Raw genomic sequence first — 57,671 nt, 5'->3', positions numbered from 1 at the left:
ACGGCGATGAGTATTTTTATACATTTTTTTGTCTTGATTATCTATAAAGCAGATATGCACTGCTTTAAAAACATCTATTAAAATTAAGAAATTATTCAAAATCTATTTAATTTTAATCAGTTACTATATTCCAAATTTATAAGAATCTAGCAGTTTTTATCTTAAAGAGCTTTTTTTATAAGCTTTGCAAAAGCAATTGCTTAATTACATAAAGCTTTCGCTGTAACGTTTTGGCATCGATTTAGGATGTCATTATGTCTCGTTTAACTTCTGAAAAAGTTCATATTATCGAAAATGATCTCGACGCGATTAATGCTGCTTATCAGGTTGCAGACTTTGCCCTGGAAGGCCGTAATCAGCGTGATCAGCAACGTCTATTACCTTTTGCTGAGATTGACCTGTTCAGCCAGAAAGGCCTGGGCGGCATGCGTATTCCGAAACAGTACGGCGGTGCATTTGTTGCCAATAAAACCCTGGCTCATGTATTCCGGATTATTAATAAGGCTGACTCAAGTGTCGGGCAAATTCCGCAGAACCAGATCGCATTACTCAACATGATCGAGATCATGGGCACAGAAGAACAAAAACAGTTTATTTATAACGAAATTCTAAAAGGTAAGCGTCTGGCGAATGGCGGTCCAGAGCGCAATACCAAAGATACCAAGACGCTTGCCACCACTTTAACATTTGAAAATGGCCGCTATTTTGTGGATGGCGAGAAATTCTATTCAACTGGTAGTAGCTTCGCGCACTGGTTAGCGATTAAAGCGATTCATCCAGAAGGCCATGTAGTACTAACCATTGTCGACCGCAATGCTGAAGGTGTGGAAGTGATCGACAATTGGAATGGCTTTGGTCAACGCACGACTTCGAGTGGTACCGTCAAACTTCAGCATGTCGAAGTTGATCCGCTATTGATTTTTGATGAGCGTCTGTTAGGAAATCAACCAAGCTACCGCGGTGCCTATTCCCAATTGATGCAGGTCGCGATTGATGTCGGCATTGCCGAAGCTGCTTTTGCCGATACGCTGACTGCCGTACAAAAAGCACGTCCAATTGTCGATGCTCAAGTCGTAAAGCCAGCTTAGAACATTATACCCTGCAGGAAGTTGGCAAATCTTCTGTGCTGCTCGATGCCGCGATTTTACTGATGGATGAAGCCGCTGAATATCTGGATGAACTGGATCAGCTGGAATCTGTGACTGATGAGCAGGCAGCCAAAGCCTCAATTCTAGTGGCTGAAGCCAAGGTCTATGCCAACGATGCTGCGCTACATATCTCGGAAAAATTACTGGAATTGAGTGGAAGTCGCTCCAGCCTCAGTCAGCACAATCTGGATCAGCATTGGCGTAATGCCCGTGTGCATACCTTGCATGACCCGATCCGCTGGAAGCTGCATGCACTTGGGGATTATTACCTAAATCATAAACTCCCTGCCCGCCACGCCTGGATTTAAGGATATTTGCCATGACTTCATTTCAAAACATTAGTCCATTGCAGTCAGAACAGCTGGCACATGCGCACATCATCAAATCTGATGAAGAAGCACTAGAAATTGCCCATAATCTGGCAGAGCAGTTCAAGATTAATTCAGTACAACGTGATGCTGAACGTATTCTGCCTTTCGAAGAAATCGAGGCTTATAGCCAGTCCGGACTCTGGGCGATTACTGTACCTAAAGAATATGGTGGTGCAGAAGTGTCTAGCTATACGGTGGCACAAGTCATTGCCCTAATGAGCGGTGTGGATGGATCAATCGGTCAGATTCCGCAAAACCATTTCTATGGTCTCGAAATCCTGCGCAATAACGGCACGGAGGAACAAAAACAGAAACTCTATGCCGAAGTCTTAAAAGGTGCTCGTTTTGGTAATGCCCTAGCTGAATTCAAGACCAAGACTGCTGCACAGCGCCAAACTGCGATTCGCAAAACCGAGCAAGGTTATGTCATTAACGGCGAAAAATTCTATTGCACCGGCAGCCTGTTTGCGCACCGCATTCCGACACTGGTCGTGCATGAAAGCGAACAGCAATTCCTGGCCTTTGTCCCACGTGACAGTGAAGGTCTGACCCTGATTGATGACTGGAGCGGTTTTGGCCAGCGTACCACTGGCAGCGGCACGGTGAAATTCGACAACGTGCAGGTGCTTGAGGAAGATGTGGTACGTTTTGATACGGCCTATTCCCGCCCAACCATTTCCGGTCCTTTCGCACAATTGCTACATGCCTCCATTGAAACCGGCATTGCCCGTGCTGCATTTGAGGAAACCTTGGACCGTGTACGTCAGGCGCGTCCGTGGATTGATTCTGGTGTGGACAAGGCCACCGATGATCCGCTGACCAAACTTGAACTGGGCCGTGTGGTAGCTGATGTGCGTGCTTCTGAAGTGTTACTCAAACAGGCCGCACGTTCTGTTGATGCCGCCAAGGTTGCTCCGACTGAGGTCAGTGTTGCCAAAGCCTCTCTAGATGTAGCCAAAGTACGTGCACACAGTTCTGAAACCGCATTAAAAGCATCATCGAAGCTGATTGAACTGGCTGGCAGTCGTGGTAGCCAGCGCGAAGATGGCTTAGACCGCTTCTGGCGTAATGCCCGCGTGCATACCCTGCATGATGCTTCACGATGGAAATACTATTTTATCGCCAATTATTTGCTGAATGGTGTTCTGCCTCCACGCCGGGGGACATTGTAATGACAAAGACTACAACAAACTCGAAAACTAAAAAAATCCTGCTGAACGCTTTTGATATGAACTGCGTGGGTCATATCAATCATGGCTTGTGGGCTCATCCGCGGGATGAATCACACCGTTTTAATGAACTGAGCTACTGGACTGATCTGGCGAAAACGCTGGAAAAAGGTCTGTTTGACGGCCTGTTCATTGCCGACATTACCGGAGTCTATGATGTCTATCAGAACGGCATTGACCTGACTCTAAGAGAATCCATTCAGTTACCCAGCCATGACCCAAGCACGTTGGTATCTGCCATGGCAGCAGTCACTGAGAATCTCGGTTTTGGTGTCACGGTGAATCTCAGCTATGAATCGCCATATCAGTTCGCCCGCCGTTTTGCCAGTCTGGATCACCTGACCCATGGCCGTATCGGCTGGAATATTGTCACCGGTTATCTGGACAGTGCACAACGTCTGATTGGTGAAAATGGCCTGAAAGACCATGATCTGCGCTATGAACAGGCCGAGGAATTTTTACAGCTGTGCTACAAGTTCTGGGAAAGCTCCTGGGAAGATGATGCTGTCTTAAAAGATAAGCAGCAGCGTATCTTTACTGATCCAGCCAAGGTGCATCAGATCAATCACCAAGGCCAGTTTTATCGCAGTCAGGGCGTATTCCAGGTTTCCCCTTCTGTTCAGCGTACGCCGGTACTATTCCAGGCTGGTGCATCACCGCGTGGTATGGCTTTCGCTACCCAGCATGCTGAAGGCATGTTTATTGGTGGTGAACATCCAGACAAGATCAAGAAACAGGTCGATCAGATTCGTCGTCAAGCGGTTGAACAAGGCCGTGATCCTGAAGCAATCAAAATTTTTGTCGGCATTACCGTCGTGACTGCAGCAACGGATGAACTAGCGCAGCAAAAGCTGGATGAATATCGCGCCTATGCCAGCCCTGAAGCAGGTCTTGCACATTATTCCAGCTCAGTTGGCATTGACCTGTCCAAATTTGCTGATGATGAACCAATTCCTTACAAGAAGACCAATAGTATTGCGACGGTTAATGACAAATTCAAAGAGCAGCAGATCACACCCAATGACCTAAAAGCGCAACATGAGCTGGGTGGTCGTTATCCACTGATCGTAGGTAGTGGCGCAACGGCGGCAGAAAAACTGATTCAGCTGATTGATGAAACTGGTATTGATGGCTTCAACCTGACCCGCACGGTGGCACCTGAATCGCATCAGGATTTTATCCAATTTGTGATTCCTGAATTACAGCAGCGCGGACGCTATAAAACTGAATATGAACAAGGCAGTTTCAGACACAAACTGTTTCAGCAAGGTGACCGCTTACCTAGCGCGCATCCAGTACAGCAATTCCGATGTCAAAACTCTGCCTCTACCGCGAACACAAACTTAAAGCAAAAACAATCAGCATAAATTTATTTTGAGGTGCAACATGGCACAAACAGCTAAAACAAAATTCACCATGATTGGGGTGATTATTGCCGCCGTGATTATCGGCTTGGTGATCTGGAATCAACAAAAGAAATCCGGTTCGGATGAACTGGTGATTGGGATCAGCCCGTCCTTCGCTAAACCTTTACAAGTCGCAGCCGAAGAGGCCAAACAGCAAGACATCAATGTCAAACTGGTCGAGTTCTCAGACTGGAACACACCAAACATCACCCTGAATCATGGTGACATTGATGCTAACTTCTTCCAGCATCAGCCATTTTTGGATAATGCGAAGAAAGAAACTGATTTTAAAATCAAGGCGTTTGCCAAAGGTGCAGCAACTCATGTTGGTCTATATTCCAAGAAAATTAACAGTCTGGATGAACTTAAAGACGGCGCGAAAGTTGTAGTGCCAAACGATCCAGTCAACCAAGGCCGTGCTCTATTGTTATTACAACAGGCTAAACTGGTGACTTTAAAAGATCCGAATAACCACCTTTCTAGCCTAAAAGATATTGCAGTGAATCCGAAAAATCTGCAATTCGTTGAGGTTGAAGGTCCGCAAACTGCACGTGCCATTGATGATGTTGATCTGGCTTTCGGTTACCCGCACTATCTACGTCTGGCTAAAACAGCTGATCCAGAACAAGCGTTGTTATTTGACTCTAACAAAGACAACCGTTACGCGATCCTATTTGCGGTACGTGAGGACTATCAGGACAAAAATGACAAGCTGAAAAAATTTGTTGAAATCTATCAGAACTCACCTCGCGTGAAGGAAGCATTAGATGCTGACTTCGGTGCGAAACTCTGGTTCCCGGGCTGGAAATAAGGTGTAGTTATGACACAAGTAAATTCGTCAAATTCGAATGCAAAGAAGTGGATCATTGGCGGCGTCATCCTCGCACTTATTCTTGGTCTGGCGGCTTACCGTTGGACCAAGGGTCAGCAGCAGGAAGATGTACTGACCATTGGCATTAGCCCACCTTATGCAGACTTATTGCAAAGTGTGGCTGATGAACTGAAACCGCAAGGTATTAATGTGAAACTGGTTGAATTTTCCGACTGGCATGCACCCAATGTCGCGGTACAAAACGGTGATATTGATGCCAACTTTTTTCAACAAAGTGTGTACTTAAGAAATGTCATTCGCGAAACCAACTTCGATCTACATAGTTTCGCGCCCGGTACGGGTAGCCATGTCGGTTTATATTCTAAGAAATATAAATCACTGGATGAACTACCTCACAACGCCCGTGTGGTGATTCCAAATGATCCTGTGAATCTGGCACGTGCCTTGATCCTTCTTAACCGTGCAAAACTGATTGAATTGAAAGATATCAACAATGAATTATCAACCGTTAAGGACATCAAGAATAATCCTAAACAGTTGCAGTTTATTGAAGTTGAGGGCCCACAAACGGCGCATGCCCTGAATGAAGCAGACCTGATCTTTGGTTATCCGCATTATCTAAAACTTGCTAAAGCAGCAGATCCACATGATGCTCTGTTCCTGGATCCAATCGACAAGAAATACGCCATTCTGTTTGTGACACGCAAAGACTATGAAGATAAAAACCAGAAACTGGCGACTTTCGTAAAAGCTTTCCAGAATTCTGAAAAAGTCAAAGCAATTCTGGACCAGGATTTTGGTACTGGTATGTGGTTTGAAGGCTGGAAATAAGGTGAATACTATGGTGAGTTTTGGTTCTCAGGTGGCGTTTTCCGTCCCACATATCAAAATCCGTGACCTGAATAAATACTATGAGGTACAAGGCAAATCGGTACATGCCTTGAAAAACATCAATCTGGATATTCCTGAAGGCAAGATCTTCGGGATTATCGGGAAAAGTGGTGCGGGGAAATCCTCGCTGCTACGTACCCTAAATGGTCTGGAACAGATCAGCGAAGGTCATATCCATATCCATCAGCAGGATTTGGCTGGCTTAACCCATGCTGAACTGATCCAGCTTCGTCAGCGTATTGGCATGATTTTTCAGCACTTCAACCTGATGTCTGCCAAAACCGTCTGGGAAAATGTAGCTCTGCCTTTAAAAGTTGCAAATTATAAAAAATCAGACATTGATGCGCGTGTAAACGAAGTGCTGCAACTGGTCGGCTTAAGCGATAAGGCTCAGAACTACCCTTCTCAGCTATCCGGTGGCCAAAAACAGCGTGTCGGTATTGCCCGCGCGCTGGTGCATCACCCGGAAATTCTACTCTGTGATGAAGCCACTTCTGCACTGGATCCGGAAAGTACCTCAGTGGTGCTGTCTTTACTGAAAGAAATCAACCAGAAACTCGGCATCACTATTGTACTAATCACCCATGAAATGCAGGTCATTCGTGAAATCTGCGATCAAGTCGTCGTGATTGAAAAAGGTGAAATTGTCGAATCCGGTGAAGTCTGGTCTGTATTCTCTAACCCACAGCAACAGATCACCCAGGAACTGCTGAATCTGGAACAACTGGAATTACCATTTGCGATTAGTCCTGAAGTAACAACAGATACCACGCATAGCATTATCAAACTGCGCTATGCCTCTAGTGTTCAGCATTCCCCAGATTTGAAAGTGATTTTCGAACAGTTCGAGCATCCGGTGCATCTCTATCAAAGTCATATCGACAGCATCCAAAATCATCTGGTCGGTAGCCTGATTGTCGCAGTTGCCGATCTAAACCTGGATACTGACTTACTTCAGCAAAAACTAAAACAACACATTGCACAGATTGAGGTGATTGGCTATGCACGACCAACTCATTGATTTATTACTAACAGGAACCACCGATACCCTCATCATGGTTGGTGTATCCGCAATCGTTGCCTTTCTGATTGGTTTACCGATGGCAGTAGTACTGGTCAGTACATCTGAACACGGGATCTATCCATCCAAACCCATTAATCAGGCTCTGGGCTGGATTGTAAATATTACCCGTTCGGTGCCTTTCCTGATTTTAATGGTCGCTTTAATTCCCCTTACCCGCTGGATTGTAGGCACCAGCTATGGCGTCTGGGCAGCAGTTGTACCTTTAACGTTGGCCGCGACTCCTTTCTTTGCGCGTATTGCTGAAGTGAGTTTACGTGAAGTCGATCAGGGACTGATTGAAGCGGCTCAAGCGATTGGCTGTAACCGTAAGCAGATTATCTGGCATGTGCTATTACCTGAAGCTTTACCAGGGATTGTGGCCGGTTTTACCGTCACTTTGGTGACCATGATTAACTCATCAGCAATTGCCGGTGCTATTGGTGCCGGTGGTCTGGGCGACATTGCCTACCGTTATGGTTATCAGCGTTTTGACATGCAGATCATGCTGGCAGTGATTGTGGTACTGGTGATTCTGGTCATGCTGGTTCAGGCCACTGGTGATACCCTGTCGAATCAGCTCGACAAACGTAAAATTTAAAAACATCTATTTCATAAGTTTTCAACAAAGCACCTAGCCATGACCTGACTTTGTCATGGCTTTCATGTAAAATCACTAGCAATTTTTATATAACGCTTTGTGAGTTATTTCATGGGTTTTAATTGTGGTATTGTAGGCCTGCCTAACGTTGGTAAATCTACGCTTTTCAATGCATTAACTAAAGCTGCAATTGCTGCGGAAAACTTCCCATTCTGTACGATTGAACCAAACACCGGTATCGTGCCTGTACCAGATCCACGCTTGGATAAACTTGCTGAAATCGTAAAACCACAACGCGTGGTACCAACTACCATGGAATTCGTGGACATCGCGGGTCTGGTTGCTGGTGCATCTAAAGGCGAAGGTCTGGGTAACCAGTTCCTGGCGAATATCCGTGAAACTGATGCAATTGCTCATGTTGTTCGTTGTTTCGAAGATGAAAACGTGATTCACGTCAACGGTAAAATTGATCCGCTTGATGACATCGCAACGATTAACACTGAACTTGCTCTAGCTGACCTTGAAACTGTGACTAAAGCAGTGACTCGTCTGGCAAAGTCTGCAAAAGGTGGCGATAAAGAAGCTGTAGCCACTAAAGCCGTTCTTGAAAAAATCCTACCTCTTCTAGATGAAGGCAAACCTGCCCGTGCAGCAAATCTGGATGATGATGAACGTAAACTGGTTCGTGGCTTTGGTCTATTAACACTTAAACCAACGATGTACATCGCTAACGTGGCAGAAGACGGTTTTGAAAATAATCCGCACCTCGATGCGGTACGTGAACTGGCAGCTGCTGAAAATGCAATCGTGGTTCCGCTTTGCAACCAGATTGAAGCTGAAATTTCATTGCTTGAAGATGAAGACCGTGCTGAATTCCTGGAAGCAATGGGTATGGAAGAGCCAGGTCTGAACGTGGTAATCCGCGCAGGTTATTCACTGCTTGGCCTACAAACTTACTTCACTGCCGGTGTACAGGAAGTTCGCGCCTGGACGGTTAAAGTCGGCGCTACTGCGCCTCAGGCAGCGGGTGTCATTCACACTGACTTCGAAAAAGGCTTTATCCGTGCAGAATGTATTGCTTATGATGATTTTGTACAGTATAACGGCGAAGCTGGCGCTAAAGAAGCAGGTAAATGGCGTCTAGAGGGTAAAACTTATATCGTTCAGGACGGTGACGTTCTGCACTTCCGTTTCAACGTATAAGTTGAAGCCAAAGAAAAGCCCCAAATCTGGGGCTTTTTTGTTACTAAATTTGGCTTCTTGCTATTCTCATACGCATCTTTACATCCTATTTATAAAAATCTCTTCCCATAACATTAATGATAATAATTCTCATTGTATTTAATACAACTCAAGCGTATTTTAAAATTTAGTCGAGAATTCCACTCACTCAATCACGCTTAAGGACAATTAAAAATGAGCTATACCCTTCCCGAACTCCCTTATGCTTATGATGCATTGGAACCGCATATTGATGCTAAAACCATGGAAATCCACCATGCCAAGCACCATCAAACTTATATCAACAACATCAATGCAGGTATTGAAGGCACAGAATGGGAAGATCTTTCTGTAGAAGAACTGGTGAGCAAAGCCAATCAGGTCCCTGAAGATCTGAAAAATAATGTGATTAATAATGGCGGCGGTCATGCCAACCATTCCCTGTTCTGGACAGTAATGAGTCCAAGTGGAGGTGGCAATCCTCAAGGTGAAATTGCACAGGCGATCGACAAGGAGCTTGGCGGCTTTGAAGCCTTTAAAGAAGCTTTTACCAAGGCAGCCCTGACCCGTTTTGGTAGCGGATGGGCCTGGCTCAGCGTGGCACCTGATCAAACCATTATCATAGAAAGCAGCGCCAATCAGGACTCACCACTCATGCATGGCAATACCCCGATTCTAGGTCTGGATGTCTGGGAACATGCGTACTATTTGAAATACCAGAACCGTCGTCCTGAATATATTGCCGCTTTCTTTAATGTTGTGAACTGGAAGGAAGTGAATCGCCGTTATCTAGAAGCACTTTCAACATAAATGAACACAGTAGGACGTAATCTCATGTCTTGGCACTCTTTACGTTTGCTCTGCGGCCTCAGTATACTTTTGGGCGGAGCAGTGTTGTATCTAGAACGTCTGTTCATGTTGCTTTAAGACATGATCGTCTATTGTATGGGAAGCCTTATTCTGAGGCTTCTTTTAATTTTTGCTGTTTAATTTTTTCTATAGGGAGATGGATTTAAAATTTAAGAACGCAATTCACAGACATTGACGCTATCGAAGCCATTGGTACATGGTGCCACTTCACACGCATGAGAAGCTTGTACTCCACTTACTAAAACAGCACTCATACTTATCGCTAAAAACAATTTATTAAACATTTAAAATGACTCCAAAAATTAACTTTTATCTCTAAATCGCTTGATTATGAGTTAATTATAGGACTTTTTTAATGATTCAGGGCAATCTTTTTGATTTTAATTATTGTTTATTTATATAAATAGAATCGTTTTTTATAACAAAAAAGCGGAACCGAAGTCCCGCCTGAAGATTATAAAACCCGATTAAGACTGTTCAGCTACTGCATTACCTTTCTGCTTTGGATCAGTATTTCCCAGTTCAGGATGAGCAATAGCTCCCTGACATTGCTGTTTATCACGCTCATAGTCGGCCTGTTTCTGTGCCACGCTACTGCTATTTTCAACGGTGCTACGTGCCCAGATTTCCAGACTGGTTAACGCCTTGCGACATAAGGCATATTTTCCTTCCGTCACTGAGTCAGTCATTTTCACATTAATGCGCCAGTCAGTACTCAATTTACGGGCCGGTTGACGTACCTGAGCATCTATCTGTTCCATTTCCTTGTTATAAACCAGCGGATCGACTTCATTCATGAATTGCCATGCAGCATTGGCATAAGTGGTCGCATCATTGGAGAGTTTAGGTGCCGCTTTAATTTCGGCTTTTGGCGCTTGACTGTCATTTCCACAAGCTTGAAGAAATAAGGTGCTGCCGATTAAAACACCGACCAGCATTGCACGTGTCTTGAACATCAACATATCAGAATCGCCAGTTAAACATTTCGGCACTATGCTAGTAAATTCGCGTACAATACACAATCTTGATTTAATCCCTGTTTTAACTCTCTCCCTCAAGGTGTTTTGTGTCTGACCACAATCCAGTAGCGATGCAACCTGCCGGTTTCTGGCAAGGTGCCAAAGATAGCCAGGCCATTATATTTACTTACCTTCCGGTCTCCTTTGCCTTTGGCGTTTCTGCCACCCAGTTCGGCTTTACTGCCTGGGAAGCCTTATTTCTGTCCTGCTCCATGTATGCCGGTGCCAGTCAGTTTTTAGTTGTAGCGTTACTTGGTAGCGGTACTTCGATCTGGATGACTGCCTTGACCGTGATTGCCTTGGACATTCGTCATCTTTTATACGGCCCAGCTTTACAAAACCTAATTCAAGATCGTTTAAACCTGAAGAAAACCGCAGTCTGGGCTTGGGGTCTTACTGATGAAGTCTTTGCTTCAGGTATGATCAAGCTGTCACAACGGCGTCAGGAATGGTCAGAATCATGGATGTTAGGTCTAAGTCTGTTTAGCTGGCTGTCTTGGGCGACAGGTTCATTTTTAGGTGGATTATTTGCTGATCAGGTCAGTAATTTGCCACAATTCTTGCAGGCGGCTTTAGATTTCCTATTACCTGCCCTGTTCTTAAGTTTCTTATTGGCAGCCTTTGAAAAGAAACACACCTTTGTGGTGACCATCACGATTATTGTCTCAGCAGTTGCCTGTTATTTTATCGATCTGTCCGCTGCGATCTTTATCGGCATCAGTTCCGGTATTTTGGCCGGCCTGTTCAAGCACTATGTGCTGAAAAAACCAGATCCTGAATATGCAGGAGATCAATCATGAATCTTGAAATTATCTTGGTCGGAATTATTGTCGGGATTGCCAATTTTGCCTCACGTTTTGGCCCTTTCTATGTAATTCAAAAATTTCAGCAGGGTTCGCAAAAACGTGGTGCGCTATGGCTGAAAATTGCTTTGGGTTCAATTGGGATTGCTGCTATCAGTTCCATGCTGGTTGTAGCGACCTTACCGCCCTTATTGGAAACGCCAGATAAAAGCTTTGCCATGCTGATCGGTTTTATTGTACTCGCTGGACTGTATTTCAAGTTTAAGAAAATTGTCATGGCGACCTTAACTGCAGCTTTAACTTATGGCCTGATCTATACCTATATCTCTGTACCTTTTTAAGCCTTTTAGAAAATTAAAAATCTCATTCAAGACTTATGCTAAATTAAATGCATAAGTCTTTTTTATATAAGAAAAAAAGTAAGGAAAATATTGGCATGTTCGAGCCAAAGCAAATAATTGAAGGTAAAATATTTATTCATTATCGACGTGATGAGATGTTAGCTATTTTTAGCCAATATGAATTACCCGGCTGCTATTTTGAATGCCTTATTAATACACAGAATTTTACTGGTCATTTTGTAGAAGTGGTTGCTGAACCCGCAGATCATATCTGTGTCATTTATATTCAGAAGCATGGCAAAAATAAAATCATTGCCCTCTACAATCAGACTCAACAGGTAATCCATCTGCATCCCAAACAAATCATTTTTAGCCAATGGAGCCTGCTACATAAAGGCATTCCAAATCTCATTTATGTATTTTGCTTTAGTATAATTTTACTGTTTCTATTTTTTGCACTTGTCGCAGTGTCAAATCATCAATTCCACTTTTTCACTGTATTCTTAGATGCACTGCAATTTTCAGGATTTGGTTTATTGCTATGGATATTTGGTTTTATCTGTCCTTTTGTGATTCCCTTTTATGCCTTTAAGAGAATACAAAGTCTGAAACTTCTCCATCAACTTCAGCTCAATGACAAGCAAATTCTGCATATGGAAAAACCCAATCCGCAAAACCGGATTTATCATTTAAACCCGGTGAAAAATACAGTAAAGCGAACTGCCTGATTTCAGATGCAATTCTCTATAAACTTTTATAAATAAAACTGCTGGCTAATATCACAATTTTGTATGAAACTCGGCTTATCTCGGCATTGAGTTCTGTTATGCTAAAAGTCCATAAAATCAAGCATGGATAATACACATGAACGTGACTATTGGTACTCCTCTTCAATCTTCAGCTTTTAAAGTTCTATTGCTAGGTTCAGGAGAACTAGGTAAGGAAGTGGTGATTTCCTTGCAACGTTTAGGTGTAGAAGTTCATGCTGCAGATCGTTATGCAGATGCTCCTGCCATGCAGGTGGCACATTTTTCTTATGCCTTAAATATGGCAGATACAGCGGAACTCAAACAGCTTATTCAAAAAATTCAGCCGCATCTCATTGTTCCTGAAATTGAAGCGATTGCGACCGAAGTGCTGGTTGAAATTGAAGAACAGAATATTGCAACCGTAATTCCTTCAGCTAAAGCAGTGAACCTGACCATGAACCGTGAAGGCATTCGTCGTCTGGCGGCTGAAGAACTAGGCTTACCGACCTCTGCTTATCGCTTTGCCGATTCTCTGGAATCTTTCCGCGCAGCCTGTGATGACATTGGTTATCCAAACTTTGTGAAGCCGGTGATGTCTTCTTCAGGTAAAGGCCAATCTCGCGTGAAAAGTTTTGAAGAAGTCGATGCTGCTTGGGAATATGCGCAAACAGGTGGTCGAGTTAATCAGGGCAAAGTGATTGTCGAATCACAGATTGATTTTGATTTTGAAATTACCCTGCTTACTGTGCGGGCTAAGAATCCTCAAACTGGCGAAATCGAAACTTCTTACTGTGATCCGATTGGACATCGTCAGGACTCAGGCGACTATGTAGAAAGCTGGCAGCCTCAGCCAATGAGTCCCGCTGCTCTGGAAGAATCAAAACGTATCGCCAATAAAGTCACCACGGCATTGGGCGGTTGCGGCATTTTTGGTGTAGAACTCTTTGTCAAAGGCGACAAAGTATGGTTTAGTGAGGTTTCACCTCGCCCGCATGACACTGGTCTGGTCACTTTGGCTTCCCAGTTCCAGAGTGAATTTGAACTGCATGCCCGTGCTATTTTAGGCTTACCAGTCAATACAGCTCGCCATAGTGTGGCTGCCAGTGCCGTGATTTACGCAGGTGTCGATGATCGCAATCTTTCATTTTCTGGCCTGAATCTTGCTTTAGCCCATGCCGATACCGATTTACGCCTGTTTGGTAAACCTGAAGGTTTTAAACGCCGCCGTATGGGTGTCGCGACTGCGCGTGCAGAAAGCATTGAACAGGCTCGCGAGCTGGCTCAACAGGTTGCTGACCAAGTTAATGTTCATCAAAATTAAGTAAATACAACGGACCACTGTTCATGATCAATACCTCCCCGCTGCTGAATTACATTAAAAGTCACAATGACATCAAAGCGATCAATCAATGGCGTAGCGATGTAGAAAATCAGCTTCAGGAATGTTTTGAAAATGGACAGTCCATCCGTGACATCATTCAGGCCCGTTCTAACCTGATTGATGAAGCCCTGCAATTTCTGTGGAATCATGCTGAACTTGATCAGACCGATTTGGCGCTTTTCGCAGTCGGCGGTTATGGCCGCCGCGAAATGCTGCCATATTCAGATGTCGATATCATGATCCTCTCAGAAGATGATTTCACTTCAGAGCAGGAAAAGCTGATCTCCAGCTTTATTTCTTCGCTTTGGGATGTGGGCAATTTCAAACCGGGCATCAGTGTTCGTACCATCAATGAATGTGTCAATCAGGCCAGCAGCGACCTTACTGTAGCGACGTCCTTGATCGAGGCACGCCTGATTATTGGCAATGAAAATTTAACCAAGTGGCCACGCCGGATCGTGTCACAAACCTGGACTGATAAAACCTTTTTTGATGCGAAAATGGACGAGCAGCACAAACGCTATGCTCAGCACAATAATACTGAAAGCAATCTGGAACCGGATATTAAAAATGCACCGGGCGGTATCCGCGATATTAACCAGATTGGCTGGATTGCCAAACGTCATTTCCGTGTCAACCGTATTTATGACCTGGTGCATCTGGGCTTTATTTCAGAGTTTGAACTTGCCGTACTCGAAGAAGCTGAAAGCTTTCTCTGGGAAATTCGTCATCATTTACACCGCCTGACCAAGCGCGATGAAAACCGCCTGCTGTTTGATTATCAACGGGATATTGCAGCGATGTTTGGCTATACCCGTGAAGAAGGTCAGTCACCGAACTATCCAATCGAACAGTTCATGAAGCGCTATTACCGTAGCGCGCAGCAGGTTTCGACTCTGAATGAAATGCTACTGGCTTATTTTAATGAATCAGTCATTACCCCACGTTTACCCCAATATGAACGCCAGATTGAAGAAATTAATGAAAACTTTAAACTGGTCGATGGCAAGTTAGCAGTTCAACATCACAAGATTTTCTCGGAAAAGCCAAGTGCCATTCTGGAAATCTTCTATTTGCTGGCCAATCGTCCTGAAATTGAGGGTATTCGTGCTCGTACTTTACGTCTGCTTACTCTGGCAGCTAAACGTATTGATCAGGATTTCCGTGATAATCCGGTACACCAAGCCCTGTTTATGGCCATCATTCGTTCACCGCATCGCCTGTACGAAACGCTAGTTGCGATGAAACGTTATGGTGTTCTGGGCAAATATATTCCGGCTTTCGGACAGATTACCGGCTTGATGCAATATGACCTGTTCCATATCTATACCGTGGATGCACATACCCTGCTCTTGATCCGCAATCTGAACCGCTTCAAGGAACCCGAATTTGCCAAAGAATTCCCAGTGGTCAGCTCCGTGTTCCAGCGTCTGGCACGTCGTGACATTGTTTATCTGGCGGCTATTTTCCATGACATTGCCAAAGGTCGTGGCGGTGATCATAGTGAGCTTGGTGCAGCCGATGCGATTCAGTTCTGCCGTACCCATGGCTTTACCGAACGTGAATGCAATCTGGTTGCCTGGCTGATTGAAAACCATTTGTCCATGTCAGTGACCTCACAGAAAAAAGACATTTCCGATCCGGATGTGGTCAAAGAATTTGCTGAAAAAATGGGAGATATGGAGCATCTGGATTATCTGTATACCCTAACCGTGGCAGATATTAATGCGACCAATCCAAAACTCTGGAATACCTGGCGTTCATCTTTGATGCGTCAACTCTATACGCATGCGCGTGATGTGATTCGTTCTGGCTTGGGCCGTCCGGTTGATTACCAGATGCTGATTGAAGATACCAAATTTGAAGCCAGTGAACGGTTGGTGGAACATTTCTCGCTTTATGATGTCGAAAAAGTCTGGCAGGAATTGGGCGATGATTACTTCCTGAAAGAATCTGCCGATGAAATCGCCTGGCATACCCGTGCCATTCTGGAACATGGGGATAATCCTGCACCATTGGTATTAATGCGTGCGCATCGTAAATATGCGCAGGATGCCGTGCAGATCTTCATCTATACTCAAGATAAGCCAAATCTGTTCGCCACCACGGTTGCTGTTCTGGATCGCATGAATCTGGACGTTCAGGATGCCCGGATTATTACCGCAACCAAAGCTTTCAGTTTGGATACCTATGTCGTCCTTGACCGTTTTGGCACGTTATTGACCGATCCGGAACGTGAGGCAACTGTCATTGAAGCCTTACAGGATGCCTTAAGTCATTCTGATGAATATCCAGGTCTGATGCAGCGCCGGATTCCGCGTCAGTTACGTCATTTTGATATTGAAAATACCGTCGATATCACCCTTAATGAAGCTTTAAACCAGAATATGGTTGAAATTGCGACACTTGACCATCCTGGTTTACTTGCGAAAATTGGCGGTTTATTTATGATGCAGGGTCTGGATATTCACTCTGCCAAAATTGCTACGCTTGGCGAACGTGCTGAAGATATTTTCTTTGTCACCAAAAAAGATGGCAGCCCAATGACCCAAATAGAGTCTGACAATTTTGCAGCGGCATTAAAAGCTGCTCTAGATGAGGCCTCACATCAGGTCAATGCTCAACACTAACACACTGCTCGGTAACACATTCATGAACTCTAGCTTGTCTTTATTGCACCCATATCCGTTCGAAAAGTTGAATAAACTTCTTGCGGATATCCAGCCTGCAAATATGCCTTTGATTCCCCTTTCGATTGGTGAACCAAAGCATCCAGCACCCGAGTTCGTGAAACAGGCGATTATTGATAATTTTCAGCATCTATCGACTTATCCAAACAGCAAAGGCTTGCCTGAATTACGTGAAAGCATTGCCAACTGGCTGACTCGCCGTTTTAAACTCAATAGCATCAGTGCAGACAGCAATGTATTACCGGTTTCCGGTACACGCGAAGCGATCTTTTCTTTTGTCCAAGCTTTGATCAATCGTGAAGATGCGCCTTATGTGGTGATGCCAAACCCTTTCTACCAGATTTATGAAGGTGCTACCCTGCTTGCAGGTGCAAAACCTTATTTCATTAACTGTACTGAAGAAAATGATTACTTAGGCGACTTTGATGCAGTTCCGGCTGAAGTCTGGGAAAAAACTGCCCTGTTATTTGTGTGTACACCAGGCAACCCAACGGGTGCTGTTCTTTCTAAAGAACAGTTTAAAAAGCTGATTGCACTGTCAGACAAATATGATTTTGTCATTGCTTCTGATGAATGTTATTCAGAACTCTGGTTTGATGAAGCACCGACAGGTTTACTGGAAGTGTGTGCCGAAATTGGCCGAGATGACTATAAAAACTGTGTCGTGTTCCACTCCCTGTCTAAACGTTCTAACCTGCCAGGCATGCGTTCAGGCTTTGTTGCAGGCGATGCAGCTTTACTCAAACCTTATCTGCAATATCGTACTTATCACGGTGCCGCAATGCCGGTGCAACACCAGTTAGCATCAATTGCAGCCTGGAGTGATGAAGCGCATGTGGAAGAAAACCGGGTACAGTATCGTGCCAAGTTCGATCTGTTCCAGAAAGAATTGGGGCACTTGCTTTCGCTGAAAAAACCGGATGCCGGTTTCTACTATTGGCTTAAAGTGGACAATGATGAAACTTTTGCCAAAATGTTGATGGAAAAAGCGCATGTCAAAGTATTACCAGGCCGCTACCTGTCTCGTGAAACTACGCAAGGCAACCCGGGTGAAAACCATGTACGGTTGGCATTGGTGGCTGATCTGGCACAATGTGAACAGGTAATTCAACGTTTAAAAGCGATTCTTTAATCTTTTAAGAGCTAAACACAAATAAAAAAAACCCACTTTCCAGAAGTGGGTTTTTTATGGATATTGGCTACAAATTATTCTTCTATTTAACGTATTTTCTGTTCATTAGAAATTAGACATTTCAAATAAACTTATAAAACCTTTTCAATTTCTGTTTCGAGATCTTCAGGTTTGGTGGTAGGTGCAAAACGGTTTAATACCTTGCCATCACGACCAATCAGGAATTTGGTGAAATTCCACTTAATACCATTTCCTAGAATTCCTTTAGAATTATTGGTCAAGTAACGGAAGATCGCATGCGCTTCTGGGCCTTTTACATCTACCTTGGAAAACATCGGGAAAGAAACCCCATAATTTTTCTGGCAAAATTCCCCGATCTGTTCATTTGAACCTGGATCCTGTCCGCCAAACTGATTGCATGGAAAACCTAAAACTTCCAGTCCCTGCTCTTTATATTTCTGGTAAAGCTTTTCCAGACCTGCAAATTGTGGAGTGAAACCACATTTACTCGCGGTATTTACGATTAAAAGTACTTTTCCTTCATAATCTGCAAGCCGTTTGTTTTTCCCATCTAACAACTCAGCTTCAAACTGATAAATGCTGGTCATGGATAAGTTTCCTCGTCAGTTTTTTCTTGTGTTTGTAATTCTAAAGAGGCCGAGTTTACACAATAACGTAAGCCAGTCGGTTCCGGACCATCCGGGAAAACGTGTCCCAAATGTGCATCACAATGATGGCAAACAATTTCTGTTCTCACCATACCATGTGAAGTATCAGGTAATTCTTCTACAACTGAGCTGCTCACAGGACGATAGAAGCTTGGCCAACCGCAACCGCTGTCATATTTAGTGGTTGAAGAAAACAGTGGTGTACCACAGCAACGGCAGACATAAGTCCCTTCCTGTTTTGTATTCCAGTACTTACCTGTGAATGCCGGTTCAGTTCCTTTTTCACGCGTAATGCGAAACTCTTCTGGTGATAACTCTCTTTGCCATTCCCGGTCTGTTTTATTGAGTTTTCCCATCACTAACTCCTTTAAATCTTTGACATTCAATGTCATGCTTCAGTACTTCCATATTTACGCTAGAGATGAAAAAATTTCTAGCGAAATTTCAGCATAGATTGTGATATTTGCGTAATCTATAGGTTTAACTTAAAAATTAATTGGATGGAATTATGTCCGGTATTGGTAACACCCCCCCTCGCGAGATCAAGAAATCGTCTAAGCTTGAGCATGTTTGCTACGACATTCGCGGACCAGTGTTACGAGCGGCCAACGAGATGGAAGAAGCCGGACATAAAATTATCAAACTGAATATCGGAAATCCCGCCCCATTCGGCTTTGAAGCCCCGCAAGAAATCATTAATGATGTTGCACTGAACCTGCCAAATGCAATTGGTTATACGGATTCCAAAGGAATTTTCCCGGCACGTAAAGCGATCTGCCAGTATTACCAGCAAAAAGGCATTCTGGATATGCACGTGAACGACGTGTATGTCGGCAATGGCGTATCTGAGCTGATCGTGATGGCGATGCAAGGCCTGCTGGATGACGGCGATGAAATGCTGATTCCAATGCCGGATTATCCATTATGGACTGCGGCAGTGAACCTGTCTGGCGGTACAGCGATTCACTATAAATGTGATGAAGAAGATCACTGGTATCCTAATATTGCGGATATGGAAAGCAAAATCACGCCAAATACCCGCGGGATCGTGATTATCAACCCGAATAATCCAACTGGGTCGGTTTATCCGCGTCATGTATTACAGCAAATTGTGGATCTAGCGAAGAAATATGACCTGATCCTGTTTGCAGACGAAATCTACGACAAGATCGTTTACGATGGCATTGAACATGTGTCAGTAGCTTCGCTTGCAGGCAAGCAATTATGTGTATCGTTCAACGGTTTATCTAAGGCCTATCGTATTGCTGGTTATCGCTCAGGCTGGATGGCAATTACTGGTGATAAATCACGGGCAATGGACTACATTGAAGGCCTAGATATGCTGGCTTCAATGCGTCTTTGCGCGAATCACCAAGCACAATATGCAATTCAGACTGCACTCGGTGGCTATCAGTCTATTAATGACCTGATCCGCCCAGGTGGCCGTCTATATGAACAGCGTAATATTGCCTGGGAAATGCTAAACGAGATTCCAGGAGTATCTTGTGTGAAACCGGAAGGTGCGATGTACTGTTTCCCTCGTCTTGATCCAGAAATCTATCCGGTTGAGGATGACGAAAAACTGATGCTTGATCTGTTACGTGCCGAGAAAGTTCTATTGGTTCAAGGTACTGGTTTCAACTGGCCAACACCGGATCATTTCCGTGTCGTGTTCCTGCCAGCAGAAAATGAACTGCGTGAAGCGATTACCCGTTTAGGCCGTTTCCTGGCAAAAATGCGTTAATTTATAAAATTAATTCCAAAAAACCGCATTCATGAATGCGGTTTTTTATTGTCTAAAAAGTTCCGCGCTAAGCTTTACAGATATTTAGAATAAAAACACGCTGTTAATCCAGCGTTTCTCTTCTCAATAAAATCTATTCAGCCTTTTCTCCTTTAGCTTAATGATTCATGCTATTTTTTGAACAAATATAAATTTCAAGAGTACATGGATGTCCTCAAATACGGTCAAGCTTAGTCTTTTTCTCTGCCTGAGCATGTGCTTAGGCATCGGCATTCTGCGTTTTTCTTATACCGCATTGTTACCTGGTTCACGTGAAGCCTTTGCCTGGAGTGTGAGTTTTGCCAGTCTTTTGGGTAGTGCCAATCTACTGGGTTATTTAATCGGTGCTTTTGCAGCGATGCGCTTGCCTCAAGATCGAAGCATGAGTACCTATATCCAGCTTGCTGCAATAGCTGGAATGGTTAGCCTATTCTGTTGCGCTTTTTCAGGATTTCCTGAAGTCTGGTATATCAGCTGGCGTGTGATTTCCGGTATCAGTGGTGGCCTGCTCATGATTTTGTCACCAAGTGTCGTGGCTCAGTGCTGTGATTTAAAAGACCGTTTTAAAATCAATTTTATTGGTTTTAGCGGGATTGGATTAGGGGTTTTATTAGCTACCCTGTTTTTGCCTTATCTTGACCAGATTTCCATACGTACGGCCTGGCTGATCTTATGTGGGTTTGCCCTGATGATTTGTATCTGCTTAAGCCTACTGATACCACAATTTAAACCCTATCTAGCTAAACAATCTGTTTCTCACCATGCACAAGTACCTTTAAATACAGTCTTTTATAGTTTATTGGCGGTTTATGCCTGTAGTGCATTTGCCTATATTCCGCATTCCCTGTTCTGGATTGACTATCTCAGCCATGAACTAGGATTAAGCTTGTTCTGGATTAACTTTAACTGGATTCTATATGGATTGGGCAGTGCCTTAGGTGCTTTTTCTGCTTATGTTCTTGCAAGAAAATTTGGCAATTTTACTGCCCTGAAGATTCTTTATAGTGTATATATTCTGGCGATTTTCATTGCGACTCTAAATGCTAATCCGTTTCTCACTTTCAGTTCTTCTTTTTTTACCGGAATGTTGAATCCCGCTGTGGTTTTCCTCACTTCTTATACCATTTTGCAGCTGTATGGACTGGCCTATAAAAAGCTTTGGAGCATTGCGACTCTATGTTTTGCCTCTGTTCAGCTGATTGGAGGATTGAGTTTTAGCTCCCTGCAATATCTAGGATTGAACTACCATCAACAGTTTATGCTGGCCGCTTTAGTTTTATTAGCCGGAACTTTGCAACTGTTCTGGAATACACGTTCTTCCAAATATAAGATGGGTGAGCAACCAGTTTCTGTTCAAGAAGAAAAGAATTAAATAAAGATTAAAATCGGGGTCAACAACCCAAATCCCAAGGAATAAAACCACGTCATTAAACGTGGTTTTATTCCATTTAATCTTTCTTCAAATCTTTAAGCGGGTTACCAAACTGTTTTAGATATTCAACGCCCAATTGCCGTGAACCCTGATCATTAAGATGATTATCATCCTTAAAACGATACAAAGGCACATCATTCAGCATCGTTTTACATGCCTCCTGATCACAGATGACTTTGGTTGGATCAACGATTTTCAATTGCGGATATTTCAGTTTTGCTTCTGCCAAAATCTGATTGAATTGCTTTAAATGTGCTTCATAACTTTTTCGAGAAACTGTACATGAAGCGTCTCGATGAAGAATCTCTTTACGAATATTACAATCAGATGGAATCCCTTCCCAGTCTAGATGTGGTACATCATTAATTAGCACCACCTGATCACTAGATTGATGGGCAATTTCTAAGGCTTTTATCAAACCTGCTTTAAATATCTCTTCCTCAGTATGATGGACACTATCTTTAAGTTTTACATCATCGTCAAAATACTGCGCATAAGATCCCGCCAGAATAATCATTGGATAATCGGTTTCTTTAAGATGTGCAGTAATAGCATCATTACGTTTTTGGAATTTGGTCAGTTCTTTCCATTGATTCAGCTTTAACTCAAATCGCTGCACACCTGGCAGATAAAAAGTTGAACTTTGCGTTGCATCATAACCGCGTAAATTGGCATCCTTTGCCCATTCGTCCAGCATTGCTGTATAGGCATTGGCATGCGAATCGCCAATCAACAGGAAATCAATATCTTCTTTAGATTGTCCTAAGACACAATCTTGAGCATTGGGTAAAACATTTGGATCCGCGGTATCCATGCAGTTACTACGAATCACATGAGCATACGTATGTAATGCTTCCTGTTTTGCATATACAGACTGCGGAAAACGCTCCGGGAAACCTTCATGTGTTTTGATGGTTTGGGCGATCGCAATAAAACTGACTGCAGGTAACAGAAATCCAAGAATAATCACTTTATAATTTGCAGCCATCACAAAGCGTTTCAGGGGTGTTTCAGCCAGTTTATAAGTCAGAAATGCACATATAAGTGATAGGAAAACAATAATAATCTGATTTTCCAGATTCAAGGGCAGCATATAAATGCCAAAGAACACGATTATCGGCCAGTGCCATAGATACAGAGGATATGAAATTTTACCAATCCATGTACTAAGACGATTACTCAATAATAAATTACTTGAAGATATGGATTGCCCCAAATAAATAATCAGTGCCGTTGCAAGACACGGGATCAATGCCATCAGTCCTGGGAATGGGGTTTGCTGATCAAAATAAATTGCAGTTGCAAATAGAACACTTACCCCAGCCCAGACCAATCCCTGTAATAGTTTTTTTGGCAGATTTGGTTTTGGCAAGCAGCTAATCAATGCACCAATCAACAACTCAAATGCCCGTACCGGCATACTATAATAAGCTTTGGCCGGATTATGAGTCAGTTGCTGTTGGGCGTATATAACTAAAGCGACAATGAATACACTAATGATGAGCCAAAGATATTTACGCGAGGTTTTACTCAAGAATAGCCATAGTAAGAGCGGCCAGAAAATATAAAACTGCTCTTCTACGCCCAATGACCATAAATGCAATAAAGGCACATTTTCTACATTCGGACTGAAATAATCTCCCACCTCATTTCGCATATACAGATTGGCAATAAGTACAGTCGCATACATGACGCTTTTAAAATATTCCGTCAGCTCACCCGGCAACATCACCTGCCAGGCAATTAGGCTGACAATTGCCAGTACAGTAAAATATGCAGGTGCCAGACGGATCACCCGTTTCTTATAAAACCGTGCAATTGAAAATTGCTGCAACTCAATATCGCGCGTCAGAATGGTCGTAATGAGATAACCGGAAATGACAAAGAAAATATCAACACCAATATAGCCGCCAGAAAATAATGACCAGCCGAGATGATTGAAAATGACCAATGATACTGCAATAGCTCTCAGGCCATCGATATCTGGTCGATAAGCAAAACTCATAAAAACAGGAAAAGCGGGAGATACGCTATTTTATGCTTTTCAATCTTTAGATGGCGATCTTTTACATTTTTTTTACATTCACCTGCGCTTATTCCAATTCTTCTACCTTTAAATAAGGATAAGGATTAGTCGCACCTTCTCCACTGAGATAAATCCCATAATGCAAATGTGGTGGTGTATTTTTCGCATTACCGGTATTGCCGACATAGGCAATGATTTCACCTGCTTCTACCCAGTCTCCTTCCTGAATATGTTCAGCATAATCCTCCAGATGTGCATAATAATGTTGGCTTAAATTTGGGCCAGTAATCCAGATAACTTTGCCACCCAAATTATTGGTGCCGATCTTGCGGACGATCCCTTGGGTCGTACTGACTACCGGTGTACCCCGTTGAGCAAAAATATCAGTCCCCTCATGTTTGCGACCTTCACTCCGTGCTCCACCCCAAGTATCCTGAATCTGGCGAGGTTTTACTCCTTGTACAGGAATTTCTACTGGTCTAATCAGCTCAGCTTTTTTTAATTGCCAATAGAGGTACGGACTTTTCCAGCCCGCTGGTTCACCTGAGGGCGGTGGCTGACAGGCAGTAAGTAATATACTTAAGGAAAATATTAAAAGCAGGATTTTGGGAATTTTCACAATAGCTCGCATAGCCGTTTAATGGGGGTTCGTTTTATCTTAAGGAAGACACAGAAATTTAAAGTCAAAATCCTGTTATTTTTAGTGATGTTTTTTCCAGATTGCTTTTCAGAAACAGTCTTAAAAATAACAAAACCCTCAGCTGAGGGTTTTGTTGAATCAGGTCTAAATTTTATTTACGCTTTTTCGCACGTGATGGTTTAGAGGGTTGTTGCTGTTGCTGTTGTTGCTCTTCATTTTGAGCACTGTCCTTTTTATCCTTTTGCTGGACTTGCTTGTGTTTTGCTCTTGATTTAGCCATAGCATAAACTCCTTTGGAGAACTGTCTCTATCACTGGAAGTTGCATTAATCACTCTAACCTTTATATAAAATAAGCCAATCGCTGAGCTGTATCCAAATACGTCAATGTAAAAGCATCTTTAGTTAAGTCATTCAATTCTGATTAGATCTTTATTCAAGGTATTTACATCGCTTACATAGCGTTGCATGTTGATACCTGTTTTAACTCTGAATATAAATATGGTTTTCTGAATAAAACCCTTCAAAAATCTAACAATAGATGTGGATCCAACGTGATGATCCAAATTTAGCATTGATGTATCAACGTTCACAAAGTTTCCAGTTCAGAATCGAACTAACGCAGTAATAGTATATTTAGTACGAGAGGCTATAAAATGTATGCCACAGTTTTCGCAGTCAAGGAATAACTGGATGATAAGGTAGATTGAATATTAGATCTGTATTCAGAGTCATCTTGTCACAATTTTGAAGTTTAACAATTTATTAATTTTGATTGTGCTACTACTTGCATAGAATCTGCTAAGGTTCAAATATTCTTAGCTCTATAATATTTTTATTGTTCCTATTTGAACTATTTTTTAATCCACATTATTTTATTCAATAAATAGTTATATTTTCTTTAAAGGAATTAAATTCTAAGGTTATAAAATTTATATCTTCCAAGTTATAAATTTAAGAACATTTAATGTTTTCAATTTCTAAAACATTTCTTTAATTAATTCTACAAAATAATTCATAAGATAATTGTTCTTACATAAGGTAAAAGGGTTTTCACGCTAAGCCCGAATATCTTACATAAGCAGACACCGCTCATACATGCCCAGAGAGTTTTATCCCCTACACTGAAATTAAGTTTTAGAAAATTAGAGGATTTCATATGAAAAATTTTTCGAAAATTCTAATACTCATTATGATAGGCCTTTATGGTACTTCTACTATTGCAGCAGATGCTATTCCTTTGGAAGCTAAAGCTGCCGCAGAAGCACAAAAAGCTGCGCTAGAATATTCTGAAAATCAGAAGAGCGTTTCAGGCTCAGACTGAAACAAAATAAAGCCCACGGAGGGCTTTATTTACATACGGGAACCATTAGAAAAAAGTTATTTTAATAACTTAATGATTGTCCTACTCCATAAACCATCAAGGTAATAAGGAATACGACCAATGCGGAGACAGCTAATTCTGCTTTAGTCATGTGTTTTACCCTCATGGAGAGCTGTATATTATTTATACACCACCTAAACATAAAACCAAATAACAAAATATTACATAATCTTGAACAATTAAACTAAAGTAAAACAAAAAATAAGAGATCTAGCCTATAAATTAAACACTTATTATCAACCGCTATCTGTTTAATTTTCATAAATTTATAGAATTTCATTTGAAAAAATTAATAGATTATTTCTTTAAAATAATAAAATAATCTTTGTTTATAAAAAATTTTTCTATGTAATATATTGCCATTCCAAAATTTAAGCTTTTGAACTTAATATATTTTTAAGTTATTTCATAGGTTTTAATTTTACTATTTCATAATTTATTTTCCATATTTTATATCAAATTGAAACTAAACATCAGATCTATATTTTTAAATAATCAACGACTGCTAATTTATTTTCAATAAAATTCTCTTTTTCCGTAAAGATATTTTTTATTATTTTTAAAACCTCAATATATAAATTTAAAGATCCTAAATAGAAGGATGTTTAAATTTTAAATTACTACATAGATTTGAGTACTTCTAACTCAAAATCAAGCTCCATCATCTTTTCCAGATTTGGTACAATCGCATTCACCCAAGTGCCACTATTCCAGACTTTCAGAATTCCATTTTCTTCCTTATAGAATGCACAGTCCTGAGCTGTTATATGATGAATAACCTGGGTTCCTTCTGGTATATTTCTCATACAAACCTCCACACATTTGGTTTATTTTTAATTTAGCAGAAGATTTGAATTTTTCGTTTACATTGCTTTATAGAGTTGTATTAATTGACTATTTAATAGATTAATCATGTAACCTTCATTTTGATATAAATTTTCTTATGCACCTTATTTAAAAATATTCAAACGATAAAAATAAAAAATCCCAACAATATATGTTGAGATTCTCTATTCATAACCGGGTTAAGCTGGCAGTAAATATAGGTAATGTTCAGGCTATAAAATCTCGTAAAATGTGTTGATTTATCACTTCATCAAAATTTAGATTTGAAAGATTTTGCTTGTTATGTTTGATGCTTTTATAACAATAACTCGCTGCAATACCCATACTAATTAAAGTCAACAATTTCATTGTTCACCTCAAAATTAAAAATATTAGAAACCGTGAAATTAAAATATCAGCTTGCTTTGTAGTGGTCTAAGCCAGTTTGGAAAGCTTTTTGTATGGTATGTAAATCCGTCAAAACTATTTCAGGTCTATAAAAATCATTATCAGTTTTTTGCTTTGCCTTGAATTGTCTGATCTTCCCTTAACTGACTCGACAAGTTCAGTAGAAAATGAAGATCATTGAGGATTAACATTCTTAAACGGAAGATCATATTTGAATACAAAAAGTACATCATTTTAAAGCGGTATGGTCGCAATCAAATTAGATGCAAAACATAAATTCGAGGAAGATAAATCAGAATCTGCTATGATAGCTTCCACTTAGTGGACTCTTTTATGTCTTCCCTTATCTCCTATTTATAAGTAAAGGAGTATCACAATGGGCAACATGACTGCCACATCAGAATTATTTTATATATTTTAGTAGGTTAAAGTGAAAATTGTCATTCTTAACAAGCCTTATGACGTCCTCTCCCAATTTCGTCCAGATGAAAAACATCAGACTATGGCAGATTTCGTAGACGATCCGGATCTGCGTATTGCCGGTCGTCTGGATATGGATTCTGAAGGTTTGATGTTCCTGACCGATCATGGTGGTTTAAACCAATATATTACCAATCCAGCCAGCAAAAAATTCAAAACTTATCTGGTTCAGGTCGATGGGGATATAACCGAAGAAGCTCTAGAACAGCTTCGTAAAGGCGTTGAACTGAATGACGGTATTACGCTACCAGCCAAAGCAATTAAAGTCACTGAACCGGAATGGTTATGGGAACGTAATCCTCCTGTACGTTTCCGTGCTTCTGTTCCAACTTCATGGGTCGAAATTTCAATCTGTGAAGGTCGTAACCGTCAGGTTCGTCGTATGACTGCAGCAGTCGGCTTTCCTACATTACGTTTGATTCGCACCAAAATCGGTTCGATTGATCTGGTTCAATTAGGTTTACAGCCAGGTGAAACTAAAGAAATTGAACCCCTACTTTATCCAGACTTTAAAGATGTGCCTGCTCAAGAACCTTACCGCTCGCGCTCTTATGTGAAAAAACCGGGTGGTACCGGTGGTAAACCAATTAACAAGAAAGTAACGAAAGACGGCACCAAGAAAAAAACCGGCACACCGCGTATCTGGCAAATGGAAGAAGGTGAAAAACCACGTCGCAAGACCAATGGTACCACCCGTCCAAATACCAAGAGCCGTGGCCGTCGTACACGTTAAGCCACTGCTTAGATCGGGAAGATCAAACTAAAGACCACGCCTTGAGGATGGTTATTCACCTGAACTTCCCCCTGATGCAACAGCATAATCGACTGCACAATCGCCAAGCCCAAACCACCCGTTTGGGCTTTTTGATGCCGGCTGCTATCAACTTGATAAAAGCGTTCAAACAGATGGATTAAATGCTGCTCGGGGATCTGTACACCTGCTGTCAGCACATCAATCCGACAGCTATTTTCTGTAGTCATCGCCGTGATTCTGATCTCGCCATTTTCCTTTCCATACTGCACTGCGTTGCTGAGTAAATTGGCAAGCGCACGTTGCAGATGTTCCGGATGCGCAGCTATATTCAGTTGAGCCGGAATATCCGTATAAATAGATATATTTTTTTCTTCTGCCAGAAACTCAAAATATGCCAGCAAATCTTCTATGATCTGGCTCAGTTCTAGTGTCTGTTTTTCTATCTGATAGTGGCCATGTTCAACTCGGGCGATAAATAGCATGTTTTCAATCATCTGAGTTAGACGTTCATACTCTTCCAGATGGGAATACAGCAAATTTTCTAATTCATCGCGACTGCGTGACTTCGACAAGGCAATCTGGGTTTGCCCCATCAAGTTATTCAGGGGCGTTCGTAATTCATGGGAAATATCTTCAGAAAATCGGGCCAACTGTTCATAGCCTTGCTGTATTCGGTCCAGCATGGCATTCATAGCCTCTGTTAGTTGCTGCACCTCAATAGTTCGGGATGGCAACTCGATACGCTGATCCAGCTGCTGCACATTAATTTGCTGAGTGGCGTAAATTAATTGGCGCATGGATCGCAGTAGATAGTGTCCCATCAGCCAGGCTAACAAGGTGGATAAAATAATACCAAGCAGAGTGTAGATCACTAATTTTATCAGGTAATGTTTTAAAACCTGTTGCCCTGCTGCGAGCTGCTTACCGGCAATCAGTTGATAAGACTGTCCATTAAAGTCCACTTGCTTAAATGCCAAACGGGTCGTGGGTTGTTCAAGCTTATTATTTTGATAATTCAGCCTGGTGTGATAATCCAATAGAGGAATAGTAATATTTAAAGGATTAATATCAATTAATGTATTCTGCGCGTTTTTAAGGATCAGTAAGTTGTCTTCCTGTCCAAGCATATTCTCATAAAGCTCTGGATGTTCGATCAGCACCTGAAAGCTTTGCTGATCAGCCAGAAATATTTCAATCCTGGAAATCCGCAAGGCCAAAGCTTCATCCTGCTGTTGTTGCACCATCTGCTGCATATTGTGATAGGACAACCCGCCGATACTTAAAAAAACGATACAGGAAATAAGGCCAAAAGCGATGCCGAGACGTGTGCCCAAATGCATTTTCATGCGTGCACATCCAGCTTATAACCCATACCACGTACAGTATGAATAAGTTTTGGACTGAAATGGTCATCAATTTTAGAACGTAATCGGCGTACGGCAACATCAACGACATTGGTGTCAGTATTAAAATTAATATTCCAGACCAGTGAAGCAATTTGTGTCCGGGTTAAAACTTCGGACTGGTGTTCCATCAGCAACTGTAAAAGCGCAAACTCTTTTTGGGTAAGCTCAATTTTTTGCCGGTCTCGAAATACTTCCCGGGTTAAACGATTCAGCTCTAAATTGGCCACCTGATACATTTTATGTTCAACTTTTGGTACACGGCGCAGTAGGCTTTTAATTCGGGCCAAAAGTTCGATATAAGAGAAAGGCTTGGTTAAGTAGTCATCTGCACCCAGTTCCAACCCTTTGACCCGGTCAAGCACATGATCTTTGGCAGTCAGCATGAGTACGGGGACTTTAGAGAAAGTACGCAAGGTTTTGAGGACTTGCCAGCCGTCCAGGTCGGGCAGCATCACATCCAGCAATACCAGATCAATCGGTTGCTGTTCCAGCACTGATAAGGCATGCAGGCCATTACCCACCTGTGTAGTCTGGTAGCCGGATTCATTTAAGCCTGTGGCCAAGAATCCGGCAATTTTGGCTTCATCTTCTACAATTAAAATATGCATGGGCTGAGTTTAATCAATTTCATACGGCGCAAAGATTACAAATTGGTAATCTGATTGTCATCCATGAGCTTCCATTCTTTGATTATGATCTTCTCAATTTCTATATGACTGAACATTATCATGAGAAGTAGATTAAATCAGAGAAAAATATTTTTATATCTAGCGAGTTTAGCAATGGTTAGCTTAAGCCATGCTGAATTAAAAACGGCCTATATTATGGACTTGAGTACAGCAAATCAGCTTACTGAGAACGTCATGCAAGCTTGTCAGAAAGCCAGCAAACCCGCTGCAGTCACAGTACTGGATCAAGGCGGCAATGTCTTGGCCAGTCAACGGCATGAATCTGTCGGAATTCACAATTTAACTGCATCACAGCGTAAAGCCTTTACTGCATACTCGACTAAGACCAGTACATTGGATTTCATGCGTCATGCACAAAAGAACCCGGATGCACAAAATTTAAATACCCTGGATGAATTGTTATTATTGGGCGGCGGGGTACCTGTGGTTTATAAAAACCAGCTCATTGGCGCTGTTGGCGTTGCAGGCTCTGGTGGCTCTGAACAGGATCATCAATGTGCCGCACAAGGCATTCAACATACTTTAAAACAACTTTAATTTTATCTATCTATTGAATAGGAACAGACCTATGAAAAAAATTATTTTTGGTGCTCTTCTAGCGGCGACAGCAAGCTTTTCTTTTGCACAGAATCCTTTAAGTGTGCATGTGCTGAATCAGGAAACTGGTCTGCCTTCCGCCAATGTCGCGGTGATTCTGGAAGCTCAGCAAGGTGACAAGTGGATAAAACTGAATGAGTTAAAAACAGATGCCAATGGCCGTATCAAAGAGTTTTATCCTAAAGATACAGCTTTACAGAAAGGCATCTATAAAGTGACCTTCAAAACCGGTGACTGGTTTAAGGCCAATAATCAACGCACCTTCTTCCCTGAAGTACCTGTGGTATTTACGATTGACGGTGCTTTGGAGCACTATCATATTCCCTTATTACTGAGCTCTTATGGTTATTCAACCTATCGTGGTAACTAATTCTTAATCCCTAAAAGCGTCATTTTCATGGCGCTTTATTTTGATAAGTAAAATGGCTGCATTTCATCATTCATCTGGCTTTCGCTTGTTATTTATCTCCTAGAGTGCTATTTATGATTCATATAATTAATATTTTTAAAATAAGTGTATCTAAAAAAGGAGTTTTGCAATGGATCAGCAAGTGAACCAGATGTTTAATCAGGACCGGTTAATTCAGTATCTCGGTGCGCATCTAATTTCTTATAACCACAATCATGCGAAGATTGAACTTAAAGTGTCTGAACAACATTTACAGGGGCATCAGACCTGTAACGGCGCTGTGATTTTTGCATTAGCTGATGCTGCATTTGCGATTGCCTGCAATACCGGCGAACATCCAGCAGTCGGCCAACATTGTGGTATTCATTATCTGAAACCGGCACTGCTCGGTGATACCCTTACCGCCATAGCTGAACATAAAGCCAGTAGCGGTCGCAGTGGGATTTACGATATTCAGATTCTGAATCAGAAAGATCAAATCGTGGCTGAATTCCGTGGAACCTCACGACTGATCGTTAAATAATTATTCTAAAACTTAATGCAATAAAAAAACCGGTGCATCAACACCGGTTTTTTAAAACAGCAAATGCTAAATTAAGCTTTCAACCATTTCTCAGCTTTAGTTTGATCTTCAACTTTCAATTCAACTTCAGTCAGTTCAGAACCACCATTTTGAACGTCAAAAGTCATCAGCTCATCACGACGGAATGCATGGACAGTATAAGTACCTTCCTGTTTCGCATATTTCTCGACAAGTTTCGTCGTTGCTTTAAGTCCATCAATCGCCACAATCACATCATTCGCTGAAAGGCCCGCTTTCACCCCTGCTCCATCACGACGTGCAGACTGAACCAGCACACCTTCAGGCTTATCTACAAGTTTCAAACCAAATGGTAATGACTTGTCATTTTTCAGCGTATAGCTCACGCCAAATTCAGGTAATAACTGATCTAATGGCAATTCATCAGTAGTATTGATCAGGTGATTAATCTGTTCTAACCAGTTATCACCAGTCAATTCCTGACACAATTCGAAAATAGTGCGTTCATTGACCTGAATGCCATTTTGCGTATTTTCATATAGCTTACGCATCAAAGCGTCCAGACTTGAGCCACGCAGACGTAAACCTAGATCCAGACAAAGTGCAACTAAACAGCCTTTATTGTAGTAGCTGGTACCGGCATTATTTGAGTTTTCATCCTGACGATAGAATTTTACCCAGGCATCAAAGCTAGACTCAGATACTGACTGAATAAAACGTCCCGGGTTTTGCAGATAACGATCAATCTGCGCTTTGAGCAAGGCAATATAAGATTCCTGATTGATAACACCGCTACGCAGCAAAATCAGGTCATCATAATACGACGTAAACCCTTCAAAGATCCAAAGCAAAGAGGTATAGCCTTCTTTATTTAGATCATAATTCACGAAGTTTTCTGGACGAATAAATTTCACTAACCATGAATGGAAATACTCATGACTACATAGGCCAAGGAAACGCTGATAATCTTTCGATGGCTCTTCAGGCTCATCTACTTTAGGGAAATCATCACGCGGTGTAATCAGACTGGTTGAGTTTGGATGCTCCAAACCGCCATAGCTGTTACCGGTTGCTATGGTCATAAAGGTATAATCATTGAATGGCGCAGAACCGAACATGGAAATTTCTGTCGCACAGATTTTCTCAATGTCCTGCTTCATACGCTGTTCATTCATCGCATGTTTGCCTGACACTACAAACTCATGCGGAATGCCATTGGCTTCAAAACTGAAACGGGTCTGCTCCGCCAGTTCAAACGGTGCATCAATCAGTTCAGCATAGTTTTTAGCTTTTAAGGTATAACGACCTTTGACCAGACTTTTAGCCTGCATACCTGTCGCAAGCTGGAAATGTTTTAGCTCATCCGGCAAGAATACTTCTACTTCAATTTCTTTATGTTCCTGACCTTCCAGCCCTAAACATGCACAAGCCGGGTTCACATAAAGACGGTTTTGATCCACATATGCACCACGAACAGACAGGTCATACGCATAGACATCATATTCCACCGTAATCAGTTCATGATCCGTATTGAATAAACGCCATTTATTCTTTTCAAACTTCTGGATTTGTAGCTGGCGTCCGTCCTCATCATAAGCCTTGACCGCTTCAATATGTTTGGAGAATTCGCGAATCAGGTAACTGCCCGGAATCCAGGTCGGTAAAGAAAGGACTTGCGTTGGGTCTGCTAAAAAGCGAAGAGTTACGTGAATAAGGTGCTGACGATAATCGTCAAATTCGATTTGATAATGCAACATAATGGGCGATATAAAATACAAATAAATGAGTTATAGCTTAGCTTAGCATTTTTTAGGCCAGTATTGCTTAGCTGTCGCATTTGTCTACATTTCTGACTAGCTATCCTTAAAAAAAAGGCATAGCATGCGTGAAAATTAAATCGTTCATCGACCGGTTGGTTATTAAGGAACACCTTTGAAATACATCATCTCACTGCTTGCAGTTCTCAGCCTGTTTGTGCCTGCAATTTCATATGCTGCCCTTCTGAATATTTTGCCTGAAAGCGTTGAAGCAGAAGCCTGGACCATTCTTGACTCACAGTCAGGCCAGGTCATTGCCGAACACAATGCCGACGTTCAACGTGCTCCAGCTTCCCTCACCAAAATGATGGTCGCTTATATTGCATTGAAAGAAATTCAGGCGGGTAAATTAGATAAAAGTGAAGTATTAACTGCAACACCGATTGTGAAAACAGTGATGTGGGATGAGTCACAAATGTACCTGAAAGAAGGTGAGCAGATTTCGATTGATCAACTTCTGGCAGGTCTGATTATCATGTCGGCGAATGATGCTGCTGTGACATTGGCAGAAAAAATTTCAGGTGATATTCCGAGCTTTGTCGAGCGAATGAATCGGGAAGCAAAAGCTTTAGGTATGGTTCATACCCATTTCCAGAATCCGGCCGGTATTACCATGCCTGAGCACTATTCTACTGCAGCGGATCTGGCGCGTTTGTCGGCAGCTGTAGTCAATCAGACTCCGGACTATCTGTATTATTCCAAACAGCCAAGTTTTAGCTATAACAACCATTTCCACCGTGCCACTAACCGTGTGTTGCAAGTGGACTCAAGCGTCGATGGTTTAAAAACTGGCTTTACTCGTGCAGCCGGCTATAACCTGGCGCTCACCGCCAATCGTCCAACTTATGATATGGAACTGCCCCACCGTCGTTTGATCGTGGTAGTTCTAGGTACCAAAAGTGCTGCCAAACGCGCTGAAGTGTCGCATAAGTTGATGAATCTGGCGTATACCTATACCCGTAATGAAGTCGCCATTAAAGACAAACAGCTACTCGCTGAATTACCGGTGATCAAATCGACTTTGAAAATGTTTAAGGTTCAGACTAAACAGCCGCAGATTATTACGACATCTTTATATGATCAGAATTATGCCATTGACCTGAACCAGTTCGATCAAAACCATCAACGGGTAATGTTGAATACAGGTGATGGTGTAATGCAAAGCATTGAACCGCTCCATGAAACCCAAACTCATATCAATGTAGAAATGACTGCTTCTGAGTTAATTGCACCTATGGCCAAAGTGATGCCATTAGCGACGATTCATGTCTATCAGAATAATCAGCTTATTCGTACCATCCAGATTGAAGATATGGTGGAACTTGAAGAAGCCGGTTTCTTCCAGAAATTCCTGAGCTGGTTATCTAGCTTCTTTGGCATCTTTGCAGAAAATGCACCAAGTGCCAAACTCTATCCAATCCAGAAATAAACGCTGAATACAGTTAGAAGGCCCTCATTTGTCTTCTAACTCCCACCATAGATTTCTTCTCTTCTCTCGTCGATTTTACCTCTTCTGCCATAATTGCTACGTTTTGTAATTTGTATAACAATTCTAATCAAGACGGCCTGCTGCCCATGCCATAGTATATTTGGTCTAAATTTCTCTTATTTTTATTAGAAAAATAAATAGGTTAATAATATATGACAGCACATCGAATCGTAATTGTAGGTGGTGGCGCAGGTGGATTGGAGCTGGCTACTCAACTGGGCGAAACCTTAGGCAAAAGTGGCAAAGCGCATATTACCCTAGTAGATCAGAAACTGACGCATATCTGGAAACCCTTATTGCATGAAATTGCTGCAGGTACACTTAATCCGCATGCAGAAGAAACCAATTATTTTAGTCATGCTGCGGCTCATCATTATCACTTTGTGCTGGGAACATTTGTTGATCTGGATCGTAAGGCTAAAGAAATTATTCTGGAAACAGATTACTTTTCTAAAAAATCCCAGCCTAAACAGAAGAAACACATCAGCTATGACACGCTGGTGCTGGCACTAGGCTCTACTTCCAATGATTTTAATACGGAAGGTGTTGCCCAATACTGTCATTTTCTCGACAGCCGCCAGCAGGCTGATGTCTTCCAGCAGGATCTGCTGCATCTTTATCTCAATGCTCAAAATCAAACCTCTTCCCGTGAGCTTAAAATTGCCATTATTGGAGCCGGTGCAACTGGTGTAGAACTGGCTGCCGAGCTGGTGATCGCCAAACAAAACTTTTTTAAATATGGTCTGAACAAGATTGATCCAAATAAAGTCAAAATCACTTTGATTGAAGCCGCTGATCGGATCTTACCTGCACTGTCTGAGAAAATGGCTGAACACACCATGGAGCAACTCGATCGTCTAGGTATTGAGGTATTAACCAGTCATAGGGTCGCTAAAGTCGATGAAGACCAGATTTATTTTGCAGATGGTTCAAGCCTCGAAGCAGAAATTAAAGTCTGGGCTGCTGGAATTAAAGCACCTGAAGTTCTGGCAAAACTTAAAGAGCTGGAAAAAGACAATATTAATCGCCTAAAAGTTTATGCAACTCTGCAAACTCTGTCAGACCCGGATATTTTCGTTTTTGGTGATTGTGCGCATTGTCAGCCTGAAGCAGATCAACCGGTTTTAGGCCCGCGTGCGCAAGTCGCCAGCCAGCAGGCCGCTTTTCTGGTCAGAGCCTTAAAAGCACGCATTAATGGTGAAAGCTATTTACCGATGTTCAAGTTTTCTGACAAAGGCTCATTAGTGTCTTTAAGTCAAAACAGCGCTGTCGGTGAATTATTGGGTCAGGTCAATGTTCAAGGCTTTGTCGCGAAATCCATGTATGTATCCCTGTACCGGATTCATCAGGCCACCATTCATGGCTATACCCATGCTGGCCTGTTAACTGCCAAAGACTTTGTTACACGAAAAATTGCACCCAAGCTGAAATTGCATTGAAATTGTAAATATTGTCCTCATATATGAAAAAATCGTCATTAAACATGTCAAATTGCATTTTTTTGCTATTTTTAGTCTACAAAAATACAATTTCACTTTATGATGTACCCTTAAAAAATTGAATGGATCAATTAATATGACTGCTATTGCAAATAACCTCGTGGTTTCTTTCCACTACACATTGACTAACGCAGAGGGTGAAACTCTCGACAAATCTCAAGGTGAACCACTTGCCTATTTGCACGGTGCAGGTAACATCATCCCTGGTTTAGAAAAAGCTTTAGAAGGCAAAACTGTTGGTGAAAAATTCACTGTAAATGTTCCTGCTGCTGAAGGCTATGGCGAATATAACCCAGAGCTAGTGCAAGAAGTGCCTAAACAAATGTTCCAAGGCGTAGACAACATCCAGGCAGGCATGCAGTTCCAAGCACAAACTGATGACGGCGTTCAAATCGTAACTGTTAAAGCAGTTGAAGGTGACAACGTAGTTGTTGATGCTAACTTCCCGCTTGCTGGTCAAGATTTAACTTTCGAAGTTGAAATCGTGTCTATCCGTGAACCTTCTCAAGAAGAACTTGATCACGGTCACGTACACGGTGCAGGTGGTCACCACCACTAAGATTTCCCGGTCTTTAGCACAAAAAGGCAAAGTGAAAACTTTGCCTTTTTTATTGCCTTAAGATTTTAAATATAAAAAAGCAGGACTACTGCCCTGCTTTTCATCATTAAAATCGCGAATCCCTCAAATTACGCAATCTTAACGTTTATTATAGATCTGCATTGCTGCTGGCAGATTTTGACGCATTGCTGCGATACGCTGACTGTTCGATGGGTGAGTAGACAGGAAAGTCGCGCCAGTGCTACCACCTTCAAGCTTGTTCATTTTTTCCCAAAGAGTAATCGCTGCATTCGGGTTATAACCAGCACGCGCCATGAGAGTTAAACCGCCCTGATCAGCACGGCTTTCTAGGTTACGTGAGTAAGGCAAGCCGATACCAATCTGGCTACCCAATTGTGCTATTGCAGCACCACCTTGTCCTACGCCCGCTGCATTTAAACCAATACCCAATGCCAGATCAGTCAGGGCTTGTGCACCAAGTTTCTGTTTCGCGTGCTCTTCCAGGGCATGGACCATTTCATGACCCATAATGGCTGCGATCTCAGCATCGGTCAGATTCAACTTATTCACAATACCGGTATAGAACACCACTTTACCACCAGGTGCGACAAAAGCGTTGACCTGATCAGATTTTAGTACGGCTAACTGCCATTGGAATGCAGTACCCGTCTGGTTCAGCTGGTTGGCATAAGGTTTTAAACGGTTAAAAACAGCATTAATACGACTATATGTCGCTGAACTGGTATCCAGCTGGCCTTTCGCTTTAGCGTCTGCCACCATGGCATTGTAGCTTTGGCTGGCTGAAGCATTTAAAGTCGCAGTATCTGCACCTGCAATATCGGCAATAGTTGTACAACCAGACAAAGTAATGGCTGCGGCTGCACCCATACCTAACAAGAATTTATTTTTCATTATAGTGACTCCACCATAAGCAAAAGGTTAATTTACATTGTAAAAAATTATAAGTTAAAGGCTAGAGCAACTAAATGTACAATTACTTCATCTTGTTATATTTTATGTAATTTTAATCCCAATACTGTATCGTAAGCCAATAAATCAGACAGACAATATTTAAACCTAAATATAAATAACACAAAGGTTTAATTTTTTCTTCTAAAATTTCACTTTTACGCTTAAAAAATAGAAAAGCATTCTGTAACAAGATGACCGGTACCAATACACAGGCAATGATCACACTCAAGCCAATAAATGCACCGTAAATAATGTCAGGATCCTGAGTTTGGGCACGGATAATCAGCATCGCAATGGTCGGTGCGCCGCCCATCGCGAATAACAAAGAATAGAACATCGTTCCCGAGATATTTTTATGCATCCTGCATACTCATATTTTATTTTGTTTTATTCTAACAAGCGCCATGCCACTGCACAGCACTTGCTGTTAAGACTTTAGTCCTGAATTTCCAAATTATTTCTTAGCTTTATATACCGTCATCGCTTCAGGCATCAGCTGTTGCAAGACTGCAATTCGGTCATCATTTGTTGGATGCGTAGATGTAAATTTATTCAGGACGCTATTGCCACGGCTGTCTTGCGCATTCATTTTTTGCCACAACGTAATCGCTGCATTCGGGTTATAGCCCGCTCGTGCCATTAGCATGAGCCCGCCTTTATCGGCACGGCTTTCCAGATTACGTGAGAATGGCAAGCCCACACCAAATTGAGCACCCATATCCAGCAGTAGCCCACCATAACCACCAGCGGACTGCCCGACATACTTGCTACCGATACTTACTGCCAAATCGGTAAGTGCTTGCGCTCCTACCTTATTTTTAGAATGTTCCTCAAGCGCGTGCACCATTTCATGTCCCATGATGGCAGCAACTTCATCGTCTGTAAGTTTTAGTGTGTCGACAATACCCGTATAGAACACCACCTTGCCACCTGGTGCGACATAGGCATTAATCTCGTTAGATTTGATCACAGCCACTTGCCAGTCAAACTTCTGCCCAGTCTGATTCAGTTGATCCGCATACGGCTTCATTTTCAGGAAAACCCGATTTACTTTTTTATAGGTGGCAGAAGTCGTATCCAGAATCTGTTTCTGCTTGGCTTCTGTCAGCATCTGATTATAGCTTTGTGCTGCACTCAGATTTAATGTCGCTGAATCAGCTCCCATCAAATCTGCAACCGTAGTACACCCCGTTAATGTGGTCGCAATGACCATCCCCGCCAATAAATTTTTATATTTCATGACCTTCTCAAATATATAAGGTCAAAACATCATAAAGAATCCAAACAGGTTTTCAATCATTTTTATAAGCTCGCTCAAATAAAAAACCCTGTGAAATCACAGGGTTTTTTATCATTTTCAGCTTAAAGAATTAAGCATCAAACGGGTGGCGAAGAATAATGGTTTCTTCACGGTCTGGACCAGTTGAAATGATGTCGATTGGACATTCAATCAATTGTTCAAGACGTTTCACATAGTTAATTGCCGCTTGTGGCAATTGATCTAGTGATTTCGCACCGAAAGTAGATTCTTTCCAGCCTGGCATAGTCTCGTAAATTGGTTTTAAAGTTTCAAATGCAAGCGCATCAGAAGAACCAACACAGCCAGAATCAGCAGCTTCGTAACCTACACAGATTTTCACTTCTTCCAAACCGTCAAGAACGTCAAGTTTAGTCAAGCAAATACCAGACAGTGAGTTCACTTCTACTGAACGACGCAGGATTTCAGCATCGAACCAGCCACAACGACGTTGACGGCCAGTAGACGCACCAAATTCTGAACCTACAGTACCCAGGTGTTTACCAATTGCATCACCTGTATCTGTTGCAGCGTCATACACCAACTCAGTTGGGAATGGACCTGAACCTACACGAGTAGTATACGCTTTAGTAATACCAAGAACGTAGTCAAGGTGTAATGGACCAAGACCTGAACCTGAACTTACGCCACCAGCAGTCGTGTTTGAAGAAGTCACGTACGGATATGTACCGTGGTCAACGTCAAGCAATGAACCTTGCGCACCTTCGAACATGATTTTCTTGCCAGCTTTACGGTAAGCGTGAAGTTCACCAGTCACGTCCATAACCATAGGCTCGATCACTTTGCGCCATTCGTCGCAAAGCGCAAGTACGTCTTCAACTTTAACTGCTTCAACACCGAAGAATTGAGTCAATTGGAAGTTGTGGTATTCAAGCAATTCTTCAAGCTGAGCTTTCAGATGTTCGCCGCCACGTACCAGGTCAGCAACACGGATTGCACGACGTGCCACTTTATCTTCATAAGCAGGACCAATCCCACGACCAGTTGTACCAATTTTCGCATTACCACGTTTTTTCTCACGAGCTTGGTCAAGTGCGATGTGGTGTGGAAGAATCAATGGACAGTTTGGAGAAATGCGTAGACGTTCACGTACTGGCACGCCTTCTTTTTCAAGAATATCCATCTCTTTGATGAGCGCTTCAGGTGAAAGAACCACACCATTACCAATTAAGCACAATACGTTTTCACGTAAAATACCTGATGGAATGAGGTGTAATACAGTTTTCTTACCACCAACCACGAGAGTATGACCTGCGTTATGTCCGCCTTGATAACGAACTACTGCAGCCGCTTGATCTGTGAGCAGGTCGACGATTTTACCCTTACCTTCGTCGCCCCATTGGGTACCAAGTACCACAACATTCTTGCCCATAATAGCCTCATTACATCATGCTGTTAAAGTTGAAAGTCCCACTCAGCGACATGAACACTGAGTAAAACAATTAAAGCGATTAAATCGTTTTGATAGTCCACTCACCGTCCACATTCACCAGCTGGTGAGTTGCATACGGTACTGAGTTTAAATCATCATTACCTAATAACTGAATTACACTTAAGCCTTGTGCACGGGTTGCCTGAATCGCATTTAACAGCGCAGCATCTGTACCCTTAGGTGCTACCACAACTTTAGCTGTAGCAAACTTGCCTGCACTTAAAGCATATAAGTCACAAGAGAAACCAGTTGCCGGACGTGCACGACCAAAATGCTCACCAATGCCATCATAACGGCCACCTTGTGCCAGTGCCGCAGCACGGTTTGGTGCATAAACTGCATACATCAGGCCGGTGTGATAATGGTATGAACGTAACTCGACGACATCAATCCCAATATGCAGATTCGGCCAGCGCACCTGAACTTCATTTTTGGTGGTTTGCAGTGCATCAAATGCCTGTTTGAAGGCTGGATTTTCTAATACTTCAGCACTTAAATTCGTTTTTAAGGCATCCAGGTCACTTGCAAAGCGGCCAAGCGTATAGAAGTCTGAACCAAACTTAAGATTTGCAGTAAATTCAGCCAGTTCCGGCAATGCTTTACGTTGATACAGATCAGACAGTTGGCGTTCGGTTGCTTTACTTAAACCCGCTTGTGCAATCAGACTACGGAACAGACCAACATGACCTAAGTCAAGGTGGACGCCGTCGGCCAGACCCGCTTCCTGAATCAGGCTGATCATCAGGTCAACCATTTCCACGTCAGCATCAATGCTGTCTGAACCAAATAATTCTGCACCTAATTGCAATGGTGCACGTGTGGTATTAAATCCTTGAGGTTTTGTATGTAAAACCGTACCCGCATAGCAATAACGAGCCACACCTTCCACTGGATGTACATGCGCATCGATACGAGCCACTTGTGGTGTCATATCGGCACGCACACCAAGCAAGCGGCCAGACAGCTGGTCGATCACTTTAAAAGTGGCTAAGTCTAAATCCTGATTCGATTCTGAGAGAGAAGATAGAGATTCAATGTATTCAATAAATGGCGTGTACACCAGCTGATAACCTCGAGATGCGAGGAAATCCAGTGATTGACGGCGCAGGCTTTCGATGACTTGCGCTTGTTCTGGTAATACATCAGCTACACCATCAGGTAATAACCATGTCTCTGAAATGGGCATGTTGTAAACCTAAATTCTTGTCAGCGCGGAATAAACCGCATAAAAAAATCGGGAGCACACCCGATTTCTCCTAGTCTAGCACGATCGTTTAGGCTGTGCATCGCAATTTTGATAATTTTCTCTGACTGAACAAAGGACTTAGATAGATAAACCAAATCATCTCTTTCTTATTAAGAGAAAATAGGCTGAATAAAAGTAAGCATCCGGCTAACACAGCCTTACCAAGCGATCCTATAAGCCTTAATTTAGTTCCCACCTAAAAACAAGTGGGGACTTAATCCATGAACATGGATATATATTCAGCAACACCTCCTGTTGCTAAAAAACGCAGAACATACAGCAAAGAATTCAAACTCAGTATTGTCAATGCCTGCAAAAATCCTAATACCTCGATCGCTTCGGTCGCACTGCAACATAGTATTAATGCCAACCTTGTCAGTCGTTGGATCAGGATCTTCAGCCATCATGAGGGTGCCGTGCAGGATCCTACTCATGTGAATCCAGCATTTATTGCTTTGCCTTACACTGCTGCAATCAGCCAACCTATTGATGAGAGGATCACGTTGTGTATCACCGTGCCTCATACGAATAATGATATTCAGCTAAAATGGCAGACATCAGAAATACCTGCCTTGGCAGAATTACTCAAGGCACTGGCAACATGATCCGTATCAATGAAATTTGGCTCTCTACCCAGCCCATGGATATGCGAGCAGGAATGGATACTGTCATGGCTCAGGTGGTGAGAGCCTTTGGCTACATCAAACCGCATTGCGCCTACCTGTTCTGTAATAAACGTGGTCATCGTATGAAAGTGTTGGTACATGATGGACTGGGCATCTGGCTGTGTGCCCGGCGGCTGGAACAGGGCAAATTTCACTGGGCTCAAGTTCACCAAGGTGAAACCGTGGCCCTCAGCCCGGAACAGTTACAGGCACTGATTCAGGGTTTGCCCTGGCAGCGCATTGGACGACAGCAGGTGGTGACGATGCTTTAAACCAGGCTGTTCCATTCCGCTATTCTCCAAACGTTCTATTTCATTCTTCTCATGACCTCAGGCATACTGCGGTCATGAATACGCTGCCTGACTTAAGCCAACTGACCCATGAACAACTGCTGGAATTCACCAGGCAGTTGGCGATGCAGCATCAGTCTCTGGCACAATCAAATCAAGAATTAGAAAAATCAAACCAGCAATTAGATGCCAGAGTTCAACATCTTGAAGTCACCAATCAGCAATTAGATTCTAAAGTTCAACATCTTTCTATTCTCAATCAAAAATACGAGCATGAACTCGCACTATTTAAACAGCACAAATTCGGCAGTAAAAACGAACATCTCACTGCAAAACAAATCCACCTGTGGGATGAAGCGGTTGAAGAAGATATTGCCGCGGTTGATCTAGAACTGGAACGGCTAAATGCAGATAAAACCGATGCAGTGACACACAAAGCCAAAACCAATAAACCTAAACGTCGACCACTGCCAGATCATCTACACACCATCCGTATTGAGCATGAACCTGCATCAACCCAATGTGCTTGTGGCTGCCAACTCCGTCGTATCGGCGAAGATGTCAGTGAAAAACTGCATTTCAGACCGGCACAGTTCTATAAGGAACAGCATGTGCGTGGTAAATGGGTCTGTGATCAGTGTGACACTCTGACTCAGCAAGCGATGCCCGCCTATGTGATTGATAAAGGCATTGCTTCACCTGAATTGCTCAGCCATGTGCTGGTATCGAAGTATGCCGATCATTTGCCGCTGTACCGTCAACGTCTGATCTATCAGCGGGCGGGAATCGAACTTTCTAGATCAACTTTATCTGACTGGATAGGTCGCTGCGGTGTAGAACTGGAACCTCTGGCCAATGCCTTAAAAGAGGTGGTACTACAACAGCAGGTGCTGCATGCAGATGAAACACCGGTCACCATCATGCGGATGGGTGAGAATAATAAAAAACCGAAGAAAGGTTATGTCTGGGCCTATGCCACCACACAGTACAATCCAGTTCAGGCGGTGATCTATGACTTTCAGGATAGTCGTTCAGGCCAGCATGCTGCAGAGTTCTTGAAAGGCTGGCAGGGTTATCTAGTCTGTGATGATTACAGTGGTTATAAAGCACGCTTTAAATCAGGCCAGGTCATTGAGGTGGGCTGCATGGCCCATGCACGTCGTAAATTCCATGAACTGCATGTAACTGGGAAAAGTCAGGTCGCTGAACAGGCATTAGTGCTGATTCAGAAACTGTATGCGATAGAAGCAGAACTCAGGAAAAAGACCGATGGTACAGCGGAAGACCGCCGCGAATACCGACAACAGCATAGTCAACCAGTGATGCAACAACTATATGAATGGCTCAACCAACATCATCTGACAGTGCCATCGAGTTCTCCCACCGCCAAGGCCATCAATTACACTCTGAAGCGTTGGCCAGCTTTAAGCCGCTATCTGGATGATGGCAATCTACCGATATGCAACAATTGGGTCGAGAATCAGATGCGTCCCTGGGCGTTGGGGCGCAAGAACTGGCTGTTTGCAGGTTCGCTGCGCAGTGGTCAGCGAGCGGCAAACATCATGACGTTAATCCAGTCAGCAAAGCTGAATGGCTTGGATCCGTATGCCTATTTAAGTGATGTGCTGAAAAGGTTACCGACACACAAAGTGACCCAAATTGAAGAATTGCTGCCGCACTGCTGGAAACCTAAATCGAATTAAAAAATAGGTATGGGATTCAGCGGACGCTTACGAATAAAATTTAATAACCAATATATCAACTTGATTTTCTAATATATTTCCCTAACCAAAACAATGACGAAAAACTTATTCTTGATTCAATCCTCATCTATCTAAGAGTAAAAATTTATAAAATATCAGTACTAGATGCTTAAAAATAATCCTATACAAAAACTCAATGTGGGAACTTAAATGACCAAGAAAACAGCATCATTCTGGTAGAGTTTAAAGGCACTGCAAAGACTCCTATATTTCTTATAAACTTTCTTTCTCCTTCTAGAATAAAACCCGATCATCTCATGCCTCCCTTCCAGCCACGTATTACGCCTTCTGATGCTACTCCTCTGAGTGATTTTCAGCGTGGTGTGAAAGACTGCCTACCTTTATTATTAGGTGTAATTCCTCTGGCGCTGGTCTTGGGCGCAACAGCAGCACAAAAAGATTTTAGCCTGCTTGAGGTTCCCTTGCTGACCGGGCTGAACTTTGCTGGCGGTTCCGAGTTTGCAGTTTTAGAAGCCTGGACTGATCCACCGCATCTGCTTACCTTAATCTTTATTAGTTTTCTCATTAACAGCCGCTATATTCTGCTCGGTGCCAGTTTAGTACCTTATTTAAGACATCTTCCAAATCGAAAAGTCTTTCCGGCATTATTCTTTATGGTCGATGAAAACTGGGCCTTAAGCCTGACCGATGCACAGCGTCGACTGGCACAGTTTGGTTATCGATATGCTTTTAGTCTGCCTTATTATGCCGGGCTATGTATTGTTCTTTATCTGGCCTGGGTCGGCTTTACGACACTCGGTGCCCTGCTTGGACCTGTGCTAGGTGATATTAACCGTTTTGGTTTTGATATGGCTTTCCCCGCCATTATGCTGGTTTTGCTGAAAGGCATGTGGAAAGGCTTTACTGAAGCGAGGTCTTGGCTAATCAGTTTTATTTGTGCTGCTCTAGCTTATAGCTATCTACCGGGAAACTGGTATGTGCTGATTGGCGCACTTGCAGGCATTACCTCTGCCTTCTGGCTCATTCAGAAGGATGAAGCATGATTCAGATGAGCACTTTTATTGCAATCTTATTGGTGGCGCTAACGACTTACTGCGCCCGGATACTTGGCTATGTCCTACTCAAGAACAAAACCTTAAATAATCGTCAGCGTAAAATTCTGGAAGTAATTCCAGGTTGTGTACTGATTTCGATGATCACCCCATATTTTTTACGAGATGATCCGGCTGATCTGATCGCTATAATGTCGACACTATTCGCTGCATCACGCTTTGGGATGCTGCCAACCATTTTGATTAGCATGGCCTCGGCAGCTATTTTAAGAACCTTACTAGTTTAAATCCTTTATATTAAGGCTAAGCCAGCATGAAAGGGTCTTATGACTTTGGTTCTACTACTTTAGCGAGCAGATTTACCAGTTCTGCATTTTGCAGCTCAACTTTTTGCAGTTTGGCTGTAGTCTGATCTAGTACTTCCTGCTGCACATGCATCTTTTTCGCCAGATCCTGCATAATTTCCAAGGTCTTTTTTAAATTTTCTTCCAGATGCGCCACTTTTTCCTCAACTGGCACGCCTTCCACACTTTGTGAACTCTCATTATTATTAAATTGCAGCCAGATCAAAAAAATCACAGCCAAGGTCAGTAATATAATAAATCCCCAGATCAACATCATGTGCTTGCTCTTATTCCATTTAATTATCTTTATCTTAACGAAAAAATATCCAGATCACAGAAATATTCGGCATAAATCCAGAGCTTTTCGATCAATTACGTTCAACTTCTTATTCATTTTCTTCTAATTTTTTAATCTTGTATAAAAAAGCACCCCATTTGGGATGCTTTCAAAATAGCTTAATCTGTATAAAAGGATTCACAGAGATCCAGCAAACGGTTGGCATAACCCCATTCATTATCATACCAGGCAAATACTTTAGCCTGATGCCCCACTACCAGGGTTTGGGTCAGATCCACAATCAATGAGTAAGGCGAATGATTAAAGTCTGAAGATACTAAAGGCTCATCTGTCACAGACATGATTTCAGCAAAATCCTGACGTGCAGCGTTAATTAATAGTTCATTTAACTGATGATCAGTAATGGGTGACTGAGAAATAAAAGTCAGATCAATTGCTGCGACATTAATGGTTGGCACGCGAATCGAATAACCATCAATCCGGTTCTCCATCTTCGGCATTACGCGTTTTAAAGCACCCAAAGCTGAAGATGTGGTTGGAATAATATTTTGCCCGGAAGCACGGGCACGTCTTAAATCACGATGGGCATGATCCAGTACTGACTGATCCGCAGTCACCGCATGAATTTCAGTCATCAGTGCAGTCTCAATCCCAAAGGCATCATCAATGATTTTGACTAGCGGTACCAATGCCTGCGTAGTACAAGACACGCTAGAAATAATCTGGTCACTTTCTTTGACATCACGATGGTTGACGCCATAGACAATTGCAGCATCCACCGTATCAAACGGTGCAGCGCCGATAATCACCCGTTTTGCCCCGGCAGTAATATGCTGAGTCGCAGCCTCACGCGAACGGAATAAGCCGGTACATTCCAATACCACATCAATATTCAATTCCCGCCATGGCATTTCCACCGGATTCGCCTGTCTTAACACCTGAACTTTCTGATAAGCATCGCGATAAGTGACATGCAGGTAGGCATACTCATCTTCATACGTCAGATCAACCTGCCCCGGGAAACGGCCATGAGTAGAATCATATTTAAATAAATGCAATAAGGTTTCAACGTCGGCAACGTCATTAATGGCAACGATGTCAAAATTAAAATCTTTCGGATTTTCAAACCATGCACGCAACACATTGCGTCCGATTCGTCCAAAACCATTAATTGCGATACGTTGCATCGACGTTCCCTACTGCGGCATAAAACTTTATGCGCCTATATTAATGGAATTATCCAGCTGACTGATAACTATTCAGCTAAATCCACTAAAAATTACACAGAATGTCCAATATTTCATCGAAAAATTCATGCTTTACTTGAAGCAATCCAGTCTTTCTATCAGCGAGAATGAAGATAAATTGCTGTAATGACAATAGCTTTTGATTTTGCAGGGCATTTTTCTGATTTTTCTAATATTCATTCCTTATAGTTTTATGATCTATAAATATGAAAATCATTGGTTGAACAGGCATTTTCCGTTATAATTTGGCGTTTTTAAATATTTAAGCCCCGCATTGCAGCAGAGAACCAACCTTCTTGTCAGACTGTGATGTTTTTAGCCAAATCGGAAATTATGGAGTGACTTGGTTGTGAGTACTCGTTTTATGACATCAGCTGAAATTCGCGAAGCTTTTTTAAGCTACTTTGAATCGCAAGGGCATACACGTGTCGCGTCGAGTTCTCTGGTTCCTGCCAACGACCCAACATTATTGTTTACCAATGCTGGTATGAACCAGTTTAAAGACTGCTTCCTGGGTCTGGAAAAACGTGACTACGTTCGTGCAACATCTTCACAAAAATGTGTACGTGCAGGTGGTAAACACAACGACTTAGATAACGTTGGCTACACAGCTCGTCACCACACATTCTTTGAAATGCTGGGTAACTTCTCGTTTGGTGATTACTTCAAACGTGATGCGATTAAATTTGCTTGGGAATTTCTGACCGGCGACAAATGGCTGGCACTGCCTAAAGACAAATTGTACGTAACTGTGTATCACACTGATGACGAAGCGTTTGATATCTGGAATAAAGAAGTTGGTCTAGATGCCAGCCGTATTATCCGCATTGGTGATAACAAAGGCGAAAAATACGCATCAGACAATTTCTGGGCAATGGGCGATACTGGTCCTTGTGGTCCATGTTCTGAAATCTTCTATGATCACGGTGAGCACATTTGGGGTGGCCTGCCTGGTACACCTGAAGAAGATGGCGACCGTTTCATCGAAATCTGGAACAACGTATTCATGCAGTTCAACCGTACTGCGGATGGCGTCCTGCACCCTCTTCCAGCACCTTCTGTTGATACCGGTATGGGCCTTGAGCGTATTTCTGCGGTTCTGCAACATGTCAACTCTAACTATGAAATCGACCTGTTCCAAAACCTGTTAAAAGCTGCTGCTGAAATTATCGGTCTAGATACTTCAGATATTGAAGCGAAAGCACAAGCTGAAAACAAACCGGTTGAATACCCTGCTTCACTTAAAGTTGTGGCTGACCATGCACGTTCATGCTGCTTCCTGATTGCGGATGGTGTGAACCCTTCGAATGAAGGTCGTGGTTATGTACTGCGTCGTATCATCCGCCGTGCAGTTCGTCACGGTAACAAACTGGGTGCGACTGGTTCATTCTTCCACAAAATGCTTCAGCCTTTAATTGATGTAATGGGTGCTGCTTATCCAGAGCTTGAAGCAAACAAAACACGTATCGAAGCTGCATTGCTGAAAGAAGAAGAACAATTCGCGAAAACACTTGAGCAAGGTCTGAAATTGCTTGAAGGCGAATTGGCAAACCTGAAAGGTTCTGTGATTCCAGGTGAAATCGTATTCAAACTTTATGATACTTACGGCTTCCCAACTGACCTTACAGCAGATATCGCACGTGAACGTGATTTAACGATTGACGAAGCTGGCTTTGAAAAAGAAATGGCTGCACAACGTCAACGCGCACGTGATGCCGGTAAATTCGCAATCGACTATAACAGCGTTGTTAAAGTTGAAGGCGAAACTCAGTTTGAAGGTTATGACGCGACCGCAGGTCAAGGTCAAATCATCGCAATCTACAAAGATGGCGAACAGGTTGACGAAGTGGTTGAAGGCGACGACGCATTAATCGTTCTTAACCAGACTCCTTTCTATGCAGAAAGCGGTGGTCAAATCGGTGATACAGGACTCTTCAAAAACGATACCGGTATTTTCGAAGTTCAAGATACCAAAAAATCTGGTGGTGCATTCGTTCACCAAGGTATCGTGACTATGGGTAACTTGAAAGTTACTCAAAACGTGGAAGCAACGGTTAAAGCCGACATTCGTGCCGCAACTGCACGTAACCACTCTGCAACTCACTTGCTACACGCTGCCCTACGTCAAATCCTGGGTTCACACGTACAACAAAAAGGTTCATTGGTTGCGTCTGACGTATTACGTTTCGACTTTGCCAACGATCAGCCTGTAACGTTTGAGCAACTGCAAGAAATTGAACGTCTGGTAAATGCCGAAGTGATTGCCAACACGCCTGTTACCACTGAACTGCTCGACATCGAATCTGCGAAAGCCAAAGGTGCGATGATGCTGTTCGGTGAGAAATACGGTGAAGAAGTTCGCGTATTGTCTATGGGTTCAGTGATTGACGAAAAAAACTTCTCTATCGAGCTGTGTGGCGGTATTCACGTGAAACGTACAGGTGACATCGGTCTGTTCAAAATCACTTCTGAAGGTGGTGTCGCAGCAGGTGTACGTCGTATTGAAGCCGTAACCGGTACTAAAGCGGTTGAAGCCGTACAGAAAGTCGATCGTGATGTTCAATATATCAATGGTTTGTTAAAAGCACAGAACCATCAAACAGTCGAAAAAGTTGAAGCTGTGGTGGACACTGCGCATCAATTGCAAAAACAGATTGAACAGCTGAATCAAAAATTGGCAAGCCTACAAGCCGGTGAACTTTTAAGCCAGGTTCAAGAGCTTGCTGGTCGTAAAACATTAATCACGACTGTTCAGGGTATGGATGCGAAAGCACTACGTAACCTGCACGATGGTGTGAAATCAAAATTAGAAAATGCAGTCATTGTTCTTGCAGGTGTAGAGGGTGACAAGGTTAGCTTGATTGCATCTGTAGCTAAAGACTTTACTGCTTCTATTAAAGCGGGTGACATCATCAAACACTTGGCAACTGAGCTAGGTGGTAAAGGTGGTGGTAAACCTGACTTGGCACAAGGTGGCGCGCCACTTAACGAGAAGTTTGCTCCAGTGATGGCTGATTTAGCAGCTTGGCTTGAAGCAAAATAAAAACTTCATTTTGTGTAACTGACCCTGATCGGAAAATCAGGGTCATGGTTTATATGGAACAACTATGGCATTAATCGTTCAAAAATATGGCGGTACCTCAATGGGTACTCCCGAGCGCATTCTCAATGTTGCTCGTCGTGTGAAGCGCTGGCATGACCATGGCCACAAGATGGTTGTAGTCGTATCTGCTATGAGTGGTGAAACCAACCGCTTGCTTGCTCTCGCGAAAGCCATTACCGAAACCCCTGACCCACGTGAACTTGACCAAATGGTTTCTACGGGTGAACAGGTAACGATTTCCATGTTAGCTATGGCGCTGAATTCAATTGGCGTTGAAGCTAAATCTTTAACTGGTCGCCAGGTTGGTATTAAAACTGACAGTGCATTCACCAAAGCACGTATCGAATCTATTGATACCGATGTATTGACTGAAAACCTGGACGCAGGCCGCGTGATTGTGGTTGCAGGTTTCCAAGGCTTTGATGCTAATGGCAATACCACAACTTTAGGTCGTGGTGGTTCTGATACTTCAGGTGTTGCCCTTGCTGCAGCGCTAAAAGCGGATGAATGTCAGATTTACACAGACGTTGATGGCGTATATACGACTGACCCTCGTGTTGCTCCTAAAGCGAAAAAAGTAGACCGTATCTCTTTCGAAGAAATGCTGGAAATGGCATCTTTAGGTTCTAAAGTTCTTCAAATTCGCTCTGTAGAATTTGCAGGCAAGTACCAAGTGCCTTTACGGGTACTCTCAAGCTTCGATAATGACAATGATGGCGCATTTGACGAAGACTTCAAAAACAACGTCGGAACTCTTATTACTACTGAACTGGAAGACAACATGGAACAGCCAATTATCTCTGGTATCGCGTTCAACCGCGACGAAGCTAAACTGACTATTCTGGGTGTTCCAGATGAGCCAGGTATTGCATCTAAAATTCTTAAACCAATTGGTGATGCCAATATCGAAGTGGATATGATTATCCAGAACGTTGAAGAAGATGGTACAACTGATTTCACGTTTACTGTAAACCGCGGTGAACTCGCTAAAGCCAAAAAAATCCTTGAAGAAACTGCTCAAGCAATTGGCGCACGTGAAGTTGCAACTCGTGATGACATCGTAAAAGTGTCTATCGTAGGTGTAGGTATGCGTTCTCACGCTGGTGTAGCGAGCAAAATGTTCACTGCCCTTGCTGATGAAGGCATCAACATCCTGATGATTTCTACTTCTGAAATCAAGATTTCAGTAATTATCGAAGAGAATTACCTTGAGCTTGCAGTTCGTTCACTTCACACTGCGTTCGGTTTAGACCGTGAACATGGTGAATCTAGCGCACGCGCTTAAGAGAACTACAAAATACCGTCATTGTCTGACAGTATTTCATTAAATCTCTACAAAAATGCAGGGCCACTATAGTTTTTCTTATAGTGGCTCTGTTATATTAAGCCTAAGGATTTTCAACAGTCTGGATAGTTAACCTCTTCATTTCATGGACAGGACTTTCTATTCAAACTTTAATTATATAATTTTAGGTTGTGTTTTTTTATTACATTCAATAGATTGCAGGTTTTGCATTTTGCAAGGAGAGAAACATGCTGATTTTGACTCGACGCGTCGGGGAAACTTTAATGATCGGAGACCAAGTCAGCGTGACTGTACTTGGCGTAAAAGGCAACCAGGTTCGTATTGGGGTAAATGCTCCGAAAGAAGTCTCTGTACACCGTGAAGAGATTTACCAGCGTATCCAGCATGAACGTGCAATGCATGAACATCTTCAGCATATTGACCAGGATTATCAACCTTCTTCTTATGAAGATGATAACCAGACACAAAATAACTTTAACCGTTAATTTTGTATGAACATGAAAGCGGCTTTTAAGCCGCTTTTAATTTGTCTAATTTTCAACTGTATAGCAAAATAATCAGACTTTATCCCGCCTGTTGCTGATCAAGTAACGCTGCCAGCACTTTTTTCACCGGTCCAAAACTGCGACGGTGCTCATCAATCACCCCGTGTAAGGCAATCGCTTCAAAATGTGCTTTGGTCGGATAACCCTTATGCTTGGCAAAGCCAAATTGTGGATACTTCTGATCCATCTCTACCATCTGGCGATCCCGGGTTACTTTCGCCAGGATACTGGCTGCTGAAATCTCAGGATGCAAGGCATCCCCACCTACGACGGCATCACAGCTCATCGCAAGGCCGTGAGGAATCTTGTTGCCATCGACCAGTACATGTTCCGGCTGAATGCTTAATGCTTCCACAGCGCGGCGCATTGCCAGCAAAGAGGCCTGCAAAATATTATGCTCGTCGATTTCTGCCGCAGAGGCTTCAGCGATGGCCCAAGCCAGTGCTTTTTCCTGAATCTCAATAAAAAGTTTTTCGCGCTTCTTCTCGCTTAGCTTCTTGGAATCATTTAAGCCCTCAATCGGGTTATTCGGATCCAATATCACAGCTGCAGCGACCACCGATCCTACTAATGGCCCACGCCCTGCTTCATCTACACCAGCAATATTCATTTTATTTCCCATAAAAAATAGGCTGAACCAGTCAGCCTATTCAAATTTGATTTTGACTTAGTTTACCGCTTCAGCCACGCAAGCGTTAATAGTATTTGCAACGACATTGCCTACAATAGTTGCACGTGCTGCTGGGTCAATTGCTGCAGTCGCCAAATCTACCGCAGTCACGTTTTGTGGTGCTTTTTCACTCACGCAACCACAAATTTCAGACTGGATATTCTGTTTTTGTGTTTCTGTCATTAAACGTGTTGCAGTTTGCCAAGCCGGAATATTATTTAGTTCAGTAACACATTTTGCATTGATGGCAATTTTAATGGCTGCAGAACCGAGTTGCTGACCTGTACTTGCTTGAGTTGGGGTGCCTGTACCTTGGGGTGCTACGCAGGCAGAAAGAACAAGTGCTAATGGAGCAACAACAGCCAATAATTTTTTCACGGATTTTATCCTTTTTTCAACTTTTAAAATATGCAGCTATTGTGCCGAAGTTTATCGCAATAAGAAATCTAAAAATGCGCCATGATGTCTAATCTGCGCACAGCCAGATTCACAGCCATCACAGGAAAGAAGACTCACTACTCATTTAAGGGTAAGGCCTGAATAAGCCAGCACCCAAAAATCCTTAATTGATAAACTCGCCCATACAGCCTTTTAAGCTATTGGCAATTGCTTTACGGGTCAGCTCTTTTTTAGTTTCTTCATCAACGGTTGCTTTTAACAGGGTTTTAGCCGGAACACCTTCCAAGGCATGCTCACCTACACAGCCACATACTTTTTGCTGTAAATGCTGTTTATTGGCTTCAGCCATGAAATAAGTCCCCATTTTCCAGACTTTGGAATCTTTCAGCTCTTGACCACACTGATATTCAATCACAGGTTTCAAGGCTTTCTGAGTCATTGAGGTATCTGCACAAGCAGGATTGATTAAGCTAACAGCCAGAACAGGCCACAGGAATTTTAATTTCATCTTCGGTTCACAGATCAGATTAAATAAAAAGGCAGAGCGAACTCTACCCTCTTTGGGCTAACAAATTTGCTGAAATGATATTTTAAGCGAGTGCCTGAATCAGGCTGACCCATTTCTGTTTTTCAGCATCAGAAATAAATGAAGCTTCAAAAGAATTAATTGCCAGCTGTTTAAGTTCTTCATTGCTTAAATCCAAAGCTTCAGCAATGGCAATGAAATTGTCATTCATATAACCACCGAAATACGATGGATCATCTGAATTCACTGTGACATGCACGCCGTGCTGCAACAGGCGACGGATATTATGCTGCTGCATATCATCTACCACACACAGTTTCAGGTTTGAAAGTGGACATACTGTAAGCGGCATCTTCTCTGCAATCAAACGCTGCATCAATTCTGGATCTTCCTCAGAACGTACCCCATGATCAATACGGTTTACTTTTAATAAATCCAAAGCTTCCCAGACATATTCTGCCGGACCTTCTTCACCCGCATGTGCAACCACCAGAAAACCGGCTTCACGCGCTTTGGCAAAGACACGTTCAAACTTAGACGGTGGATGCCCGACTTCACTTGAATCCAGCCCTACTCCAATGATTTGATCTTTATAAGACAGCGCTTGCTCTAATGTCTCAAATGCTGCCTCTTCACTTAAATGACGTAAGAAGCACATAATCAGATGTGAAGTAATGCCTAATTTAGCTTTCGCATCATCGCAGGCTTTCTGCAAGCCATTAATCACGGTTTCAAAGGCAATGCCACGATCAGTATGCGTTTGCGGATCAAAGAACATTTCAGTATGCACGACATTATCATCCGCACATTTTTCAAAATATGCCCAAGCCAGATCATAAAAGTCCTGTTCATGAATCAGAACATTGGCACCCGCGTAGTAGATATCCAAGAAAGATTGCAGATTATGGAAATTATAAGCCTGCTTCACTTCCTCAACTGATTTATAAGGAATGCTAATTTCATTACGCTGTGCAATCGCAAACATTAACTCAGGTTCAAAGGTACCTTCGATATGCACATGCAGCTCAGCCTTTGGCAAGGCCTGAATCAATTCAAGACGGTTCATCGCTACTCCTGATTAAACCTGAGAAAAATAAAAAAGGGTGCAAACTGAGTTTACACCCTTTTGATATTCGACAAAAATTAGCCGCCAAACATCCAGAACTTCAATGCCCATAGTACTGCGATGATCCATACCATGTATGGAACAGTTTTCGCTTTACCTGTCAGCAGTTTAATCAGCGCATAGCTGATAAAACCCATTGCGATACCATCTGCAATTGAGTACGTAAATGGCATGAATACAATGGTCAGGAACGCCGGAACCGCTTCAGTAATATCATCCCATTCAATATGAACAATACCCTGAATCATCAATACACCGACAAATAGCAATGCTGGTGCAGTTGCAAAGCCTGGTACAGATTGAGCCAATGGAGCCAGGAACAGGCAGGCAATGAACAGCAAGCCAACCACAACTGCAGTCAGACCGGTACGACCACCTGCTGCAACACCCGCTGATGACTCAATATAAGGTGTAGTTGAAGAAGTACCCAAAGCAGCACCTGCAACAATCGCAGAAGAATCGGCAAATAATGCTTTTTTCAGACGCGGCAATTTACCATCTTTTAACAAACCTGCACGATGTGAAACACCTACTAGCGTACCAGTAGAGTCAAACAGATCGACCAAGAAGAATACGAAGATCACACCGATCAGGCTGGCTGTAAACAGACCTTGAAAGTCCATTTGCAGGAAGGTTGGTGCCAGTGAAGGAATTTGACCCACTACACCTTGGAACTGGTTATAACCTAAAGCAGTAGAAATCGCAGTGATTACCAAAATACTGATAATGATCGCACCACGTACTTTGAAGTGATGCATTACCACCACTAACAGGAAGCCAAGTAGCGCAAGCATAACAGTTGGCTGTTTCAAATCACCCAGACCCACCAAGGTCGCTTGATTATCCACAATGATGCCAGCATTTTTCAGTGCAACCAGGGCCAGGAACAGGCCAATACCACCGCCAATCGCCAGTTTGAGTGACATTGGAATGGCATTGACAATCGCCTCACGTATTTTGAACATACTGATGGCAATGAAGACCAGACCAGATACAAATACTGCACCTAATGCAGTTTGCCAAGGCACACCCATTCCCAGACAGACTGAGTAGGTAAAGAAGGCATTCAGGCCCATACCCGGTGCAAGTGCGATTGGATAATTGGCAATTAGCCCCATCACCAGACAGCCAATTGCGGCTGCAAGACAGGTGGCTACAAAGACAGCCCCATGATCCATCCCGGTTTCGGATAAAATCATCGGATTAACAATAATAATGTAACACATTGTCAGGAACGTGGTTACACCTGCCAGAACTTCTGTACGGAAACTGGTTTTGTTTTCACTCAGTTTGAACAGACGTTCCAGCATATTTTCTGAAGATGGATTAGGAGTCGTCATGACCTAGCCCCTATTGAGTAAACTTTATGCTTTAAGCATGCCGCCGAATCCAGGAAATTTTATAGAAAACTTCATGAATTTTAAGGATCTGTTAGCAACGAATATGCCAGCTTCGCCCTTTAGCGGGTCAAAATGTTTCAATAGCGAACAGTAAGAAAACTGCGCTAGAAAAACTCAAAAAACAATCTAAACAAAAAAGCTGCATAACCCCTATGCAGCTTTTTTCATCATTAGAATCAAATACTTAATTTAAGTAAATTTGATCTAACTTTATCTTTTGCAAATTATAACACATTGATTTCTGATTGCTTCTTAGAATTTATATTTTATTAAAAATTAATATAATCTAGTTCTACTATTATTAAATTTTCTTTTATTTATTATAATTTTATTTTTATCTTTTTACCTGTTTCACTAATCAAAGAGCTTAGTACAAATCTATTAAGGTCGGGGCCGATTTGCATTCAGCAATTTAGTTGAATGTTGTACTTCTTTCAGAATCTGATGAAGCTCTTCATGTTTTCTTGTTTCGGCCTGTTGGTGAACACAATAACCGAGTAAACCCACCATCAGCACAAAAATAGGAATTGTATAAATTTTCATTTTTGTAGTTGAGTTATGTAACAGCATTGAAATTATGCTAACAAAATAACAATAAAATTGTGACATAGTTTACAAATAACCCGATAAAATGCAGTTTTTTCAATTATTTAGAGTTTTTATATTCTTCATTTTTTTATACTTCTTATTCAATTAATCATAATTTTCTGAGCCATATTTTTTTATTTTTTAGCTCTGTACACGACAAAAATAGATAACTCATTGAAATAATGTCACAATAATTGTTTTCTAACGACGAATACTATGACACATCTCAATGAGTTATATCTTATCTTAAACAAATCTCTAAAATGGAACAA

At 42.4% G+C, this 57,671-nt stretch carries 56 protein-coding genes and 1 pseudogene; 33 read left to right on the top strand and 24 right to left on the bottom strand.

Annotation, left to right across the window (positions count from 1 at the left end):
- The first annotated feature begins 254 nt into the window (after nucleotides 1–254).
- The 9 genes and pseudogenes from FTV14_RS10425 to FTV14_RS10385 all read left to right on the top strand — a co-directional run bounded on the left by FTV14_RS10425 (nucleotide 255) and on the right by FTV14_RS10385 (nucleotide 9,569).
- A pseudogene (locus FTV14_RS10425) lies at nucleotides 255–1,456 on the top strand (SfnB family sulfur acquisition oxidoreductase).
- An 11-nt stretch (nucleotides 1,457–1,467) separates the two neighbouring features.
- Nucleotides 1,468–2,691: an SfnB family sulfur acquisition oxidoreductase gene (locus tag FTV14_RS10420; protein WP_180002173.1), complete on the top strand. Its 1,224-nt coding sequence runs from the start codon at nucleotides 1,468–1,470 to the stop codon at nucleotides 2,689–2,691.
- Complete coding sequence (locus tag FTV14_RS10415; RefSeq protein WP_180053873.1) at nucleotides 2,691–4,115, top strand: LLM class flavin-dependent oxidoreductase; 1,425 nt, start codon at nucleotides 2,691–2,693, stop codon at nucleotides 4,113–4,115. Before FTV14_RS10420 ends, FTV14_RS10415 begins: the two co-directional genes overlap by 1 nt.
- A 19-nt stretch (nucleotides 4,116–4,134) precedes the next feature.
- The gene (locus FTV14_RS10410; protein WP_180053872.1) at nucleotides 4,135–4,965 is read left to right on the top strand and encodes a MetQ/NlpA family ABC transporter substrate-binding protein; all 831 of its coding nucleotides are present in this window, start codon (nucleotides 4,135–4,137) and stop codon (nucleotides 4,963–4,965) included.
- 9 nt (nucleotides 4,966–4,974) lie between these two features.
- A complete protein-coding gene (locus tag FTV14_RS10405) occupies nucleotides 4,975–5,817 on the top strand; it encodes a MetQ/NlpA family ABC transporter substrate-binding protein (protein WP_180053871.1) in 843 nt (280 codons plus the stop codon).
- A gap of 10 nt (nucleotides 5,818–5,827) precedes the next feature.
- A complete protein-coding gene (locus tag FTV14_RS10400) occupies nucleotides 5,828–6,898 on the top strand; it encodes a methionine ABC transporter ATP-binding protein (RefSeq protein WP_163169781.1) in 1,071 nt (356 codons plus the stop codon).
- Nucleotides 6,879–7,538, top strand: coding sequence for a methionine ABC transporter permease (locus tag FTV14_RS10395; protein WP_159123258.1), 660 nt, complete (start codon nucleotides 6,879–6,881; stop codon nucleotides 7,536–7,538). Before FTV14_RS10400 ends, FTV14_RS10395 begins: the two co-directional genes overlap by 20 nt.
- 111 nt (nucleotides 7,539–7,649) lie before the next feature.
- Nucleotides 7,650–8,741: a redox-regulated ATPase YchF gene (ychF, locus tag FTV14_RS10390; RefSeq protein WP_179993080.1), complete on the top strand. Its 1,092-nt coding sequence runs from the start codon at nucleotides 7,650–7,652 to the stop codon at nucleotides 8,739–8,741.
- Nucleotides 8,742–8,954: 213 nt separating this feature from the next.
- Nucleotides 8,955–9,569, top strand: coding sequence for a superoxide dismutase (locus FTV14_RS10385; protein ID WP_180002169.1), 615 nt, complete (start codon nucleotides 8,955–8,957; stop codon nucleotides 9,567–9,569).
- A 527-nt stretch (nucleotides 9,570–10,096) separates the two neighbouring features.
- Here FTV14_RS10385 and FTV14_RS10380 read toward each other — a convergent pair.
- Nucleotides 10,097–10,591, bottom strand: a complete 495-nt coding sequence (locus FTV14_RS10380; RefSeq protein ID WP_159123256.1) for a hypothetical protein — start codon at nucleotides 10,589–10,591, stop codon at nucleotides 10,097–10,099.
- Nucleotides 10,592–10,719: 128 nt separating this feature from the next.
- On the opposite strand from FTV14_RS10380, the gene FTV14_RS10375 reads away from it, so the two are divergent.
- The 6 genes from FTV14_RS10375 (at nucleotide 10,720) to dapC (ending at nucleotide 17,744) form a co-directional block, all read left to right on the top strand.
- Nucleotides 10,720–11,448, top strand: coding sequence for an AzlC family ABC transporter permease (locus FTV14_RS10375; protein ID WP_171505577.1), 729 nt, complete (start codon nucleotides 10,720–10,722; stop codon nucleotides 11,446–11,448).
- A complete protein-coding gene (gene ygaH, locus FTV14_RS10370) occupies nucleotides 11,445–11,792 on the top strand; it encodes an L-valine transporter subunit YgaH (RefSeq protein WP_159123254.1) in 348 nt (115 codons plus the stop codon). Before FTV14_RS10375 ends, ygaH begins: the two co-directional genes overlap by 4 nt.
- 95 nt (nucleotides 11,793–11,887) lie before the next feature.
- On the top strand, nucleotides 11,888–12,520 hold the full coding sequence (locus FTV14_RS10365; RefSeq protein WP_257219780.1) for a hypothetical protein: 633 nt from the start codon (nucleotides 11,888–11,890) through the stop codon (nucleotides 12,518–12,520).
- Between the two features lie 127 nt (nucleotides 12,521–12,647).
- Nucleotides 12,648–13,862, top strand: coding sequence for a formate-dependent phosphoribosylglycinamide formyltransferase (gene purT, locus FTV14_RS10360; protein WP_180053874.1), 1,215 nt, complete (start codon nucleotides 12,648–12,650; stop codon nucleotides 13,860–13,862).
- A gap of 23 nt (nucleotides 13,863–13,885) precedes the next feature.
- Nucleotides 13,886–16,552, top strand: a complete 2,667-nt coding sequence (gene glnD / locus FTV14_RS10355) for a [protein-PII] uridylyltransferase (protein ID WP_179993077.1) — start codon at nucleotides 13,886–13,888, stop codon at nucleotides 16,550–16,552.
- Nucleotides 16,553–16,574: 22 nt separating this feature from the next.
- Nucleotides 16,575–17,744, top strand: a complete 1,170-nt coding sequence (dapC, locus tag FTV14_RS10350; RefSeq protein WP_180053869.1) for a succinyldiaminopimelate transaminase — start codon at nucleotides 16,575–16,577, stop codon at nucleotides 17,742–17,744.
- A 131-nt stretch (nucleotides 17,745–17,875) separates the two neighbouring features.
- Here the strand turns inward: dapC and FTV14_RS10345 are convergent, their stop codons facing one another.
- Both FTV14_RS10345 and msrB read right to left on the bottom strand, forming a co-directional pair.
- A complete protein-coding gene (locus FTV14_RS10345; protein WP_004784130.1) occupies nucleotides 17,876–18,352 on the bottom strand; it encodes a glutathione peroxidase in 477 nt (158 codons plus the stop codon).
- Entirely contained in the window at nucleotides 18,349–18,768 is a 420-nt protein-coding gene (gene msrB / locus FTV14_RS10340; RefSeq protein ID WP_004784131.1) for a peptide-methionine (R)-S-oxide reductase MsrB, read from the bottom strand. Before msrB ends, FTV14_RS10345 begins: the two co-directional genes overlap by 4 nt.
- A 152-nt stretch (nucleotides 18,769–18,920) precedes the next feature.
- Here msrB and FTV14_RS10335 point away from each other — a divergent pair, with 152 nt between their 5' ends.
- Nucleotides 18,921–20,156, top strand: a complete 1,236-nt coding sequence (locus FTV14_RS10335; protein WP_180053868.1) for a pyridoxal phosphate-dependent aminotransferase — start codon at nucleotides 18,921–18,923, stop codon at nucleotides 20,154–20,156.
- Between the two features lie 208 nt (nucleotides 20,157–20,364).
- Nucleotides 20,365–21,567, top strand: a complete 1,203-nt coding sequence (locus tag FTV14_RS10330; RefSeq protein WP_180053867.1) for a YbfB/YjiJ family MFS transporter — start codon at nucleotides 20,365–20,367, stop codon at nucleotides 21,565–21,567.
- Between the two features lie 76 nt (nucleotides 21,568–21,643).
- On the opposite strand, the gene FTV14_RS10325 is transcribed toward FTV14_RS10330, so the two are convergent.
- The 3 genes from FTV14_RS10325 to FTV14_RS16040 all read right to left on the bottom strand — a co-directional run bounded on the left by FTV14_RS10325 (nucleotide 21,644) and on the right by FTV14_RS16040 (nucleotide 24,573).
- Nucleotides 21,644–23,632, bottom strand: a complete 1,989-nt coding sequence (locus FTV14_RS10325) for an acyltransferase family protein (RefSeq protein ID WP_180053866.1) — start codon at nucleotides 23,630–23,632, stop codon at nucleotides 21,644–21,646.
- Nucleotides 23,633–23,720: 88 nt separating this feature from the next.
- Nucleotides 23,721–24,284, bottom strand: coding sequence for a M23 family metallopeptidase (locus FTV14_RS10320; RefSeq protein ID WP_180053865.1), 564 nt, complete (start codon nucleotides 24,282–24,284; stop codon nucleotides 23,721–23,723).
- A 160-nt stretch (nucleotides 24,285–24,444) separates the two neighbouring features.
- Complete coding sequence (locus tag FTV14_RS16040; protein WP_004784138.1) at nucleotides 24,445–24,573, bottom strand: hypothetical protein; 129 nt, start codon at nucleotides 24,571–24,573, stop codon at nucleotides 24,445–24,447.
- Between the two features lie 877 nt (nucleotides 24,574–25,450).
- On the opposite strand from FTV14_RS16040, the gene FTV14_RS10315 reads away from it, so the two are divergent.
- Nucleotides 25,451–25,615 carry a hypothetical protein gene (locus FTV14_RS10315; RefSeq protein ID WP_180053864.1) on the top strand — a complete coding sequence of 55 codons (165 nt, stop codon included), beginning with the start codon at nucleotides 25,451–25,453 and terminating at the stop codon, nucleotides 25,613–25,615.
- Nucleotides 25,616–26,295: 680 nt separating this feature from the next.
- On the opposite strand, the gene FTV14_RS10310 is transcribed toward FTV14_RS10315, so the two are convergent.
- On the bottom strand, nucleotides 26,296–26,481 hold the full coding sequence (locus FTV14_RS10310; RefSeq protein WP_180053863.1) for a hypothetical protein: 186 nt from the start codon (nucleotides 26,479–26,481) through the stop codon (nucleotides 26,296–26,298).
- A gap of 247 nt (nucleotides 26,482–26,728) precedes the next feature.
- Entirely contained in the window at nucleotides 26,729–26,869 is a 141-nt protein-coding gene (locus FTV14_RS16195) for a hypothetical protein (protein WP_373688484.1), read from the bottom strand.
- Nucleotides 26,870–27,338: 469 nt separating this feature from the next.
- Between FTV14_RS16195 and FTV14_RS10305 the strand changes: the two genes are divergently transcribed.
- Nucleotides 27,339–28,121, top strand: a complete 783-nt coding sequence (locus tag FTV14_RS10305) for an rRNA large subunit pseudouridine synthase E (protein WP_005236402.1) — start codon at nucleotides 27,339–27,341, stop codon at nucleotides 28,119–28,121.
- A gap of 8 nt (nucleotides 28,122–28,129) precedes the next feature.
- On the opposite strand, the gene FTV14_RS10300 is transcribed toward FTV14_RS10305, so the two are convergent.
- Together FTV14_RS10300 and FTV14_RS10295 are read right to left on the bottom strand one after the other, a co-directional pair.
- Nucleotides 28,130–29,488, bottom strand: coding sequence for a heavy metal sensor histidine kinase (locus tag FTV14_RS10300; RefSeq protein ID WP_180053862.1), 1,359 nt, complete (start codon nucleotides 29,486–29,488; stop codon nucleotides 28,130–28,132).
- Nucleotides 29,485–30,156 (bottom strand): heavy metal response regulator transcription factor, encoded by a 672-nt coding sequence (locus tag FTV14_RS10295; protein WP_180053861.1) that lies wholly within the window; start codon nucleotides 30,154–30,156, stop codon nucleotides 29,485–29,487. The genes FTV14_RS10300 and FTV14_RS10295 overlap by 4 nt, the downstream gene beginning before the upstream one ends.
- 174 nt (nucleotides 30,157–30,330) lie before the next feature.
- Here FTV14_RS10295 and FTV14_RS10290 point away from each other — a divergent pair, with 174 nt between their 5' ends.
- The 3 genes from FTV14_RS10290 to paaI all read left to right on the top strand — a co-directional run bounded on the left by FTV14_RS10290 (nucleotide 30,331) and on the right by paaI (nucleotide 31,766).
- Nucleotides 30,331–30,774 carry a heme-binding protein gene (locus FTV14_RS10290; RefSeq protein WP_240904205.1) on the top strand — a complete coding sequence of 148 codons (444 nt, stop codon included), beginning with the start codon at nucleotides 30,331–30,333 and terminating at the stop codon, nucleotides 30,772–30,774.
- A gap of 31 nt (nucleotides 30,775–30,805) precedes the next feature.
- Entirely contained in the window at nucleotides 30,806–31,204 is a 399-nt protein-coding gene (uraH, locus tag FTV14_RS10285; protein ID WP_159123243.1) for a hydroxyisourate hydrolase, read from the top strand.
- A 169-nt stretch (nucleotides 31,205–31,373) separates the two neighbouring features.
- Complete coding sequence (gene paaI, locus FTV14_RS10280) at nucleotides 31,374–31,766, top strand: hydroxyphenylacetyl-CoA thioesterase PaaI (protein ID WP_180053860.1); 393 nt, start codon at nucleotides 31,374–31,376, stop codon at nucleotides 31,764–31,766.
- 71 nt (nucleotides 31,767–31,837) lie between these two features.
- Here paaI and FTV14_RS10275 read toward each other — a convergent pair whose 3' ends face one another.
- Complete coding sequence (locus tag FTV14_RS10275) at nucleotides 31,838–33,541, bottom strand: M61 family metallopeptidase (protein WP_180004071.1); 1,704 nt, start codon at nucleotides 33,539–33,541, stop codon at nucleotides 31,838–31,840.
- Nucleotides 33,542–33,716: 175 nt separating this feature from the next.
- On the opposite strand from FTV14_RS10275, the gene FTV14_RS10270 reads away from it, so the two are divergent.
- The 3 genes from FTV14_RS10270 (at nucleotide 33,717) to slyD (ending at nucleotide 37,148) form a co-directional block, all read left to right on the top strand.
- Nucleotides 33,717–35,030: a D-alanyl-D-alanine carboxypeptidase PBP6B gene (locus FTV14_RS10270; protein ID WP_166136076.1), complete on the top strand. Its 1,314-nt coding sequence runs from the start codon at nucleotides 33,717–33,719 to the stop codon at nucleotides 35,028–35,030.
- 212 nt (nucleotides 35,031–35,242) lie between these two features.
- Nucleotides 35,243–36,529 (top strand): NAD(P)/FAD-dependent oxidoreductase, encoded by a 1,287-nt coding sequence (locus FTV14_RS10265; protein ID WP_180053859.1) that lies wholly within the window; start codon nucleotides 35,243–35,245, stop codon nucleotides 36,527–36,529.
- Nucleotides 36,530–36,665: 136 nt separating this feature from the next.
- Nucleotides 36,666–37,148: a peptidylprolyl isomerase gene (gene slyD, locus FTV14_RS10260; protein WP_004784172.1), complete on the top strand. Its 483-nt coding sequence runs from the start codon at nucleotides 36,666–36,668 to the stop codon at nucleotides 37,146–37,148.
- Nucleotides 37,149–37,286: 138 nt separating this feature from the next.
- On the opposite strand, the gene FTV14_RS10255 is transcribed toward slyD, so the two are convergent.
- The 5 genes from FTV14_RS10255 to FTV14_RS10235 form a co-directional block, all read right to left on the bottom strand.
- The gene (locus tag FTV14_RS10255) at nucleotides 37,287–38,060 is read right to left on the bottom strand and encodes a M48 family metallopeptidase (protein ID WP_180053858.1); all 774 of its coding nucleotides are present in this window, start codon (nucleotides 38,058–38,060) and stop codon (nucleotides 37,287–37,289) included.
- Nucleotides 38,061–38,172: 112 nt separating this feature from the next.
- Nucleotides 38,173–38,481 (bottom strand): hypothetical protein, encoded by a 309-nt coding sequence (locus FTV14_RS10250; protein ID WP_180053857.1) that lies wholly within the window; start codon nucleotides 38,479–38,481, stop codon nucleotides 38,173–38,175.
- 93 nt (nucleotides 38,482–38,574) lie between these two features.
- Entirely contained in the window at nucleotides 38,575–39,360 is a 786-nt protein-coding gene (locus tag FTV14_RS10245; protein WP_159123237.1) for a M48 family metallopeptidase, read from the bottom strand.
- Between the two features lie 130 nt (nucleotides 39,361–39,490).
- On the bottom strand, nucleotides 39,491–40,810 hold the full coding sequence (locus tag FTV14_RS10240; RefSeq protein ID WP_004784184.1) for an adenylosuccinate synthase: 1,320 nt from the start codon (nucleotides 40,808–40,810) through the stop codon (nucleotides 39,491–39,493).
- A gap of 79 nt (nucleotides 40,811–40,889) precedes the next feature.
- On the bottom strand, nucleotides 40,890–42,056 hold the full coding sequence (locus FTV14_RS10235; RefSeq protein ID WP_004815411.1) for an ATP phosphoribosyltransferase regulatory subunit: 1,167 nt from the start codon (nucleotides 42,054–42,056) through the stop codon (nucleotides 40,890–40,892).
- 281 nt (nucleotides 42,057–42,337) lie between these two features.
- On the opposite strand from FTV14_RS10235, the gene FTV14_RS10230 reads away from it, so the two are divergent.
- From FTV14_RS10230 to FTV14_RS10210, 5 genes are all read left to right on the top strand, one after another.
- Nucleotides 42,338–42,721, top strand: coding sequence for a transposase (locus FTV14_RS10230; RefSeq protein WP_001055589.1), 384 nt, complete (start codon nucleotides 42,338–42,340; stop codon nucleotides 42,719–42,721).
- A complete protein-coding gene (tnpB, locus tag FTV14_RS10225; RefSeq protein ID WP_035270816.1) occupies nucleotides 42,718–43,053 on the top strand; it encodes an IS66 family insertion sequence element accessory protein TnpB in 336 nt (111 codons plus the stop codon). The genes FTV14_RS10230 and tnpB overlap by 4 nt, the downstream gene beginning before the upstream one ends.
- Before the next feature lie 74 nt (nucleotides 43,054–43,127).
- A complete protein-coding gene (locus FTV14_RS10220; RefSeq protein WP_180053856.1) occupies nucleotides 43,128–44,774 on the top strand; it encodes an IS66-like element ISAba16 family transposase in 1,647 nt (548 codons plus the stop codon).
- Between the two features lie 317 nt (nucleotides 44,775–45,091).
- A complete protein-coding gene (locus FTV14_RS10215; RefSeq protein ID WP_180053855.1) occupies nucleotides 45,092–45,838 on the top strand; it encodes an AzlC family ABC transporter permease in 747 nt (248 codons plus the stop codon).
- Nucleotides 45,835–46,134 carry an AzlD family protein gene (locus FTV14_RS10210; RefSeq protein WP_180053854.1) on the top strand — a complete coding sequence of 100 codons (300 nt, stop codon included), beginning with the start codon at nucleotides 45,835–45,837 and terminating at the stop codon, nucleotides 46,132–46,134. The genes FTV14_RS10215 and FTV14_RS10210 overlap by 4 nt, the downstream gene beginning before the upstream one ends.
- Before the next feature lie 37 nt (nucleotides 46,135–46,171).
- Here the strand turns inward: FTV14_RS10210 and FTV14_RS10205 are convergent, their stop codons facing one another.
- A complete protein-coding gene (locus FTV14_RS10205) occupies nucleotides 46,172–46,468 on the bottom strand; it encodes a hypothetical protein (RefSeq protein WP_005236433.1) in 297 nt (98 codons plus the stop codon).
- 179 nt (nucleotides 46,469–46,647) lie between these two features.
- Nucleotides 46,648–47,676 carry a type I glyceraldehyde-3-phosphate dehydrogenase gene (locus tag FTV14_RS10200; protein ID WP_166136058.1) on the bottom strand — a complete coding sequence of 343 codons (1,029 nt, stop codon included), beginning with the start codon at nucleotides 47,674–47,676 and terminating at the stop codon, nucleotides 46,648–46,650.
- Nucleotides 47,677–48,085: 409 nt separating this feature from the next.
- Here FTV14_RS10200 and alaS point away from each other — a divergent pair, with 409 nt between their 5' ends.
- The 3 genes from alaS to csrA all read left to right on the top strand — a co-directional run bounded on the left by alaS (nucleotide 48,086) and on the right by csrA (nucleotide 52,630).
- Nucleotides 48,086–50,779: an alanine--tRNA ligase gene (gene alaS / locus FTV14_RS10195; RefSeq protein WP_180053853.1), complete on the top strand. Its 2,694-nt coding sequence runs from the start codon at nucleotides 48,086–48,088 to the stop codon at nucleotides 50,777–50,779.
- Between the two features lie 64 nt (nucleotides 50,780–50,843).
- Nucleotides 50,844–52,124, top strand: coding sequence for an aspartate kinase (locus FTV14_RS10190; protein ID WP_166136055.1), 1,281 nt, complete (start codon nucleotides 50,844–50,846; stop codon nucleotides 52,122–52,124).
- A gap of 248 nt (nucleotides 52,125–52,372) precedes the next feature.
- Nucleotides 52,373–52,630, top strand: coding sequence for a carbon storage regulator CsrA (gene csrA / locus FTV14_RS10185; protein ID WP_004784202.1), 258 nt, complete (start codon nucleotides 52,373–52,375; stop codon nucleotides 52,628–52,630).
- A 79-nt stretch (nucleotides 52,631–52,709) separates the two neighbouring features.
- On the opposite strand, the gene rnhB is transcribed toward csrA, so the two are convergent.
- The 6 genes from rnhB to FTV14_RS10155 all read right to left on the bottom strand — a co-directional run bounded on the left by rnhB (nucleotide 52,710) and on the right by FTV14_RS10155 (nucleotide 57,354).
- Nucleotides 52,710–53,300, bottom strand: a complete 591-nt coding sequence (gene rnhB / locus FTV14_RS10180) for a ribonuclease HII (RefSeq protein ID WP_004815396.1) — start codon at nucleotides 53,298–53,300, stop codon at nucleotides 52,710–52,712.
- A 57-nt stretch (nucleotides 53,301–53,357) separates the two neighbouring features.
- On the bottom strand, nucleotides 53,358–53,738 hold the full coding sequence (locus FTV14_RS10175; RefSeq protein WP_159123230.1) for a hypothetical protein: 381 nt from the start codon (nucleotides 53,736–53,738) through the stop codon (nucleotides 53,358–53,360).
- Between the two features lie 184 nt (nucleotides 53,739–53,922).
- Nucleotides 53,923–54,267: a hypothetical protein gene (locus FTV14_RS10170; RefSeq protein WP_180011669.1), complete on the bottom strand. Its 345-nt coding sequence runs from the start codon at nucleotides 54,265–54,267 to the stop codon at nucleotides 53,923–53,925.
- A gap of 82 nt (nucleotides 54,268–54,349) precedes the next feature.
- A complete protein-coding gene (locus FTV14_RS10165) occupies nucleotides 54,350–55,351 on the bottom strand; it encodes an adenosine deaminase (protein WP_180053852.1) in 1,002 nt (333 codons plus the stop codon).
- 77 nt (nucleotides 55,352–55,428) lie between these two features.
- Nucleotides 55,429–56,751, bottom strand: a complete 1,323-nt coding sequence (locus FTV14_RS10160; protein ID WP_004815389.1) for an NCS2 family permease — start codon at nucleotides 56,749–56,751, stop codon at nucleotides 55,429–55,431.
- A gap of 441 nt (nucleotides 56,752–57,192) precedes the next feature.
- On the bottom strand, nucleotides 57,193–57,354 hold the full coding sequence (locus FTV14_RS10155; protein WP_227504412.1) for a hypothetical protein: 162 nt from the start codon (nucleotides 57,352–57,354) through the stop codon (nucleotides 57,193–57,195).
- Between the last annotated feature and the right edge of the window lie 317 nt (nucleotides 57,355–57,671).

This window comes from Acinetobacter sp. YH12236, from assembly GCF_013417645.1.
Taxonomy (GTDB): Bacteria; Pseudomonadota; Gammaproteobacteria; order Pseudomonadales; family Moraxellaceae; genus Acinetobacter.
This window is presented reverse-complemented; position numbering and strand designations above follow the sequence as displayed.

Coding starts and splice junctions, on each gene's coding strand:
- FTV14_RS10420 (WP_180002173.1), top strand. CDS start 1,468: ATGACTTCATTTCAAAACATTAGTCCATTGCAGTCAGAACAGCTGGCA.
- FTV14_RS10415 (WP_180053873.1), top strand. CDS start 2,691: ATGACAAAGACTACAACAAACTCGAAAACTAAAAAAATCCTGCTGAAC.
- FTV14_RS10410 (WP_180053872.1), top strand. CDS start 4,135: ATGGCACAAACAGCTAAAACAAAATTCACCATGATTGGGGTGATTATT.
- FTV14_RS10405 (WP_180053871.1), top strand. CDS start 4,975: ATGACACAAGTAAATTCGTCAAATTCGAATGCAAAGAAGTGGATCATT.
- FTV14_RS10400 (WP_163169781.1), top strand. CDS start 5,828: ATGGTGAGTTTTGGTTCTCAGGTGGCGTTTTCCGTCCCACATATCAAA.
- FTV14_RS10395 (WP_159123258.1), top strand. CDS start 6,879: ATGCACGACCAACTCATTGATTTATTACTAACAGGAACCACCGATACC.
- ychF (WP_179993080.1), top strand. CDS start 7,650: ATGGGTTTTAATTGTGGTATTGTAGGCCTGCCTAACGTTGGTAAATCT.
- FTV14_RS10385 (WP_180002169.1), top strand. CDS start 8,955: ATGAGCTATACCCTTCCCGAACTCCCTTATGCTTATGATGCATTGGAA.
- FTV14_RS10380 (WP_159123256.1), bottom strand. CDS start 10,591: ATGTTGATGTTCAAGACACGTGCAATGCTGGTCGGTGTTTTAATCGGC.
- FTV14_RS10375 (WP_171505577.1), top strand. CDS start 10,720: ATGCAACCTGCCGGTTTCTGGCAAGGTGCCAAAGATAGCCAGGCCATT.
- ygaH (WP_159123254.1), top strand. CDS start 11,445: ATGAATCTTGAAATTATCTTGGTCGGAATTATTGTCGGGATTGCCAAT.
- FTV14_RS10365 (WP_257219780.1), top strand. CDS start 11,888: ATGTTCGAGCCAAAGCAAATAATTGAAGGTAAAATATTTATTCATTAT.
- glnD (WP_179993077.1), top strand. CDS start 13,886: ATGATCAATACCTCCCCGCTGCTGAATTACATTAAAAGTCACAATGAC.
- dapC (WP_180053869.1), top strand. CDS start 16,575: ATGAACTCTAGCTTGTCTTTATTGCACCCATATCCGTTCGAAAAGTTG.
- FTV14_RS10345 (WP_004784130.1), bottom strand. CDS start 18,352: ATGACCAGCATTTATCAGTTTGAAGCTGAGTTGTTAGATGGGAAAAAC.
- msrB (WP_004784131.1), bottom strand. CDS start 18,768: ATGGGAAAACTCAATAAAACAGACCGGGAATGGCAAAGAGAGTTATCA.
- FTV14_RS10335 (WP_180053868.1), top strand. CDS start 18,921: ATGTCCGGTATTGGTAACACCCCCCCTCGCGAGATCAAGAAATCGTCT.
- FTV14_RS10330 (WP_180053867.1), top strand. CDS start 20,365: ATGTCCTCAAATACGGTCAAGCTTAGTCTTTTTCTCTGCCTGAGCATG.
- FTV14_RS10325 (WP_180053866.1), bottom strand. CDS start 23,632: ATGAGTTTTGCTTATCGACCAGATATCGATGGCCTGAGAGCTATTGCA.
- FTV14_RS10320 (WP_180053865.1), bottom strand. CDS start 24,284: ATGCGAGCTATTGTGAAAATTCCCAAAATCCTGCTTTTAATATTTTCC.
- FTV14_RS16040 (WP_004784138.1), bottom strand. CDS start 24,573: ATGGCTAAATCAAGAGCAAAACACAAGCAAGTCCAGCAAAAGGATAAA.
- FTV14_RS10315 (WP_180053864.1), top strand. CDS start 25,451: ATGAAAAATTTTTCGAAAATTCTAATACTCATTATGATAGGCCTTTAT.
- FTV14_RS10310 (WP_180053863.1), bottom strand. CDS start 26,481: ATGAGAAATATACCAGAAGGAACCCAGGTTATTCATCATATAACAGCT.
- FTV14_RS16195 (WP_373688484.1), bottom strand. CDS start 26,869: ATGAAATTGTTGACTTTAATTAGTATGGGTATTGCAGCGAGTTATTGT.
- FTV14_RS10300 (WP_180053862.1), bottom strand. CDS start 29,488: ATGAAAATGCATTTGGGCACACGTCTCGGCATCGCTTTTGGCCTTATT.
- FTV14_RS10295 (WP_180053861.1), bottom strand. CDS start 30,156: ATGCATATTTTAATTGTAGAAGATGAAGCCAAAATTGCCGGATTCTTG.
- FTV14_RS10290 (WP_240904205.1), top strand. CDS start 30,331: ATGGTTAGCTTAAGCCATGCTGAATTAAAAACGGCCTATATTATGGAC.
- uraH (WP_159123243.1), top strand. CDS start 30,806: ATGAAAAAAATTATTTTTGGTGCTCTTCTAGCGGCGACAGCAAGCTTT.
- paaI (WP_180053860.1), top strand. CDS start 31,374: ATGGATCAGCAAGTGAACCAGATGTTTAATCAGGACCGGTTAATTCAG.
- FTV14_RS10275 (WP_180004071.1), bottom strand. CDS start 33,541: ATGTTGCATTATCAAATCGAATTTGACGATTATCGTCAGCACCTTATT.
- FTV14_RS10265 (WP_180053859.1), top strand. CDS start 35,243: ATGACAGCACATCGAATCGTAATTGTAGGTGGTGGCGCAGGTGGATTG.
- slyD (WP_004784172.1), top strand. CDS start 36,666: ATGACTGCTATTGCAAATAACCTCGTGGTTTCTTTCCACTACACATTG.
- FTV14_RS10255 (WP_180053858.1), bottom strand. CDS start 38,060: ATGAAAAATAAATTCTTGTTAGGTATGGGTGCAGCCGCAGCCATTACT.
- FTV14_RS10250 (WP_180053857.1), bottom strand. CDS start 38,481: ATGCATAAAAATATCTCGGGAACGATGTTCTATTCTTTGTTATTCGCG.
- FTV14_RS10245 (WP_159123237.1), bottom strand. CDS start 39,360: ATGAAATATAAAAATTTATTGGCGGGGATGGTCATTGCGACCACATTA.
- FTV14_RS10240 (WP_004784184.1), bottom strand. CDS start 40,810: ATGGGCAAGAATGTTGTGGTACTTGGTACCCAATGGGGCGACGAAGGT.
- FTV14_RS10235 (WP_004815411.1), bottom strand. CDS start 42,056: ATGCCCATTTCAGAGACATGGTTATTACCTGATGGTGTAGCTGATGTA.
- FTV14_RS10230 (WP_001055589.1), top strand. CDS start 42,338: ATGAACATGGATATATATTCAGCAACACCTCCTGTTGCTAAAAAACGC.
- tnpB (WP_035270816.1), top strand. CDS start 42,718: ATGATCCGTATCAATGAAATTTGGCTCTCTACCCAGCCCATGGATATG.
- FTV14_RS10220 (WP_180053856.1), top strand. CDS start 43,128: ATGAATACGCTGCCTGACTTAAGCCAACTGACCCATGAACAACTGCTG.
- FTV14_RS10215 (WP_180053855.1), top strand. CDS start 45,092: ATGCCTCCCTTCCAGCCACGTATTACGCCTTCTGATGCTACTCCTCTG.
- FTV14_RS10210 (WP_180053854.1), top strand. CDS start 45,835: ATGATTCAGATGAGCACTTTTATTGCAATCTTATTGGTGGCGCTAACG.
- FTV14_RS10205 (WP_005236433.1), bottom strand. CDS start 46,468: ATGATGTTGATCTGGGGATTTATTATATTACTGACCTTGGCTGTGATT.
- FTV14_RS10200 (WP_166136058.1), bottom strand. CDS start 47,676: ATGCAACGTATCGCAATTAATGGTTTTGGACGAATCGGACGCAATGTG.
- FTV14_RS10190 (WP_166136055.1), top strand. CDS start 50,844: ATGGCATTAATCGTTCAAAAATATGGCGGTACCTCAATGGGTACTCCC.
- csrA (WP_004784202.1), top strand. CDS start 52,373: ATGCTGATTTTGACTCGACGCGTCGGGGAAACTTTAATGATCGGAGAC.
- rnhB (WP_004815396.1), bottom strand. CDS start 53,300: ATGAATATTGCTGGTGTAGATGAAGCAGGGCGTGGGCCATTAGTAGGA.
- FTV14_RS10170 (WP_180011669.1), bottom strand. CDS start 54,267: ATGAAATTAAAATTCCTGTGGCCTGTTCTGGCTGTTAGCTTAATCAAT.
- FTV14_RS10165 (WP_180053852.1), bottom strand. CDS start 55,351: ATGAACCGTCTTGAATTGATTCAGGCCTTGCCAAAGGCTGAGCTGCAT.
- FTV14_RS10160 (WP_004815389.1), bottom strand. CDS start 56,751: ATGACGACTCCTAATCCATCTTCAGAAAATATGCTGGAACGTCTGTTC.
- FTV14_RS10155 (WP_227504412.1), bottom strand. CDS start 57,354: ATGAAAATTTATACAATTCCTATTTTTGTGCTGATGGTGGGTTTACTC.